We start from the raw sequence: 54,371 nt of genomic DNA on the forward strand, positions 1-54,371 counted from the left end.
GGGCGGCGGTGCTGCCGGGCGCGGGGCGGTGGCACGCGGAGCCGGGGCCGGTTCGGCCTGTCGGGCCGCCGGCTCGCGCGGGGTGGGGGCGGGCGCCGGGGTGGCGGCTTCCTTCGCCTTGCTCTTGTCCTTTTCCTTTACCGGCGACGGGCGTGATTGCAGGCCCAGCCGGTGGGCCTTGCCGATCACGGCATTGCGGCTGACCCCGCCAAGGGTCTCCGCGATCTGGCTGGCGGTCAGTCCGCCTTCCCACATCGTCTTGAGCTGCTCGATCCGCTCGTCGGTCCAGGCCATGTCTTTCCTTCAATCCGAATTTCATTCGCGCGTTCTTGCGGGTCCGGCCACGGGCCGATAGGCCCTGTCGCCATGAACGACCAGTCCCCGCCCGGAATCCGCTTCGCACCCGGCGAGGCGACGATCAAGAACGTCAACTGGCCGGGTCTCAGGACGCTGTATGTGAAGGAGGTGCGCCGCTTCTTCAAGGTGCAGCTTCAGACGATATGGGCGCCGGCGGTCACCAACCTGCTGTTCCTGACGATTTTCACCGTTGCGCTCGGTGGCGCCAGCCGCACCGTGCTCGGCCATCCTTTCGCCGATTTCATCGCGCCCGGCCTGATCGTCATGGGGATGATGCAGAACGCCTTCGCCAACGCCAGTTTCTCGCTGCTCGTCGGCAAGATCCAGGGAACGATCGTCGATTATCTGATGCCGCCGCTGTCGCATGCGGAACTGCTCGCCGGGCTGGTCCTTGCATCCGTCACCCGCGCCATCCTGGTGGGGCTGGTGATCTGGGCGGCGATGCTGCTGTGGCCGGGACTGCACGTGATGCCGCGCCATCCCGCCGCGCTGCTGTGGTTCGGGCTGAACGGGGCGGTGATGCTGTCGTTCCTCGGCGTGCTGACCTCGATCTGGGCCGATAAGTTCGATCACGCTGCTTCGGTCACCAATTTCGTCATCGCGCCGCTGTCGCTGCTCTCCGGCACCTTCTATGCGATCGACAATCTCGCGCCGCTGTACCGGGCGATCAGCCACGCCAACCCGTTCTTCTACATCATTTCCGGCTTTCGCTACGGCTTCCTCGGCGAAGCGGATTCGCCGATCATCATCGGCGCGGCGCTGCTGCTGGCGATCAACGTCGCGCTCGGCGTCCTCGCCTATGCGCTGCTCCGCGCCGGCTGGAAGATCAGGAACTGACGCACCAGCGGGCGGCGTCGCATTGATTCTCAGCCCCGCCGGGCTTATAGGCGCGGGCTCAGGCGGCCGGGAAAGCCGCCTTTTTGCATTGGGCTTCCGCCCGCCTCCGAAAGGATCCTTCCGATGACGATTTCCGCGCTGATGCCCGTCTATCCCCGGTGCGGGACGCGGCCGGTGCGAGGGGAGGGCTGCTACCTGATCGGCGAGCGCGGCGAACGCTATCTGGATTTCGCCAGCGGCATCGCGGTCAACCTGCTCGGCCATGGCCATCCGCATTTCACCAAGGCGGTGCAGGATCAGGTGGCGACGCTGATGCATGTGTCGAACTTGTACGGCAGCCCGCAGGGAGAGGCTTTCGCCCAGCGGCTGGTCGACAACACATTCGCCGACACGGTGTTCTTCACCAATTCCGGCGCCGAGGCGGTCGAATGCGCGATCAAGACTGCGCGCCGCTACCACTATGCCAACGGCAACCCGCAACGGCACACGATCATCACCTTCTCCAACGCGTTCCACGGCCGCACCCTCGGTACGATCAGCGCGACCGACCAGGAGAAGCTGCGCGACGGGTTCGAACCGCTGCTGCCCGGCTTCGCCTACGCGCCGTTCAACGATCTGGAAGCGGCGGAAAAGCTGATCGGCGCCAGCACAGCCGGCTTTCTGGTCGAGCCTATCCAGGGCGAAAGCGGCATCCGCCCGGCGACGCCGGAATTCTTGAAAGGGTTGCGTGCCCTCGCCGACAAGCACGGCCTGCTACTGATTCTGGATGAGGTGCAGTGCGGTGTCGCCCGCACCGGCACGCTCTACGCGCATGAGCAATACGGCATCGTGCCGGACATCATGGCCAGCGCCAAGGGCATCGGCGGCGGCTTCCCGATGGGCGCCTGCCTGGCGACGGAGGAAGCGGCCAAGGGCATGGTCCACGGCACCCACGGTTCCACCTACGGCGGCAATCCGCTGGCGATGGCGGCGGGGCAGGCGGTGTTCGACGTCGTCCTCGCCGACGGCTTCCTCGACCATGTGAAGCAGATGGGCGAGCGGCTGCGCCAGACGCTGGAGCAGATGATCCCCAACCACGACGCGCTGTTCGACAGCGTGCGCGGCACCGGGCTGATGCTCGGCCTGCGGCTGAAGGTGCCGAGCCGCGATTTCGTCGCCCATCTGCGCGACAATCACGGTCTGCTGACCGTGTCGGCCGGCGACAATGTCGTCCGCATCCTGCCGCCGCTGGTGATCGGGGAGGAGCATATCGCGGAATTCGCCCGCAAGCTGTCAGAGGGGGCGCGGAGCTACACCCCGTCCGACGCGGCATGAGCGGCGCCGGCGGGATCCGCCATTTCCTCAACCTGTCGGATGCCGGCGGGGACGGGGTGGCGGCGATGCTGGCCGACGCGGTCGATCGCAAGGCGGCCCGCGCCGGCTGGCCGAAGGGCCGGGCTGACGCCGACCGGCCGCTCGACGGCCATGTGCTGGCGATGATCTTCGAGAAGAACTCGACCCGCACTCGCGTGTCGTTCGACATGGCGATCCGCCAGCTTGGCGGCACCAGTATCGTCATGGACGCCGGGTCGATGCAACTCGGCCGTGGCGAGACGGTCGCCGACACCGCGCGCGTGCTCGGCCGCTATGCCGACGCGATCATGATCCGCACCGACGATCATGCGAAGGTGGAGGAGATGGCGGTCCATGCCGGCGTGCCGGTCATCAACGGCCTGACCGATCTGTCGCACCCGTGCCAGATCGTCGCCGACCTGCTGACCGTCGTCGAGCGCGGGGTGCAGCTCCCCGGTTCCAAATGGGCGTGGCTGGGCGACGGCAACAACGTCCTCAACTCCGTCGTGGAGGCGGCCGGCCTGTTCGGTTTCTCGGTCGCAATCGGCTGTCCGGAGGGCTACGACCCCGATGACCGCTTCGTCGCGGCGGCGTGCGCCCGTCTCGCCGGCACCGGCGCCACGGTGGTGGTGGAGCGCGACCCGCTTCGCGCCGCCGCCGCCGCCGATATCGTCGTCACCGATACCTGGGTGTCGATGGGCCAGGCCCATGCGGCGGAAAAGCTGGCAGCGATGGCGCCCTATCAGGTCAACGCGGCGCTGATGGCGGCGGCCAAGGGCAGCGCCACCTTCCTCCACTGCCTGCCCGCCCACCGCGACGAGGAAGTGACGCCGGAGGTCATCGACGGCCCGCGCTCGGCGGTGTGGGACGAGGCAGAGAACCGGCTGCACGCGCAGAAATCGGTACTGCTGTGGTGCCTCGGCCGGCTGTGACCGCCTGATGCCGGCGCCCGCCGCCTCACCTGCGACCGCGATCGACCTGGCGCTCGGCTTCGCGATACCGGGGCAGGATGCGCGCGGCCGCTTCGTCCGGCTCGGCCCGACGCTCGACGCGATCCTCGCCGCCCATGCCTATCCACTCCGGCTGGAAGCGCTGCTGGCGGAGGCGCTGGTGCTGACCGCGCTGTTCGGCACGACGCTGAAGGACGAGGGTGGGCAGATGACGCTGCAGGCGCAGACCGAAGGCGGCGTCGTCGATCTGCTGGTCTGCGACTATCGTGCCGGCGCGTTACGCGGCTATCTGCAATTCGACGCCGATCGCTTCGCCGAGGCACCGGCCGATCCGTCGCTGTTCGCGCTGTTCGGCAAGGGCTATCTGGCGATCACCTTCGATCAGGCGGTGACCGGCGAACGCTATCAAGGCATCGTGCCGCTGGAAGGCGGGTCGCTCGCCGCCGCTGCGGAGGCATATTTCGCCCAGTCGGAACAGATCCCCAGCCTGGTTCGCATCGCGATCGCCGGCGGGGCGGGGCGACCCTGCGTCGCCGGCGGCATGCTGGTCCAGCACCTGCCGGGCGGCGAGACCGGGCGGGACCGGCTCCACGCCCGTATCGATCAGGGCCAGTGGGATCATGTCGCGGCGCTTGCCGGGACGATCAAGGCGGTTGAACTGACCGATCCGGCATTGCCCCTGGAAACCCTGGTCTGGCGCCTGTTCCACGATGAGGACGAAGTCCGGCTGCTCGGTGAGACGGCGATCGGGAAGGGCTGCCGCTGCGACCCTGCCCATATCGCCAGCGTTCTCGCCCGTTTTCCGGCGGAAGAGCGCGCCGCGATGGCCGATGCCGACGGTATCATCGGCGTCGATTGCGCATTCTGCGCGCGCACCTTCCCGGTTCCGCTGGCATCCCTTGCGGCCGCCGGCGATGAACCCACATAAGCGATGCGGCGTTATGCGGAACGCTATCGTAACCAGTTCCGTCTAATGCGCATCGTCATCCGCGCGAGCGGGGCCATGGGGGTGGGATTGTGAAGTCGTTGCCTTCCGTTGTTTTTCAAGCGCTGCTGATCCTGTTGCCGCTATCCGGCGGCGCGGCCGCGCTTGCCGTTACGCCGCAGCCGGTGGTGCGGCTGAAGGCGCTCGCCCCGGTCGAGTCGGGGCGGTGGCAGCTGAAACCCTATGACGGGAACGGCCCGGCGCGCAGCATCTGCATCGCCGAAGCGGCCAGCCTGCTCCAGCTTCAGCATCCCGGCGCCAACTGCACCCGCTTCGTCATCGACGATCAGCCGGCGATCGCGACCGTCCATTACACCTGCCCTGGCAACGGCCATGGCCGCACGACGATCAAGGTCGAGACCAGCCGCCTGCTCGACATCAGCTCGCAGGGCATCGCCGCAAATGCGCCGTTCAACGTGCGATACGAGGCGCGCCGGCTCGGCGGCTGCTGATCGCCCGCAGCATTAACGGTTGATTGACCATTCCGGCGCTATACCGGGCGCCGTGCCGATATTGGGCACAGCTTCCTCCTAACCAGGCCGCAACGGCCTTCCTCGGGCCGCTTTCATTGGCGGCCCTTCTTTTGCCGTCGCGGCGCGCCCTTGCGCCGGCGCGGGCGGAGCGGTAGCCGCCGCTGTCATGACCCGAAATCCCAAGCGTGCCGTCGTCCTGCTGTCCGGCGGCCTCGACTCGATGGTCTGCGCCGGCCGCGCCCGCGAGGAGGGCTTTGCGGTGCTTGCCCTCACCATCGACTATAACCAGCGCCACGCGGTGGAAATCGCCGCCGCCGGCCGCGTCGCCGCGATGATCGGCGTCGAACGCCACATCGTGCTGCCGATCGATCTGCGTGCGTTCGGCGGGTCGGCGCTGACCGATGCGATCGCGGTGCCGAAGGACGGGGTGCAGGACGGGGTCATCCCCGCCACCTATGTCCCGGCGCGCAACACCATTTTTCTGTCGCTGGCGCTCGGCTGGGCGGAGGCGGCGGGCGCCCGCGACCTGTATGTCGGGGTCAACGCCGTCGACTATTCCGGCTATCCGGATTGCCGACCGGAATTCGTCGCCGGCTTCGAGCGGCTGGCGGAAATCGCCACCCGCGCCGGGGTGGAAGGGGAACCGTTCCGTATCCGCGCGCCGCTGCAGCATATGAGCAAGGCGGAGATCGCCGCCGAAGCCGCCCGGCTTGGCCTCGACGCCGGGCAGAGTTGGTCCTGCTACGACCCGACGCCGGACGGCCGCCATTGCGGCCTGTGCGATAGCTGCCGCCTGCGCCGCGCCGGGTTCGAGGCGGCGGCCTTGCCCGATCCGACCGTCTACGCCGCGCGGCCGTGAGCTATGCGGTCAAGGAAATGTTCCTCACCCTGCAGGGGGAGGGGATGCAGGCCGGGCGGCGGGCGGTGTTCGTCCGCTTCGCCGGCTGCAACCTGTGGAGCGGGCGAGAGGCGGACCGGGCCAGCGCGCAGTGCCGGTTCTGCGACACCGATTTCGTCGGCACCGACGGCGATGGCGGCGGCCGCTTCGCCGATGCGAGCGCATTGGCGGCGACGGCGCGGCGGCTGTGGGGCGCCGACGGGGCAGGGGCCTATTGCGTCCTGACCGGCGGCGAACCGCTGCTCCAGGTCGACGCGGCGCTGGTCGACGCGCTCCACGCCGCCGGCTTCACGATCGCGGTCGAAACCAACGGCACCATCGCCGCCCCGCCGGGCATCGACTGGATCTGCGTCAGCCCGAAGGCGGGGACGGCGATCCTCCAGACCAGCGGCAATGAACTGAAGCTCGTCTGGCCGCAGCCGGACACCGACATCGCCCGTCTGGAAAGCTGGGCGTTTGACCATTTTCTGGTTCAGCCGATGGATTGCGCTGCGGCGGAAACCGCGCGCGCTGCCGCCATCGCCCTGGTTATGGAACGGCCGCGCTGGCGCCTGTCGCTGCAGACGCACAAGCAGCTCGGTCTGCGCTGATCAGAAGGCGAACGGGCAGCGGCGGGTGTCGAGTTCGCCCTTCTTGCCCCAGCATTTGTCGTCGAGCGGCGGCATCGGGGTGACGATCGGCAGGATCTGGTAGGTGAAGCGCTGCTCGCCGTGGCGGTTCAGGCTGTTGCGCAGCTCGCTCAGATATTTCTCGGCAACGGTGTGGAACTGGCCCTTCGGCACGAACAGCGCCGCGCGCCCGATTTTGCTGACCGTTTCACAGAAAGTATATTGAGACGACACCGTGGAGAAACGCGAATAGGTCCGCGTGCCATATTGGTCGAACGCGTTCTGCGCTGCCTTCAGCGGCTTTTTCGTGCGTTTGAAATAGCCTTCCAGCGTCTGGTACGCCTTGCCCAGCTCGACCCGGTGATAGTCGATGACGTGGTTGTACTGGCCGCTGGCGAGCAGCGTCGGGTCGAACTGGCATTGGAGCGCGCCGACGTTCAGTCCGGCACGCAGCATCCAGACCAGCGATGCCTGCAGTTCCGCCGGGGTCGCGCCCGGCAGCGGATTGTGCAGTTCCGGCTCGTCGCCGCGAACCGGCGCGCCGCTCATGTCCGGCGCTTTCCAGAAGAAGTTGGCCGGCGCCGCCGTCGGCACCGCCAGCAGGCTTGCACCGGCAGCCACCACGGCCGCGCGCCATCCAGTCGAAACCGCCATCCCACTCCTCCGCAAACCTGTGTTGCCTGATTAAGGGTGTTTTGCGCCGGTCTCAATCCTTGATGGCGCGGATATGAAAAGGCCGCCCGGTCGCCCGGACGGCCCGTTCATCGCAAGCGACGAAATTACTGGGCCGCGGCGTCGTTCGCGACGGCTTCGTTGGCGGCCGGGGCGGCCGCGTCGGTGCCAACGGCTTCGTTGCCGATCGTGCCGTCGACCGCCGTCATGTTGTCGGTGATCTCGCCGGCCGGCTCGACGGCGTTCAGGTCGGTCACCGCGCTGTTGTCGACGGTGCTGGCCGGTTCGGTGCCGCCACAGGCCGAAACCAGCAGGGCCGCGCCGGCGACAAGAGCACCAGTCGTCAGCTTCGAAAGAAGGTCGCGCATTGAAAACTCCCTAATTTTGTAGGGATTTGGTCGGCTTAACTGGCCCTATGAACAACCAAATCCACCACGACTCTAGACATAAATCCGTCACCCCTCAAGGGAATCTCTACGCTGGCCCAGCGCGGCGACGAATTGAGGGAGCGCGTCGGCGAGCGCGGCGTCGAGCGCCGCCATGCCGGCCGGGTTGCCTAGCGCGGCGAGGCTGGTGACCGGGAACTCGGCCAGCCCGCACGGCACGATGCCGCCGAAATGGCCAAGATCGGGCGCGACGTTGATCGATACGCCGTGCAGGGTGACCCAGCGGCGGATGCGGACGCCGATCGCGCCGATCTTCGCCTCCGCGCCATGGTCGTCGGTCCAGATGCCGACCCGGCCGTCGACGCGGCGGGCCGGGACGCCCAGCGCGCCGAGCGCGGCGATCACCCAATCTTCCAGCGCGTGGACATAGGCGCGCACGTCGCGCCCGCGCGCGCCCAGGTCGAGCTGGACATAGGCGACCCGCTGGCCTGGGCCGTGGTAGGTGTAGCGTCCGCCGCGCCCGCTTTCGAACACCGGAAAGCGCGGGTCGATCAGGTCGCTCGCCTCGGCGCTGGTGCCGGCGGTGTAGAGCGGCGGGTGCTCGAGCAGCCAAACCCGCTCGGCGGCGTCCCCGGCGCGGATCGCGGCGGCGCGCGCCTCCATGTCGGCCACCGCGTCCGGATAGGGTACCGGCGCGCCGGCGACCTGCCATTCGATACCGTCGATCATCCCCGCGTCTCTGTCATCACCGAAATGGCGCCCTCCGCGTGCAGCCCGTTGTGGAACCCGCCCCGCGCCGTGTAGCAGGGCGGGGCGTTTGATGGGAGAGTGGCACGTGAGGCTCGACACAGGCAAGGCGTGGAACGATGCGGTGGCGCTCGGGCGCGGCCATGCCGAATTGCTGCTGGCCATCGCCGGCATGTTCCTGCTGCTGCCCGCGCTGCTGCTGGAACTGTTCGCACCGATGCCGCAGGGCGGGGCGCTGGTCGAGCGGCTGACCGCCTATATGGAGCTGCACGGCGGCAAGCTGTTCCTCGCCGCACTGGTCACCAGCTACGGGCAGGCGTCGATCTTCGCGCTGCTGCTCGACGCCAACCGGCCGACGGTGGCCGATGCGCTGCGCGAAGGATTGCGCCGCCTGCCGTGGTTCGTGCTGCTCAACCTGCTGGTCGGGATGATCTGGCTTGGCGGCTTCCTGCTGTTCATCGTCCCCGGCCTCTATCTCGTCGGCCGGCTCGCTCTTGCCCAGCCGGCGCTGGTCGCCGGCCGGCTGTCCGATCCGGTCGAGGGGCTGCGCCGCGCCTGGCGGCTGAGCGACGGCAATGGCTGGCGGATACTGGCGCTGCTCGCCGTCGTCCGCGTGCTCGGCACGCTGATCGTCACGGCGGCGGTGTGGACGCTGGGCGCGGTGGTGCTGCTGCTCGCCAAGGGGCCGGTTTCCGCCTTCCTGCTGGCGCTGGTCGATGCGTCGTTCGGCGCCGCGGTGTCGGTGGTGCTGCTGCTCGTCGATGCGGCGATCTTCCGCCAGCTCTCCGCCGACTGAAGGCTACCGCCGCCGCGCGATTGCGGTTAGGTTCAGCGGCGGCCCGCGCCGGGCCGGCCGAAGTGGAGTTGCGATATGGGACTGTTGGAAGGCCTTCTGGGCAAGGCTGGCGGCATCGATCTGGCGGCGCTCGCCGGGCAGGTCGGCCTGTCAGTCGACGATCTCAAAACCGGCGGCGAATCGATGCTCGGCCGGCTGGCACAGGGCGGGACGGACGCCGGTGGCGCCGCCGCTCATGCCGCCGCCGAAACGGGGATCGACGTCGCGAAGCTTCAGGCGCTGTTGCCGGCGCTGGCCGGGCAGCTTGGTGAAACCGACGTCAACGGCATTGTCGGCAAGCTCGGCGGCCTGCTCGACCGCGATGGCGACGGCAACCCACTGAACGACATCGCCGGTTTCGCCAAGGGCCTGTTCGGCAAGAGCTAAGCAGCGCGCCGGAGCTTGTTCTGTTCAAGCGACACCGGCCCGCGCCGATTCCGCGTGAAGCGAACAAGCCCTACGCCGGCGGCAACGCCGGCTCCGCCTCGACGATCAGCACGCCGTCCTCGACGCCGACGACGCGCATCCGCGCGCCGACCGGGGCGTCGGGCCCGCGCGCCGACCATGCCCCGTCGCCGACCTGGACGCGGCCTTCGCCACCGGCGATCGCCGTCTCTACGGTGACGACGCGGCCGATCAGCCGTGCGACGCGGTCGTTCAGCAGCGGGTCGCTCGATTCGATGGGGTTGGCGACGTACCAGGATCGCCCGGCAATCACCGCGACGACGGCGCCGGCGGCAAAGACCAGGAACTGCGCGGTCACCGACGGCTCGAAGATCAGGGTGGTCAGCCCCGCGACTGCCGCCGCCGCCGCGAACCAGATCAGGTAGACGCCCGGCAGCGCCAGCTCGGCGGCGGCCAGCGCCACCGCCAGGATCATCCATAGCCAGCCCGGTTCGATGTCCATCGTCAGCCCTGCGTCTCGAACGGGCCGGGCCGGCGGACGACCGCGGCGCCCGTCTTGGCCGCCGGCTTGGCAGCCGCCTGGGCGCTGCCGATGGCGTCCTTGGCCAGTTCGCCGATGCCGCCGAGCGTGCCGATCAGCTGCGTCGCCTCGACCGGGAACAGGATGGTCTTGGCGTTGGGCGACGTCGCGAACTGACTGACCGCCTCGACATATTTCTGGGCGATGAAATAGTTGATCGCCTGCGCGTTGCCGCCGGCGATCGCGTCGGACACCATCTGCGTCGCCTTGGCCTCCGCCTCCGCCTCGCGCTCGCGCGCCTCGGCATCGCGGAATGCCGACTCGCGCCGCCCCTCGGCCTGCAGGATCTGCGATTGCTTCTGCCCTTCGGCGCGCAGGATTTCGGATGCGCGCGAGCCTTCCGCCTCAAGGATCGACGCCCGCTTCTCCCGCTCCGCCTTCATCTGGCGCGCCATCGCGTTGACGATGTCGGCGGGCGGGCGGATGTCCTTCACCTCTACGCGGGTGATCTTGACGCCCCATGCCTCGGTCGCGTGATCGACGACGCCGAGCAGCCGGGCGTTGATCTCGTCGCGCTTCGACAGCGTCTCGTCCAGGTCCATCGAGCCCATCACCGTGCGCAGGTTGGTGGTCACCAGGTTCAGTATGGCGTTGTACAGGTCCGACACTTCATAGGCCGCCTTGGCGGAATCGAGCACTTGGAAGAACACGACGCCGTCGGTGGATACCATCGCGTTGTCGCGGGTGATGATCTCCTGCCCGGGGATGTCGAGCACCTGCTCCATCATGTTCACCCGCCGCCCGACCCGGTAGAAAAAGGCGGGGTAGAAGTTGAACCCCGGCCGGGCGACGGCGGTGAAGCGGCCGAAATGCTCGATCGTGTACTGATACCCTTGGCGGACGATCTTGATGCTGCTCGCCAGATAGAACAGCACCAGCACGACGATGAACAGGGCGGCGGTGGCGGCCATGGGTTTCTCCTCCGTTCGACAATACGCAGCCTAGGCGCTGCCTTGCCCGCGCCCAAGCGGAATCGGGGGCTGGCGCGCGCCTCCGCCAATGGTTACATGGCGCGCCTCAACACATAACTAAAGGGCATCGCGCACTCCGATGGATATTCAACTGGGCCTTACGTTCGACGACGTCCTCCTCAGGCCCGGTGAATCGGAAGTGTTGCCAAGCCAGGCGGATACCCGCACCCATGTGACTCGGGAGATCGCGCTCAACATCCCGGTCCTGTCCTCGGCGATGGATACGGTGACCGAAGCGGACATGGCGATCGTCATGGCCCAGCTCGGCGGCCTCGGCGTCCTCCACCGCAACCTGTCGGTCGAGCAGCAGGCGGCCGCCGTCCGCCAGGTCAAGCGCTTCGAATCGGGTATGGTCGTCAACCCGATCACCATCGCCCCGCAGCAGACTCTGGCCGAAGCGCGCGCGCTGATGGCCGATCACCAGATTTCGGGTATTCCGGTTGTGGAAAAGGACGGCCGGCTGGTCGGCATCCTGACCAATCGCGACGTCCGCTTCGCGGAGAATCCGCGCCAGCCGGTGTCGGAGCTGATGACCCGGGACAATCTCGCCACCGTCCCCGCCCATGTTAGCCATGACGAGGCGCGCCGCCTGCTCCACCAGCGTCGGATCGAGAAGCTGCTCGTCGTCGACGACGCCTATCGCTGCATCGGCCTGATCACCGTCAAGGACATCGAGAAGGCGGTTACCTATCCCAGCGCGACCAAGGACGCGTCCGGCCGGCTGCGCGTCGCCGCCGCGACCACCGTCGGCGATTCCGGCTTCGAGCGGACCGAGGCGCTGATCGACGCGGGTTGCGACCTGATCGTCGTCGATACCGCCCACGGCCATTCCCGGCTGGTCCCCGCTGCGGTCGAGCGGATCAAGCGCTTGTCCAACGCCGTCCAGGTCGTCGCCGGCAACGTCGCGACGGCGGAGGCGACCCGCGCGCTGATCGACGCCGGCGCGGACGGCATCAAGGTCGGCATCGGCCCCGGCTCGATCTGCACGACCCGCGTCGTGGCCGGCGTCGGCGTGCCGCAACTGTCGGCGGTGGCCGAGTCGGCGGGGGAGGCGCGCAAATCCGGCGTGCCGGTCATCGCCGACGGCGGCATCCGCTCGTCCGGCGACATCGCCAAGGCGCTTGCCGCTGGCGCGTCGAGCGTGATGCTCGGCTCGATGCTGGCCGGGACGGAGGAAGCGCCCGGGGAGACCTTCATCTATCAGGGCCGCGCCTATAAATCCTATCGCGGCATGGGCTCGGTCGGCGCGATGGCGCGCGGCTCGGCCGACCGTTATTTCCAGCAGGACATCAAGGACCAGATGAAGCTGGTGCCGGAAGGGATCGAGGGGCAGGTGCCCTACAAGGGGCCGACCCGTGACGTGATCCACCAGCTGGTCGGCGGGGTGAAGGCGGCGATGGGCTATACCGGCGCGAAGACCATCCCCGACCTGCAGGAGCGGGCGAGGTTCGTCCGCATCACCAATGCCGGTTTGCGCGAAAGCCATGTCCATGACGTCTCGATCACCCGCGAGGCGCCGAATTACCCAACCAGTTGATCGGCTGGTACGATGACCCCCGCCGCCCGCGTCCAGGCCGGGATCGAGCTTCTCGACGCGATCATCGTCTCGGCGCGTGACGGGGGCGCCGCCGCCGACACGCTGATCGCTCGCTATTTCAAGACCCGGCGCTATGCCGGGTCGAAGGATCGGCGCGCCGTCCGCGACCTTGTCTACGCGGCGATCCGGCGCAGCGGCGACCGTCCGCGATCAGGCCGGGCGGCGATGCTCGGCCTTGCCGCCGGCGACCCGGCGCTGGTCGCCGCCTTCGACGGCACGCCGCACGGCCCGGCGCCAATCGCGGCGGGAGAGGAGGCGGCACCCGCCGCGCCGGTTCCCGCCTGGTTGGCGCCGCAGCTGGCCGACTACGATACCGCCGCATTGCTCGGCCGCGCTCCGCTCGATCTCCGCGTCAACACGCTGAAGGCGACCCGCGAAGCCGTCGCCTCGCTGTGGCCGGATGCCACGCCGACACCCCACGCCACGAACGGCCTGCGCTTCGCCGCGCCCTTCGCGGTCGAGGACGATCCGCGCTGGCGCGACGGCGTCGTCGAGGTGCAGGATGAGGGCAGCCAGTTGATCGCTGAGGCTTGCGCCGCTGCGCCGGGAATGACGGTGGTCGACCTGTGCGCCGGCGCCGGCGGCAAGACGCTGGCGCTCGCTGCGGCGATGGGCGGGCAGGGGCGCCTCGTCGCCTGCGACACCAATCGCGACCGCCTGTCCCGGCTGGCGCCGCGCGCGGCCCGGGCGGGCGCCACCGCCGTGGAGCAACGCCTGCTCGACCCGGGGCGGGAGGCGGCGGCGCTCGCCGACCTCGCCGGCGCGGCCGACATCGTTCTGGTCGACGCGCCCTGTTCCGGTACCGGCACCTGGCGCCGCAACCCGGAGGCGCGCTGGCGGCTGACGCCGGACCGGATCGCGCGGCTGGTCGCGGCGCAGGCGGCGATCCTGAACGTGGCGGCGCCGCTGGTCCGGCCCGGCGGCGCGCTGGTCTACGCCGTCTGCTCGCTGCTTGATGCGGAGGGGGCCGGGCAGGTTGACAGTTTTGCGGCGCAATGCGCAGACTGGCGGGCCGAGGAGCCTTTCGGCCCGGCCGGCCGGGCGCGTGGCCGCGGCCGCACGCTGGACCCGGCGCGGGACGGGACGGACGGCTTCTTCGTCGCGCGACTGAGATGCCCGTCATGACGACTGAACGATCGAAGTTCGTGGAGATAGTTATGCGTTTCACGCCTGCCGCCCTTGCCGTTTCGCTGGCCTTCCTCACTATGTCCAGCGCCGGCCAGAGCCAGCGTGCCGATCACCAGCTCGATCCGCGCTCGGTCGCGCTGGTCCAGAAGGGCGATGCCGCGCGCCGCGCCGGCAACCTGTCGGAAGCGAATGATTTCTACGAAAGCGCGCTGGCGGTCGATCCGCGCAACCGCCCGGCCTATATCGCGCTCGGCGGTGTCGCCCAGCAGCAGAGCCTGCCCGGCAAGGCAATCCGCATGTACCGCGAGGCGCTCGACCTGGAACCCAACGACCTCGCCGCGCTCGCCGGTCAGGGTGACGCGATGGTCCAGAAGGGCGCCGTCACCAAGGCCAAGGAGAATCTGGCGAAGATCCGCAAGCTCTGCGCCCGCGAATGCGCCGACGCGACGCGGTTGGCGGCGGTGATCGCCAAAGGCCCACCGCCGGTCGTCCAGTCCGCGCAAGTCAACGTCAAGGTGCCGCCAGCGGACGAAAAGCCGACGCCGAAGCCCGACTGAGTCCGCTCAGCTCCGCCGACAACCCGCATCCCTCCGTCATTGCGAGCGCAGCGAAGCAATCCAGAAAATGCTCGGCATCGAGCAGCGGATTGCTTCGCTGCGCTCGCAATGACGGCGTAAGCACGAACCGGACAGCCTCAGTCGCGCTCCAGCGCCCGCGCGAGCGCCACGAAGCCCTCGACCGGCACCGTCTCGGCACGCCGCGTCGCGTCGATCCCGCACGCCGCCAGCGCGTCGAGCGCGCCCGGCACCGACCGCAGGCTCTGGCGCAGCATCTTGCGGCGCTGGCCGAACGCGGCGGCTGTCAGCGCCTCGATCGTCGCGCAGCGCACGCCCGCGGGCTGGGCGGTCGGCACGATGTGGACGACCGCCGACATCACCTTGGGCGGTGGGGTGAAGGCGGACCGGTGGACCGTCATCGCCAGCCGCGCCTCGCCGCGCCACTGGGCGAGCACCGACAGCCGGCCATAGGCGCCGCTTCCCGGCGCGGCGACGATCCGCTCCGCTACTTCCTTCTGGAACATCAGCGTCAGGCTTTTCCACCAGGGCGGCCAGGCTTCGCCGGTCAGCCAGCCGACGAGCAGGGCGGTGCCGACATTGTAGGGCAGGTTGGCGACGATATGCGGTGCCCGGCCGGTCGCTGCAGCAGCGTCGAATGCCAGTGCATCGCCCTCGTGGACATGCAGCCGTCCCGGCGCTGCGTCGGCCAGCTCGGCCAGCGCCGGCAGGCAGCGGCGGTCGCGCTCGACCACCGTCACCTCCGCCCCGGCGCGGAGCAGCGCGCGGGTCAGTCCGCCGGGGCCGGGGCCGACCTCGTAGACCGCTTCGCCGGCGAGCGGACCGGGTACGCGCGCGATCCGGTCGAGCAACTGGCCGTCGAGCAGGAAATTCTGGCCCAGCGCCTTGCTGGCGCGCAGGCCGTGGCAGGCGATGACATCGCGCAGCGGCGGCAGGGCTGGCGTCACCCCTGAGTGCGTTCGCACCGCGCCGAGGCGGCCTGCGCGGCCAGTCGCAGCGCTGCGATCATCGCCCCCGGCTCGGCGCGGTTCTCGCCCGCGATGGCAAAGGCGGTGCCGTGGTCGGGCGCCGTCCGCACCACCGGCAGGCCCAATGTCATGTTGACGCCTTCGTCGAAATACAGCGTTTTCAAGGGGATCAGCGCCTGGTCGTGGTACAGGCACATCGCCACGTCGTATAGGGCGCGGGCGCGCGGGTGGAACAGCGTGTCGGCGGCGAACGGGCCGCTGACCTCCAGCCCCTCGGTCCGCAGGATCGCCAGCGCCGGCTCGATGATGTCGATCTCCTCGCGGCCGATCGAGCCGCTCTCGCCGGCATGGGGATTGAAGCCGGCAAAGGCCAGTCGCGGCGATTCGATGCCGAAGTTGCGCTGTAGGCCCCGCGCCGTGGTCAGCGCGCTGGATACGATCATCTCGACTGTCAGCAGCTCGGCCACCCGCGCCAGCGGTACGTGGGTGGTGATCGGCACGACCTTCAGGCTGGGGCCGGCCAGCATCATCACCGCGTTCTCGCGGGCGATGCCGCATCGCTCGGCGATGAACTCGGTCTGGCCGGGGTGGGTGAAGCCGACGGCGTAGAGCTGGGCCTTGGACACCGGCGCGGTGACCAGTCCCGCCGCCGCGCCCGACCGGGCGAGCCCGACCGCCAGCTCCAGCGAGTCGAGCGAGCAGCGCGCGCCTTCCAGATCGGGCTGGCCGGGCCGTATCCCGCCGGCATCCTCGACGGAGATCAGCGGCAGGGCATCGGGGTAGACGCGGGCCGCCTCGCGCGGGTCGGCGATCCGCTGGACCGGGCCGGACCACACCGCCTGCAGCGCGCGCGCGTCGCCGACGGCGAAGAACGGCGCAAGCGTGCCGTCACGCCCGTAATCCCACGCCTTCGCGACGATTTCGGGGCCGATGCCGGCCGGATCGCCTAGCGCAACCGCGAGGGAGGACTGCATCGCCACGCCGTCAGCGATAATCCACCACCGCGTCGCGGCGCAGATCGCGCAGGTAGCGCTGGGCGCGGCGGTTGACCCGCTCCTCCTCTAGCTGGGACATGATCTGGTCGCGGGACGGACCGGAGGCGACCTGCGGGTCGTCGCGGCCGCACAGCACCAGGATGCGAACGCCGTCGCTGACCGAACCGAACGGCGCGGTCGCCTCGCCGACCGACAGCTTGAGCAACGGTTCCTGCAGCGGCTGCGGCAGGTCGCGCACCCGGACCTGGTCGTTGTCGACCACTTCGGCGCCGATGTCCTGGCCGATCTTGCCAGCCGCGCCGCAGCCTTTGACGTCGCGCGTCGCCTCGATGAACTTCGATGCCCGTGCGTCGGCATCGGCCTGCTTGATGCCGGCGGGGAAAGTGATCGACAACTGGCGCAGACTGAGGACCGCGTCGCGCGGATCAGCGGTCAGCACCTGCCGCTGGTCCATCAGGTAGAGGATGGAAAAGCCCCCCGGCACCTCGATCGGCCCGGCGATCTGCCCCATCTGCAACTGCTGCACGGTGGCCGCCAGCGGCTCAGGTAGCTGCTCGGCCCGCACCCAGCCCAGGTCGCCGCCGACCGCGGCGGTCGACGCTTGCGAATATTGCCTGGCATAGGCGGCGAAGGATCCGCCCTGGCGGATCTGCTCGATGATCTGCTCTTCGTTCTGGAAGATCTGCTGGCGCGCCTCCGGGGCCGCCGCCATGTAGATTTCGCCGACCCGGTATTCGGACGTGCCCTTGGACGCCTCCAGCCGGTCCATGATCGCCTGGACCTCCTCGTCGCCGATGTTGACGAACGGCTCGACCCGGCGGCGGAGCAGGCGCTGCCAGGCCAGCTCGCCCTTGATCTGGCGCTTCAGTGAGGCGGCGGAAGACCCGACCGAGCGCAGATATTCGTCCATCGCTTCCGGCGTGCGCTTGAAGTTCTGCGACACGCGGGCGTAGCTGTCGTTGACCTCCTTCTCGGTCACCTCGATGTCGTTGGCCTTGGCTTCCTGGATCTGCAGCGTCTCGTCGATCATGTTGCGCAGCACCTGCAGCCGCAGCCGGTCGGCCTCCTCGGGCCGTACCCGCCCGCCGTTGGCGGCGACGACGACGGCAAGCCGCTGGTCGATGTCGGTACGGGTGATGATCTCGCCGTTGATGATCGCGGTCGGCTTGCGGATCGCCGGATCTTCCTTGTCGAAGATCGAAATGTCGGTCGGCAGGTTGAGGCCGGTCTGCGGCAGGCCCGCGTCCTCGCCCACCGTCTGCGCCAGCGCGGCGGTGGCGGCGATCATCAGCGGCATGGCGGCGAGCGTGGCGCGGCGCTTCCAGCGCCTGTTGGTCGTCGGGGTCAAATCCGGTGCAATCCCTATGGTTCACGTTCGGCGATGGCAGGCTGCGCCCACACGGCTGAACACAGGCTTAGCGGCCCAAATTCTTGAACGCCAGACGCAACAGGAAACTGTTGCCGCGCCGGGCGTCGCCGGTGTCCTCATAATCGCGCCGCCAGGTGACGCCAAGCTCGACGCAATCATCCTCATAGGCGATGCCAAGCCGGTGGCGGACCGGCGAGAAGCCGTCGGCGAGGGACAGCGGGTCCTCGCGCTTGTCGGTCAGGTCGACGACGGCGGAACCGAAGATCGACCAGTATTTGGCGAACTGCACCCGGCCGCCCAGCCGGATCTCCTCACGGTCGCGCAGGTCCTCGATCCGGTCGTCGATGTCGCGGTTGAGCCGCAGATAGCCGATCATCGCATAGGTCTTGCGCGACCCGATCGTCGCGTCGATCTCGTTGCGGCGCACCGCCAGGCTGTCCTTGTCCAGCCGGAACCGCTCGGTCAGGGTGACGAAATCGCGGAACCGCACGGTCGCCCGGCCGACGATGTCGGACGTCCGCCGCGACAGGCCAGTACCGTCGGGAAACAGCACCGGCTGGCTGTTCAGCCGATAGCTCTGGCCGACATTGGCGTCGATGCTGATGTCCGGCAGGCTGAGCGCGTAATCCACGCCATAGGTTATGCGCTGCCCGTCCTCGAAGCGATCGTAGCCGGGGAAGCGGTTCAGCGCGAACAGGTTGCTGTCCTCCAGGTCGAAGGCGCGGGCGTCCTCGTTCGGGATCTTCAGGTTGCTGATGTCGGGGCTGGCGACGATCTGGACGCGCGGGGTGATCTGCTGGGTGCCGCCCAGAAACTCGCCGACGAACGGCCACTTGACGTCGATCGCCAGCGCCGCGATGCCGCGCGACTGCCAGCCGGCCTCGCCGCGGTAGGATGTCGTCGCCGTCAGCAGCGTCTCGTCGGTATGGTAGACGTCGGCGCGGGCATAGGCGGTGAAGGTCACCTCCTGGCCCAGCGGCGTATAGCGCCTCAGGTCCCAGCGCAGGCCGGCGAAGGCGCGCTGGGTGTCCTGGCCGGCAGTGCGGCCGATCGCCAGGCTGTTCAGCTGCAGCTCGACCTTGCCGCCGAGCAGTGGGTCGCTGATCCGCCGGCGGTAGTCGATCTCGGGCAGGGCGATCGGTTGCTGGCCCTGCGGATCGGCAATGCGCAGCGTCTGCGTTGCCCAGCCGGCGAGCGAGAAATAGCTGTCCGCGTCCAGTCGTTCCAGCCGCAGGGTCGAGCGCAGCCGGTCGTCGCGCGAAAAGTCGTAGCGGCGGAGGAAAGTGCGGTCCGTCGCCACCCGGAACGATCCGCTGACGCTCCAGTATGGGTCGAGCTGGAACCGTCCGCTACCTTCAATATAACCGCGGAAATTCCGGGACGATGCCGGGTCCGGCTGCAATGTCGCCGACATCGCCCGGCTCGACGTGGCAATCGCATGGATCTGGTAGGCGCCGGTCCCGGTCAGCGCCCGGTATTTCGCCTCGATCAGCGGCAGCACCGACGAATAGATGTGCGGGGTGACGGTCAGGTCGCGGTTCGGCGTGATCGAGAAATAATAGGGCTGGGCAAATTCGAAGCCGTTGACCCGGTTATAGCGCAGGTCGGGGACCAGCAGCCCGCTGCCGGACCGGTCGCTGGTCGGAGTCGACAGGCCGGGCAGCGGAATCAGCGGCAGGCCGAACAGCTCGATCCGCGCCCCCTTGAACGTCGCCCGGCCGATATTCGGATCGTAAACGACCTTGGCGGCAGTAACCTTCCAGGTCGGCTTCTTCGGGCATCCCTTGTCGTCGACGACGGCGCAGGGGGTGTAGGCTGCATGCTCCAGCGTCTTGACATCGTTGGCGAGCGTTCCGCGCCGTGCCGCCAGCCGGCCGCCGTCCTGCAGCACGACCAGCAGGTTCTCGACCACCCCGTCCTTTAGCGTGTCGGTCAGGTCGACGTGGTCGCCATAGGCGGTGTCGCCTTCCGGGTTGGTGATCGCGACGCTGCCCTCGGCGACGACCGCGCCGGTCCTGCGGTTCCAGCTCACCGTGTCGGCGCGCAACCGGTTGCCCTCGCGGCTCATCCGCACCTCGCCGGTCGCGGTGACGACATCGCTTTCGCTCTGGTACTCGATCTGCCCGGCACTGAACGCGACGACCTTGTCATCCGTTTCGCCCGGCGGCGCCGGGGTTTCGGGCGGCGGAGCGGGCGGGGTCTGGGCGGCGGCGCCCGCCGGCGCAAGGCCGATGGCCAGTGGCAGGGCCGCAGCCGGGATCGACCATCTACGCGTCACATTCACCCTTTCGCGCCGTGGCGGCGGTTACCGGCGCGCTCCTATCGCACCGGAACGGAAATGCCGCAATCTCTTGGTACGGACGGTTCATTTTCCCGCTATCCCGGCCTAGATAGGGCGTTATCGGGCCAGCCGGCCCGCACGATCTATAGCGAATTTCATGAAGGAAGCTTCTCCGATGCGCCTCTCTTTTGCCTCCGCCCGCCCCACCGGTGCCCATGCCCTCGCCTTGCTCGTCACGGGCGGGGGAGCCGGCAAGGTCAAGGTGGCCGGGCTGGCGGCGGAGGATGCGGAGCTGGTGGCGGCCGCCGTCGCCGGTGCCCGTTTCGACGGAGAAGCGGGAACCGTCGCCGAATTCTTTGCGCGTGTCGACGGCACGCCGTGCCGGGTGCTGCTTGTCGGTGTCGGTGCCGGCGCCCCGGTGGATCACGAGCGGGCCGGTGCCGCGCTCACCGCCCGGCTGTTGAAATCGGGGGCGGAAAAGCTGGTGATCGACCTGTCCGGCACCGATTCCACGGCGGAAGCGGCGGCCGCGCTCGGCGCCGGCGCGGTGCTGCGCGGCTGGCATTACGACATCCACCGCACCCGCCAGCAGCCGAAGAGCAAGGCGACGCTGGCCGAGGTGGTGCTGGTCGGCGCGCCGGACGGCAGCGATGCGGCCTGGGCGCGGGCGGATGCGGTCGCCCAGGGCGTCGGCTTCACCCGCGAGCTGGTGACGGAGCCGGCGAACATCATCTACCCGGAAAGCTTCGTCGAACGCTGCCTGCCGCTGAAGGAACTGGGCGTCGAGATCACGGTACTGGACGAACCGGCGATGTGCAAGCTCGGCATGGGCGCGCTGCTCGGTGTCGCGCAGGGCTCGGCGCGGCCGCCGCGCCTGCTCGTGCTGCGCTGGGACGGCACCGGTGGCGGGCAGGACGCGCCGCTGGCGCTGGTCGGCAAGGGCGTGACCTTCGACACCGGCGGCATCTCGATCAAGCCCGCCGCCGGCATGGAGGACATGAAGTGGGACATGGGCGGCGCCGGCGCCGTCGTCGGCACGATTAAGGCGCTGGCCCTGCGCAAAGCGAAGGCGCACGTCGTCGGCGTCTGCGGGCTGGTCGAGAACATGCCCGGCGGCAACGCCCAGCGGCCGGGAGACGTCGTGACGTCGATGTCCGGCCAGACGATCGAGGTGATCAACACCGATGCGGAAGGACGGCTGGTCCTGTCCGACGCGCTCGCCTGGGTGCAGAAAGTGCACAAGCCGCGCACCATCGTCGATTTGGCGACGCTGACCGGGGCGATGATCATCGCGCTCGGCCACGAACATGGCGGCCTGTTCGCCAACGACGATTCGCTGGCCGACCAACTCCTCGCCGCCGGCAAGGCGTCCGGCGACCCATTGTGGCGCTTCCCGCTTGGCGACGCCTACAACAAGCTGCTCGATTCGCAGATCGCCGACATGAAGAATGTCGGCCCGCGCTATGCCGGGTCGATCACCGCCGCGCAGTTCCTCCAGCGCTTCGTCAACGACGGCGTCCGCTGGGCGCATCTCGACATCGCCGGCATGGTCTGGGCGGACAAGCCCGGCGCGGTGTGGGACAAGGGCGCGACCGGCTTCGGCGTGCGTCTGCTCGACCGCTTCGTCGCCGACAATTTCGAGAAATAGCGCCGGCGTGCAGGTCGATTTCTACCATCTGACCACCAGCCCGGTCGGCGCCGTCCTCCCCCGCATCGCCGAGCGCGTGCTGGGGGAAGGCGGCCGGCTGCTGGTGGTCAGCGCCGATCCGGCCCAGCGCGATGCCCTCGACCGGGATCTCTGGGCCTACCGCGCCGACGCCTTCCTGCCCCATGCCACGGCCGGCGACGGTGGCGAGCCGGACCAGCCGGTGCTGATCGCCGAGGCGCCGGTGCCGCTGAACGCCGCCCGCAACATCGCGCTCGTCGATGGCCGCTGGCGTGACGAGGCGACCACGTTCGACCGCGCCTTCCACTTCTTCGACGAGGACGGGATAGAGGCCGCCCGCGCCGCCTGGCGCGCGCTCGCCGAGCGCGAGGGCGTCGAACGCCGCTACTGGAAGCAGGACTCGGCCGGTCGCTGGGCGCAGGTCGCGTAGAGCAAGCGGGATTCACGCCGCCGGCAAAGGCGGCTACACTCGCCGGCGTGAGCCTGCCGCACCCACTTGCCGTCCGCTGGGGCGACCATCTCCGCCGCGACCGGCGGCGCTCGCCGCACACCGTGCGCGCCTATGTCGCCACCGCCGAGCGGCTGCTCGCCTTCCTCGCCGGCCATCACGGCCAGGCGGTCGACGGCGCCCTGCTCAAGACGATCGGCACGGCTGACCTGCGCGCTTTCCTCGCCCGGCGTCGGAACGACGGCATCGGTAACGCGTCGGCGGCGCGGGAATTATCGGCGGTGCGCGGCTTCCTCGCCTTCGTCGGCGTCGAGGCGCCACGGCTGAAAGGCCCCAGGGTCAAGCGCGGCGTACCGCGCCCGATTTCACCGGATGAGGCGCTGGCGCTGGCCGACGAAGTGGCCGAAGACGCGCATCAGCCGTGGATCGGCACCCGCGACTGGGCGGTGCTGCTGCTGCTGTACGGCGCCGGTCTGCGCGTCGGCGAGGCGATGGCGCTGACCGGCGCGGTGCTGCCGATCGGCGAGGCGATGGCGGTCACCGGCAAGCGCGACAAGACCCGGATCGTGCCGATCCTGCCGCAGGTGCGCGAGGCGATAGAGGCTTATGTCGCCGCCTGTCCCTGGCCGATGGAGAAGGATGTCGCGCTGTTCCGCGGCGCGCGCGGCGGGCCGCTGTCGGCGGCGCTGGTCCGCCGCGCCGTCCGCAAGGCGCGGGGCCGACTCGGCCTGTCGGATCGCACGACGCCGCACGCGCTGCGCCACAGCTTCGCCACCCACCTGCTCGGCCGTGGCGCCGACTTGCGCGCGCTGCAGGAACTGCTCGGCCACGCCAGTCTCAGCTCGACCCAGATCTACACCGCCGTAGACGCCGCCCACCTGCTCGACGTCTACCGCAACGCCCACCCCCGCGCCTGATTTCAGCGTTCAGGCCGCCAGAACAGCACCCGCCACACATACACCGCCAGAACCGCCAGGATCACCGCGCTCGACAGCGGGCCGAGCACCAGTTCGACATCGGCGAACCGCTTGCCCAGCATATAACCCGCCACCGCCAGCATCGCCGTCCAGCCGGCGGTGCCGATCGTCGACCACAGCAGGAACGGCGCCGTCTTCATGCCGAGCAGCCCGGCCGGGATCGAGATCAGCGAGCGCACCGTCGGCAGCATCCGTCCGAACAGGATCAGCGGCGCGCCATAGCGTTCGAACAGCGCCTCGCCGCGCTCGATCTCGCGCCAGTCGATGGTCAGCCAGCGGCCGAACCGGTCGATCAGCGGGCGGAACCGGGCGATGCCGATCGCCCGCGCCAGCAGGTACCAGGCGTAATTGCCCGCCATCGCGCCGATCGTGCCGCTGACGATCACCCCCCAAAGGCTCATATAGCCGCGCGCCGCGCCAACCCCGGCGACCGACATGATGACTTCTGACGGGATCGGCGGGAACACCGTTTCCAGGAACATCAGCAGCGCGACGCCCAGATAGCCGGCGTCCTCGATCAGGCGGATCACCCAGTCGGTCATCGTGCCGCCAGCCGCGCTTCGATCGCGTCCCAGATCATCGCGCCGGTATCGGTCCCGTTGAACGCATCCATGCCGACAAAGCCGGTCGGTGAGGTGACGTTGATCTCGGTCAGCCATTTGCCGCCGATCACGTCGATGCCGACGAACACCAGCCCGCGCCGCTTCAGTTCAGGCCCCAGCGCGGCGCAGATTTCCAGCTCGGTCTCGGTCAGCGTCGTCGGCGCCGCACGCCCGCCGACCGCCAGGTTGGACCGGATCTCGCCTTCGCCCGGAATGCGGTTGATGCCGCCGGCGACGACGCCGTCGACCAGGATGATCCGCTTGTCGCCCGATACCACGTCGGGAATGAACGCCTGCAGCATGTGCGGCTCGCGATAGGCGGTGTTGAATACCTCGATCAGCGACGACAGGTTGGCGTCGCCGCGCCCGATCTTGAATATCGCCTTACCGCCGTTGCCGTGCAGCGGCTTGACGACGATCTCGCCGTGCTGGTCGAGGAACTTCCGCGCTTCGTCCAGGCTGCGGGTGACCAGCGTCGGCGGCATGAACCGCGCATAATCGAGCACCAGAATCTTCTCCGGTGCGTTGCGGACGGACGCCGGGTCGTTGACCACCAGCGTCCGGTCGGCAATCCGCTCCAGCAAGTGGGTGGCGGTGATATAGCCCAGGTCGAACGGCGGGTCCTGGCGCATCAGCACCACGTCCGCCTCGCTGCCCAGGTCGAGCGCCACCGGGTCGCCGGCGGTGAAATGGTCGCCCGCCACCCGCTTGACGGTCACCGGCCGCGCCTTGGCCCATACCCGGCCGTCGGCGTAGCTCAGGTCCTCCGCCGCGTAATGGAACAGCCGGTGCCCGCGCGCCTGCGCCGACAGCATCAGGGCAAAGCTCGAATCGCCGGCGATCTTGATCGTCTCCAGCGGGTCCATCTGGACCGCGACGGTAAGGGACATTGGCGGGGCACTCCTTGTCGGCCGCGCTCTACGGGCTGGCGGCGGCCTTGTCACCCATGCCAGGCATTGGCGATGTGGCGGGGCAGGCGGCCCGGCGCGACGAGGATCACGTCGATGCGGATCGTGTCGGCGCCCGCGGCATAGCGGAACGCGAGCAGCGCCGCCGCCGCTGCGACCCGCTTCAGCCGCTGCCGGTCGATCGCATGGTCGAGCGCCGCGGCGCGCGTCCGGTGCTTGACCTCGACGAAGGCGACGGTGCGCCCGCGCCGTGCGACAAGGTCTATCTCGCCCACCGCCGTGCGCACCCGCCGGTCGACGATCCGCCAGCCGTGCAGGCGCAGCCACCAGGCGGCGACCGTCTCGCCGCGCCGGCCATGGCGCTCCGCCGTCCGTCGCGCCTGCGCGGTCATCCGCCGCCTTTCAGCGCCATCGCCCGCGCATAGAGCGCCTTGCGGTCGGCGCCGGTCGCCTTCGCCACTTCGCCCGCCGCCTTGGCCGGGGGCAGGCGGGTCAGCGCCTCGGCCAGCGCCGCGTCGATCGCGCCGGCGTCGGGGGCGGGCGCCGCGCCCGGCGGCGCCACCACCACCACGATCTCGCCCTTCGGCGGTGCCTCGGCATAGCGCGCGGCCAGATCGGCCAGCGTACCGGTCACACATTCCTCGAACCGCTTGCTGATCTCGCGCGCCACCGCCGCCTCGCGCCCGCCCAGCCCAGCGGCCAGCGCGGCAAGGCAGTCGCCCAGACGCGGCCCCGATTCGTACAGCACCAGCGTCGCGCGAACCGTCGCCACCTCGGCGATCGCCTGCGCCCGCGCCGCCGCCTTGGCGGGCAGGAAGCCCAGGAACAGGAATCGGTCGGTCGGCAGCCCGGCCAGGGTCAGCGCCGCGATCGCCGCACAGGGGCCGGGCAGGGTGGTGACCGTAACCCCCGCCGCCCGCGCATCGCGCACCAGCTTGAAGCCGGGGTCGGAGATCAGCGGCGTGCCCGCGTCGGAGACCAGCGCCACCGCCTGCGTCGCCATCCGCGCGATCAGCTCCGGCCGCATCCGGTCGGCATTATGGTCGTGATAGGGCAGCATCGGCCGTTTGATGCCCAGATGGTGGAGCAGCTTGGCGGTCACCCGGCTGTCCTCGACCGCAATCAGGTTGGCCGCCGCCAGCACCTGTCCGGCGCGCGGAGACAGATCGGACAAGTTGCCGATCGGCGTCGCGACGATGTAGAGGCCGGGTTCCAGAGTTTCGTTCATAAGGGAATCGTCATGGCAGAGGCATATGCGGCGCCGCAACCGCGTCCTTGGGGGTTGGCGCGGCTGGCGGGCCTGGCAATGGCGCTTCTTATCGCCGGCTGCTCCACGGTCGTGCCGCGCGGCCAGCCGCCGGCGCCGCCGCCGCCGACCACGCAGCCCGGCCCGGTCGACAACCAGTTGCCGACCGATACCGAACGCCATCGCATCGCCGTGCTGGTGCCGACCACGGGTTCGGTCGCGGCGGTCGGCCAGTCGATTGCCAACGCCGCGAACCTCGCCGTGCTCGATACCGGCGGCCAGCGCATCCGCGTCACCGTCTATGACACCGCGCCCGGCGCCGCCGCCGCCGCGCAGCGCGCGCTCGCCGACGGCAACAAGCTGATCCTCGGCCCGCTGCTCGCCGACGACGTCCGCGCCGTCGCCCCGCTCGCCCAGCGCGCCAATGTGCCGCTGATCAGCTTTTCCAACGATGTCAGCGTCGCCGGGCGCGGCACCTTCATCATGGGCTACAACCCGGTCCAGTCGATCGACCGGGTGGTCCGCTATGCCCGTTCGCGCGGCGTCGCCCGCTTCGCCGGGCTGATGCCGGCCGGCACTTATGGCCAGCGCGCGGCGACGGCGATGATCCGCTCGGTCGAATCGGCCGGCGGGCAGGTCGTCGCCATGCAGAATTTCGACCGCAGCCGCACATCGCTGGCCGCGGCGATCGGCAAGCTGCCGAAGAATGGCTACGACGCGGTGCTGATCGCCGACAGCGGCCGCATCGCGCTGCAGGCGGCGCCACTGGTTCGCAAGGAAGGCGGGGCGGACGCGCGCATCCTCGGCACCGAATTGTGGAACACCGAAACCAATCTCGGCGCCAGCCCGGCGATGGCCGGCGCCTGGTTCGCCAGCGTGTCGGACGGCCTCTACAACCAGCTAGCCGGCAAGTATCGCGGCCGATACGCCGCCGCGCCCTATCGCATCGCCAGCCTTGGCTATGACGGGGTGCTGCTCGCCACCCGCATCGCGCAGGACTGGCGCGTCGGCACCGCCTTCCCGGTCCAGCGGCTGACCGACAGCGGCGGTTTCGCCGGCATCGACGGTGCTTTCCGCTTCGGCCGCGACGGCGTTGCCGAACGCGCGCTGGAAGTAAAGCAGATCGGCGGCGGCGGCTTCACCGTCGCCTCGCCCGCCCCGGCTCGCTTCGGCGAATAAGGGCGGGGGCCGCCGTCTACACCCCCGCGACGACGATTTCCGCCAGGATCGAGTCGAGCAGCAGCATCCCCGCGTCGCTGACCGTCAGCCGGTCGCCGGTCAGCGTCACCAGTTCGTGCCCGGCCAGCCGCTCGACCGCCGCCCGGTCGACCAGCCGGTCGCACCCGGTGCGCCGGGCGATATGCGCCAGGTCGACCCCCTCGCTCAGCCGCAGGCCCATCAGCAGCGCCTCGCTCGCCCGCGCCGCCGGGCTCAGCGCGTCCTCGCGGACGATGCCGTGGCCGTTGCGGGCGACCGCGCTCAGGAAATTCTCCGGCTTGCGATGGCGCTCGCTCGCCTGCGCCAGCCGCCGGCCGTGCGCGCCGGGGCCGACGCCCAGATAATCGTCGTAGCGCCAGTAGGACAGGTTGTGCCGGCTCGCCTCGCCGGGCCGGGCATGGTTCGACACTTCGTAGGCGGCAAGGCCGGCGGCGGCGGTCATCGCCCGGGTCAGTTCGAACAGCGTCGCACCATGGTCGGGGTCGACCGGGCGCAGCGCGCCGTTCGCGACCAGCGTCGCGAAGCGGGTGCCCGGCTCGATCGTCAACTGGTAGAGCGACAGATGGCCGGTGCCAAAGCCGATCGCCCGCGCCAGTTCGGTCTCCCACGCCACCGCGCTCTGTTCCGGCCGGGCATAGATCAGGTCGAAGCTGACCCTGTCGAACGCAGCCTGCGCCGTCTCCAGCGCCCGCAGCCCCTCGTCGACGCCGTGGGCGCGGCCAAGGAAGGCCAGCACCGCATCGTCCAGCGCCTGCAGGCCGAGCGAGACGCGGTTGACCCCGGCCGCCGCCAGATCGGCGAAGCGCGCCGCCTCGACCGAGGACGGGTTGGCCTCCAGCGTGATCTCGATGCCGTCGGCGAAGCCCCAGTGCCGCTCCGCCGCCGCGATCAGCGCCGCGACGGTGGCTGGCGGCATCAGCGACGGCGTGCCGCCGCCGAAGAAGATCGAGGTCAGGGGCCGCCCCGGCACCAGCGCCGCCTCATGCGCCAGGTCGGCGAGCAGCGCCTGTTGCCATGCCGCTTCGTCGATCGTCGCGCGGACATGGCTGTTGAAATCGCAATAAGGGCATTTGGAGACGCAGAACGGCCAGTGGATGTACAGCGCCAGCGGTTCGGGGGAAGGGGTCAGAGCAACGCCGCCTTCAGCATGGCGAAGGCGGCGGCACGGTGGCTGATCCGGTGCTTGGCCTCCGGCTCCATCTCGCCGAACGTCTCGGCATGGCCGTTCGGCAGGAAGAACGGGTCATAGCCGAATCCGCGTTCGCCGCGCGGTGGCCAGACCAGCACGCCGTCGACCCGCCCTTCGAAGCTCTCGACATGGCCGTCCGGCCAGGCGACCGACAGCGCGCAGACGAAATGCGCATCGCGCGGCGTATCGGGGCCAAGCGCCAGGAGATGCTCGTGGACCAGCCGCATCGCATAGCCGAAATCCTTCTCCGCTCCTCCCTCCGCCGGGCTTCCGTCGACGCTGCGCGCCGGCGGAGCCTTGAAGCCCGGCTGCGCCCAACGGGCGGAAAAGATACCAGGATCGCCGCCAAGGGCCTCGACGCACAGGCCGCTGTCGTCGGCCAGCGCCGGCAGGCCGGACAGGTCGGCGGCCAGCCGCGCCTTCAACTCGGCATTGGCGATGAAGCTGGTGCCGGTTTCCTCCGGCTCGGGCAGGCCCAGCGTCGCCGCCGATACCGGCTCGATCCCCGCCGGGCCGAGCAGCGCGGCGATCTCGCGGACCTTGCCGGCATTGTGGCTGGCGACGACCAGCCGCCCGGCGGCAAGCTTGCGGCTGGCCTGGTAGTTCATCCGGCGATCGCCCGGTCCTGCGCGGTGAAAATCTCGGTGCAGCCGATCCGGGCAAGGCGCAACAGGCGCAACAGGGCCTCCTCGTCATAGGGCGCGCCTTCGGCCGTCGCCTGCGCCTCGGCGATGTTGCCGTCGCCGGTCAGCACGAAATTGGCGTCGGCGCCGGCATTGCTGTCTTCGGCATAATCCAGGTCGAGCACCGGGGTTCCCTGATAGATACCGCAACTGATCGCCGCGACTTTCTGGACGATCGGGTCCTCGCTCAGCAGGCCCTGCCGCATCAGCCCGTCGACCGCCAGGCGCAACGCCACCCACGCGCCGGAGATCGAGGCGGTGCGGGTGCCGCCGTCGGCCTGGATGACGTCGCAGTCGACGGTGATCTGGCGTTCGCCCAGCTTCTTCAGGTCGACAACGGCGCGCAGCGACCGGCCGATCAGCCGCTGAATTTCCTGCGTACGGCCGGATTGCTTGCCTTTCGCCGCCTCGCGGCTGCCGCGGGTGTGGGTGGCGCGGGGCAGCATGCCGTATTCCGCCGTCACCCAGCCTTCGCCCTTGCCGCGCAGCCACGGCGGCAGCCGCTCCTCGACGGAGGCGGTGACCAGCACCTTGGTATCGCCGAACCCGATCAGCACCGATCCTTCGGCGTGGCGGGTAAAATTCGGCGTGATGGTGATGGCTCGCATCTGGTCTGGCGCGCGGCCGGAAGGGCGCATGATATGTCCTTGTTGCTGGTGGCAGGTGGTTCGGCCCGGGCTGTAGCCCCAGCCGCCGCGCCATGCCACCCCCTCTTGCTCTTGCCACTCGCGCCGCCGCATGCTCAAAGCAGCGGCATGCGCAGGGCACTCATCATCATCGGCGTCGTCGCCGCGCTGGTCGGCTTCTGGTGGCTGGGGCAGGGGACGGAGGTCATTCGCTGGCCGGCCTCGTCGATGCTGGGCGAACCGTTCTGGGTCACCGCTGGCTCGGCGCTCGGCGCGCTCGGGCTGGTGCTGATCCTGATCGCCCGCCGCATCCGTTGATCCGCCGCCCGGCGACGCTTCAACTGCGGCACAACACTCCCTAGATTGGCGCCATGAGTTCGCAGAGCATCCTCGAGATGTCGGAACGCGCCCGCGCCGTGTTCCGGCTGGTGGTCGAGAATTACATCGACAACGGCGCCCCGGTCGGCTCGCGCACGCTGTCGCGGCTCGCGTCGCTCAACCTGTCCTCCGCCTCGATCCGCAACGTCATGCAGGATCTGGAGGAAGCCGGGCTGCTCGCCGCGCCGCACGTCTCCGCCGGGCGAATCCCGACCGAGATCGGCCTGCGCCTGTTCGTCGACGGCATGATGCAGGTGGCGGAACCCTCGGCGGAGGAGCGGGCGGAGATCGAGCGCCGCTCGGCCAATGCCGGCCCGATCGAGGAGGCGATATCCTCGGTCACCGCCACGCTCTCCGGCCTGTCTGCCTGCGCCGGCATCGTGCTGGTGCCGAAGCAGGAGCCGGTGCTGCGCCAGCTCGGCTTCGTGCCGCTGTCCAGGCGGCAGGCGATGGCGGTGCTGGTCGGGCAGGACGGATCGGTCGAGAACCGCGTCGTCGATCTGCCCTCCGGCGTCACCCCCTCGCTGCTGATCGAGATCGGCAACTATGTCAGCGAACGCCTCGCCGGCCTGACCCTGGGCGAGGCGCAGGAGCGTATGACGGCGGAGATTTCCGCCGGTCGTGCCGCGATCGACCGCGCCGCGGGGGAACTGATCGCGCGCGGCCTCGCCGTCTGGTCGCGCGACGGCGCCCGCCCCGTCCTGATTGTGCGCGGCCAGGCGCGGCTGCTCGACGACGATGCTACCGCGCATCTCGAACGCGTCCGCCAGTTGCTCGACGAGCTGGAGGGCAAGGAGGAGATCGCCCGCCTGCTCGATCTGGCGCGAGACGCCAGCGCCACGCGCATTTTCATCGGGTCGGAGAACAAGCTGTTCGCGCTGTCCGGCTCGTCGGTCATCGCCGCCCCCTATCGCGGCGGGGACGGGCGGGTGGTCGGTGTCGTCGGCGTGATCGGCCCGACGCGATTGAACTATGCGCGCATCGTTCCCATGGTTGACTTCACCGCACAAACCCTGTCGAGGCTGATGGCATGAACGAAGACGAGAAGATCGAAACCCCCACCGCCGAGGACACCGCGCCCGCGGCGCCCGACAGTGCCGGGCAAGACCGTCTCGCCGCGCTCCAGGCCGAGCTGGCCGAAGCGCAGGCGGCGGTGCTTTACGCTCAGGCGGAAACCCAGAACACGCGCCGCCGGTTGGAACGCGAGGTGGTCGACGCGCGCACCTATGCCGCCACTGGCTTTGCCCGCGACATCCTGTCGGTCGCCGACAATCTCGCCCGCGCGCTCGCCGCGATCCCGGCCGAGCTGCACGACGACGAGCGGCTGAAAGGCCTGATCACCGGCATCGAGGCGACCGAGCGCGAGCTTGGCACCGTGTTCGAGCGCAACGGCATCACCCGCGTCGTCGCGCTCGGCCAGCCGCTCGACCCCAACCGCCACCAGGCGATGGTCGAAATCCCGAACGCGGAGGCGGAGCCGGGCACCATCGTCCAGGAAATGCAGGTCGGCTACATGATCAAGGACCGCCTGCTCCGCCCCGCGCTGGTCGGCGTCGCCAAGGCTGTGGACAAGCCGGCGGGCTAGGGCTTGTCCTGTTCAAGCGGTACCAGCCCGCTCCCCCACCCGGCCTCCCAACGGCAGTATCATATGGGAGGCCGGGTGGGGGAGCGGGCTGGTACCGCTTCCGTCTGAAGCGGACGAACCCTAGCCGGCCCCGAAGGGCAGGCACCGCGCTTCCGGGCAATCGCTACCGCGCGCCAGGAAGGCATGGCGGACGATCTCCGCCTGCTGCTCGATGCCGTAGCGGACGAACGGCTTCCCCGGCACCAGCGTGTAGCGGTAACGGCAGAACGGGTGGCGCATCAGCGGCAGCCACCACCGGCCGCCGCGCTGCGCCTGCCAGACATGGGTCATCTCGTGGATGAAATGGCCCTGCAGGGCGGTGGGCGCGGCGCTGAAATCCAGGCAATAGGCGTCGCCGTCCGGGTGGAACCAAAGGTGCCCGTCGGGCGCCATCGTCACACGGCGCGGCTGGAGCGGCCACCATTTGCGGCGGTACACCCGCACGCGATCGTAGGCGATCGCGTCGCCGAAGATCGCGGCGGCCAGCGCCCGCTCGCCGCCGGTCAGTGCCCGTCCGTCCACTAGAATTTATCCTGGTTAAGCGCCGCTTCCGCCTGAAGCGGACAAACCCTTAATGCGCGGCGGCGCCCATCGCGTGCACCGGCGTGTCGACCTGGATGCGGGTGCCGTTGCCGAACGCGAAGACCAGCGGCAGCGTCTTGCCGGGGGTGATCGCCGGGTTGATGTTCCACAGCATCACGTGCAGCCCGCCGGGCGCGAACTCCACCTTGCTGCCAGCCGGCACCGGCACGGCGGTCACCGTGTTCATCCGCATCACGCCGTTATCGTTCCTGCTCTCGTGCATTTCGACGCGGATCGCCATCGGGCTGGACACCTGGATCAGGTCGGTCGCCTCGTCGCTGCCGTGGACGGTGAAATAGGCGGCGGACGGGTTGCCCGCCACCGGCGAGAGCTGGACGCTGGCATTGTCGACGTACAACTCCGGCGCCTTCTGGCAGCTCGCCGTGATCGCCAGCAGGGGAAGAAGGAACAACGCTCGGGCCATCGCAACCACTCCGCTTGCCACAGGAGCGCGCAAGTCTACGCCGCGCGGCGACTTGCGACAAGCGAAAGCCCCCCTATATCGCCCCGGTAACCCCGGCCCTATGGGTCGGGAGGTTTTGTACTTGCAGGGGCATGAGGACGATAATGGCAAAAGTGATCGGTATCGATCTTGGCACCACCAACAGCTGCGTCTCGGTGATGGAGGGCGGCAAGCCGAAGGTCATCGAGAATTCGGAAGGCGCGCGCACGACGCCGTCGATCGTCGCCTTCGCCAAGGACGGCGAGCGGCTGATCGGCCAGCCGGCGAAGCGCCAGGCGGTGACCAACCCGGACAACACCGTATTCGCGGTCAAGCGGCTGATCGGCCGTCGCTTCGACGATCCGGTGACCAAGCGGGATACGGAACTGGTGCCCTACAACATCGTCAAGGGCGCCAATGGCGACGCGTGGGTCAAGGCCGGCGGCGCCGACTATTCGCCGTCGCAGATCAGCGCCTTCATCCTCCAGAAGATGAAGGAAACCGCCGAGTCCTATCTCGGCGAAACCGTCACCCAGGCGGTCATCACCGTTCCCGCCTATTTCAACGATGCCCAGCGGCAGGCGACCAAGGACGCCGGCCAGATCGCCGGGCTGGAGGTGCTGCGGATCATCAACGAACCGACGGCGGCGGCGCTCGCCTACGGGCTTGAGAAGCAGGACGGCAAGACCATCGCGGTCTACGACCTCGGCGGCGGCACCTTCGACATCTCGATCCTCGAGATCGGCGACGGCGTGTTCGAGGTGAAGGCGACCAACGGCGACACCTTCCTCGGCGGCGAGGATTTTGACACCAAGGTTGTCCAGTATCTCGCCGACGAGTTCAAGAAGGCGGAAGGCATCGACCTGACGCAGGACAAGCTGGCGCTGCAGCGGCTGAAGGAAGCGGCCGAAAAGGCGAAGATCGAACTGTCCTCGGCCCAGACGACAGAGGTCAACCTGCCGTTCATCACCGCCGACGCCACCGGGCCGAAGCACCTGGTCAAGACGATCACCCGCGCCGATCTGGAGCGGCTGGTGGAAGAGTTGATCAAGCGCACGCTCGAACCGTCGAAGAAGGCGCTCGCCGACGCCGGCCTGCAGGCCAGCGGCATCGCGGAGGTCGTCCTCGTCGGCGGCATGACCCGCATGCCGCGCGTGCGCGAGGTGGTGAAGCAGTTCTTCGGCAAGGAACCGCACACCGGCGTCAACCCGGATGAAGTCGTCGCGATGGGCGCCGCCATTCAGGCCGGCGTGCTGCAGGGCGACGTCAAGGACGTGCTGCTGCTCGACGTGACGCCGCTGTCGCTGGGCATCGAGACGCTGGGTGGCGTGTTCACCCGGATGATCGACCGCAACACGACGATCCCGACCAAGAAGGCGCAGACCTACTCGACCGCCGATGACAACCAGCAGGCGGTGACGATCCGCGTGTTCCAGGGTGAGCGCGAGATGGCGGCCGACAACAAGCTGCTCGGCCAGTTCGACCTCGTCGGCATCCCGCCGGCGCCGCGCGGCGTGCCGCAGATCGAGGTGACGTTCGACATCGACGCCAATGGCATCGTCAACGTTTCGGCGCGCGACAAGGGCACCGGCAAGGAACAGCAGATCAAGATCCAGGCGTCGGGCGGCCTCAGCGATTCCGACATCGATCAGATGGTCAAGGATGCCGAGCGCTTCGCCGAGGAGGACAAGAAGCGGCGCGAGGCGGCTGAGGCGAAGAACAACGCCGAAAGCCTGATCCACACCACCGAGCGCCAGCTCGCCGAGCATGGCGACAAGGTCGACGAGGCGCTTAAGGCGGAAATCGAGGCGGCGATCGCCGAGGCCAAGACCGCGGTCGAGGGGGGCGATAGCGCGGCGATGAGCGAAAAGGCCCAGGCCCTCGCCCAGGTCGCGATGAAGCTCGGCCAGGCGATCTACGAAAAGGAGCAGGCGGCGCAGGCCTCGCCGGGTGGCGCGGAAGCCGAAGAGCCGGCCAAGGCCGACGACGACGTCGTCGACGCCGAATTCTCGGAAGTCGACGACAACAACAAAGGCTGACGGTGACGCGGGCCCCGACCTCGCACGCCCCGGACGGACGCGGGAGCAGGCCGCCAATGCCTGCTCCCCCCCGCCCGGACACCCCCGACCGCGCCCAAGGCAGGCGCGACGGGCCGCGCGTCCGCGCCGGTCAGCCCACCGCGCCCCACCTGCGCACCCTCCACACACCCCCCAAAAGCCCGTCCATCCCGCGCGCGATCGAGGCAATGCCGCACCAGCCCGAACTCGATCCTACCCCACGTCCGTCCATCCCGAGCGTAGTCGAGGGACGCACGGCGCGCTGCGCTCCGCCAATCCTCACCACCGCCCATCGACCCCGCTCGTGGCGAGCGGATGGGCCCCGGCTGCCCCTCCCATGCGTCCCTCGACTACGCTCGGGATGGACGGCTCTTTGCTATTCGTCGGAACTGCGTCGCGGTCGGGCAAACGGTGAAGGCTTGCGGGTCTCCCAACCGTCCATCCCGAGGGTGGTCGAGGCAATACCGCACCAGCCTGAACTCTATCCCCGTCCACATCCGTCCATCCCGAGCGCAGTCGAGGGACGCACCACAAAGAGACGCGCCGGCGCGCACACGCGGGTACATACGGGGGCATGATGAGCACCGACGCCGATTACTACGAACTGTTGCAGGTCGAACGCACCGCCGATGGCGGCACGATCAAATCCGCCTATCGCAAGCTGGCGATGCAGTATCACCCCGACCGCAACGGCGGTCGGGCCGATGCCGAGGCGAAGTTCAAGGCGATCAACGAGGCCTATGACTGCCTGAAGGACCCGGAGAAGCGCGCCGCTTACGACCGCTACGGTAAGGCGGCGTTCCAGAATGGCGGCTTCGGCCAGGGCGGCGCCGGCATGCACGGCTTCGAAGGCTTCTCGGACATCTTCGAGAATATCTTCGGCGAATTCATGGGCGGCGGGCGCGGGCGGCAGCAGAGCGGGCCCCGGCGCGGCGCCGACCTGCGCTACGACCTCGAAATCACCCTCGAGGAGGCGTTCCACGGCAAGCACACGCAGGTGTCGATCGACGTGTCGGCGCCGTGCGACGGCTGCGACGGATCGGGCGCGCGGCCCGGCACCGCGGCGCGCGCCTGCACCACCTGTGGCGGTATCGGCAAGGTCCGCGCCCAGCAGGGGCCGTTCGTCATCGAGCGGCCGTGCCCGTCCTGCGACGGCGCCGGCCAGGTCATCGCCGATCCCTGTCCGCAATGCCGGGGCGAGGGGCGGGTGGACAAGGCCCGCGCTCTCGACGTCGACATCCCGCCCGGCGTCGACGACGGCACCCGCATCCGCTTGTCGGGTGAGGGTGAATGCGGCGCGCGCGGTGGGCCATGCGGCGACCTCTACATCTTCCTGCACGTCGCCCGCCACGCGCTGTTCGAACGTGAGGGGACGACCCTGTTCGCGCGCGCGCCGATCAGCTTCACCACCGCCGCGCTCGGCGGCTGCATCACCGTGCCCGGCCTCGACAAGCAGCCGCACGAGATCCGCATTCCCGCCGGTATCCAGTCTGGCAAGCAGATCCGCCAGCGCGGCGCCGGCATGCCGGTGCTGCAGGGGCGGGGGCGCGGCGACCTCGTCGTCCAGATCGAGGTCGAGACGCCGACCCGGCTGAACGCCCGGCAAAAGGAACTTCTGGAAGAATTCCGCGCCACCGAGACCGGCGAGGAATGCCCGGCCAGCCAGGGCTTCTTCACCAAGCTGAAGGCGATGCTGGATCTTTAAGGGAAGGGGGATGCCGGACGGAGAGCGGGTTCGGCGTCGCCTCCGGCAGCCACCGTCATCGCGAGCTGCAAAGCGGCGCGGCAATTCACCGCCATCTTGGACCCCGCACACGAAAAACCCCTCGCCGGCTGCCCGGGGAGGGGTCGTTTCGCGTCAGAGGGCGACAACCGTTCCGACGACCAGGGCTTGGGTGGCCACGACCACCACCAGACTCAGCATGTTCTCGACGTAGCGCATGATTACCTCCTTGCAGAGCGTCTTGTCATGTCTCCGAGTAGAGATAACATTATTGCTCAAAAAAGCAACTTTAAAATAAGCTATGTCAGTTGCAGTTTTTGCACTCAGGCGGCGCCGAACACCCGTTCGAAAATCGTGTCGACGTGTTTCAGGTGATAACCCAGATCGAAACTTCGCTCGAGCTCGGCGTCGGACAGCGTCACCTCCGGGTCCGCCTTCAGCAGTTCGAGCAGCGACAGCGCGCCGTCGGACTCCCACACCTTCATTGCGTTGCGCTGGACCAGGGCATAGGCGGCTTCGCGGCTCAACCCGGCCTGGGTCAGCGCCAGCAGCACCCGCTGCGAATGGACAAGCCCGCCCATCCGGTCGAGATTCTTCTGCATCCGCTCCGGGTAGACCAGCAGCTTGTCCATCACCCCAGTCAGCCGCGCCAGCGCGAAGTCGAGGGTAATCGTCGCGTCCGGCCCGATATAGCGTTCGACCGACGAATGGCTGATGTCGCGCTCGTGCCACAGCGCGACATTCTCCAGCGCCGGGGTGACATAGCCGCGCACCATCCGCGCCAGCCCGGTCAGGTTCTCGGTCAGCACCGGGTTGCGCTTGTGCGGCATCGCCGACGAGCCTTTCTGTCCCGGCGAGAAATATTCCTCCGCCTCCAGCACCTCGGTGCGCTGCAAATGGCGGATCTCGACCGCCAGCCGCTCGATCGACGAGGCGATGACGCCCAGCGTCGCGAAGAACATCGCGTGCCGGTCGCGCGGGATCACCTGCGTCGACACCGGTTCAGGCACCAACCCCAGCTTCGCCGCGACATGCGCTTCGACCCGGGGGTCGACATTGGCGAAGGTGCCAACCGCACCCGAAATCGCGCAGGTCGCGACCTCGGCCCGCGCCGCGATCAGCCGCGCCCGCCCGCGCGAAAATTCGGCATAGGCCTCGGCCATTTTCAGCCCGAAGGTCACCGGCTCGGCATGGATACCGTGGCTGCGCCCGATCGTCGGGGTCAGCTTATGTTCGATCGCCCGGCGCTTCAGCACCGCGAGCAGCGCGTCGACGTCGGCGATCAGCAGGTCGGCCGCCCGCGCCAACTGCACCGCAAGGCAGGTGTCGAGCACATCGGAACTGGTCATGCCCTGGTGCAGGAAGCGCGCCTCATCGCCGACATGCTCGGCGACATTGGTCAGGAAGGCGATGACGTCGTGCTTGGTCACCGCTTCGATTTCATCGATCCGATCGACCTCGAACGCGCCGCGTTCCCAGACGGCCTTCGCCGCCTCCTTGGGCACGATGCCGAGTTCGGCCATCGCATCGAGCGCATGCGCCTCGATCTCGAACCAGATGCGGAAGCGGGTTTCGGGTGTCCAGACCGCCACCATGTTGGGGCGGGAATAGCGCGGGATCATCGCCCAAATTCCTGAGTTGTTCGCAAATCGTCGCGGATTCCGATCGGAACCCGGTCGAGCGGTGCGCTAGCAGGGATGGGTGTCCCTCGCAATCGCCGGCCCGCCGCAACGCGCCGCCGGCCGGCACGTTGATCGATGGCAGCGCAAGCCCCGCGTCGCAGGTGGCCTGGAACAATCGGGCCGGAGTTCCATCACGTGGAGATGATCGATGTTTCGTACACTGCTGATGGTCGGCGCTTTGGCGCTGACCGCCCCTGCCCTAGCCCAGGAGCAGCCGGACGCTGACGCGCAGCCGGACGCCAAGGCCAATGTCACCGCCGTTGTCGAATCCGAATTCGACACCTACGACTCCGATAAGAGCGGCGATCTGAACGAACAGGAGTTCAGCACCTGGCTGATCGCGCTCAAGACCCAGGCCGAAGGCGAGAAGGCCAAGGCGACAGACTTGCAGAAATGGGCGAGCGCCGCTTTCGCCCAGGCCGATGCCGACAACAGCAAGGCCGTTTCGCCGGCTGAGCTGACGACCTTCCTCCAGGGCTGATCATCAGGCCCTCACTGGCGGGCTTCCCTGATGGGAAGCCCGTTTTTGCGCGGTTCAGATCAGCCCGGCGGCGCGCATGCTGCTGTGGCCGCCGGCGCCGATGATGATATGGTCGTGAACGACGATCGACAGATGCTTGCCCGCTTCGATCAGCGCGCGGGTGACGGTGATGTCCTGGCGGCTGGGCGCCGGGTCGCCGCTCGGGTGGTTATGGACCAGGATCACGCCGCTGGCGCCTAGGTCGATCGCGCGGCGGATCACCTCGCGCGGGTGGATCGCCGCCTGATCGATCGATCCCTCGCTGGTCAGTTCGTCGCGAATCAGCATGTTGCGCGCGTTGAGGTAGAGTATGCGCACCCGCTCGACCGGAATATGGGCGAGGTCGGCGCGCAGATAGTCGAGCAGCGCCTGCCAGCTGGCGATGACCGGGCGCTCGCTGACCTCGGCACGGACCAGGCGCAGCGCGGCGACCTGCACGATCTTCAGCGCCGCGACGCTGGTCTCGCCCAATCCGGCGCGCGCCAGCGCCGCCGCGTCCGCGGACAGCAGCCCGCCTATCCCGCCGAACTGGTGGAGCAGGCGCTTGGCGAGCGGCTTGGTGTCCTGCCGGCGGATGACCAAGCCGAGCAGATATTCGATCAGTTCGTGGTCGAGGAGCGACTCGCCGTCGTTGAGCAACCTTTCGCGCAGGCGCGACCGGTGGCCGGTACCGTCGGTTATCCCATCCCCCATCCGATGAGCCTAACGGTAATCGGCGCGATCGGGAAGCACGGCGGCACGGTGTTGACTTGCACCCGCCCGGTTCCTAAACGAGCCGCGCGCCGGCAGGGTGGCCTGCGGTGGCAGTGCGTCGCCTGGACTTTGTCCGGCGATGTTTTCTTATCTGTAGGTGTGCCTTGGCTGACGACCGCCAGACCGGGAAGGATGATCTCGACCGACGCATCGCCGATGCGAAGGCGGAGCATGCCCGTGGCGGCACGCAACCAGTGGGCGCCGCCGAAAGCCGGGGCTGGGCGGTTGGTGTCGAATTCGTCGGCGCGGTGCTGGTCAGCGGCTTCATCGGCTGGCTGATCGACAACCACGCCGGCCTTGGCACAAAGCCATGGGCGATGGTGGTGATGCTGGTCCTGGGTTTCGCCGCCGGCACGCGCCGGGCGATGAAGACCTCGGCTCAGTTCGACGCGAGCCCCGACAACGACGAGCGGAACGAGAAGTAGCGGCATGGCCAACCCGATGGAGCAGTTCGAGATCAGGACCCTGCATCCGCTGGATGCGATGGGTTATGATGTCTCGTTCACCAACAGCTCGCTGTGGATGCTGGTGGCGATGGTCAGCATCGCCGCCTTCCTGTTCATCGGCACGGCGCGGCCGCAATTGGTGCCGAGCCGCTGGCAAGCCGCCGTCGAGTATATGTACGAATTCGTTCAGAAGATGCTCGACGAGAATGTCGGTGCCGATGGCCGGCGCTTCGTGCCGTTGGTCTTTTCGATCTTCGTCTTCGTGCTCGCCTGCAACCTGCTCGGCCTGTTGCCGTGGATCGGCGCGTTCACCCCGACCAGCCATGTCGCGGTAACGCTTGGTCTGGCGGCGATCGTGTTCGCGGTGGTCTGCATCGTCGGCTTCGCGCGCCATGGCCTGCACTTCTTCAGTCTTTTCTGGCCGAAGGACGCCAACATTCTACTCGGCGCCTTCGTATTCCTGATCGAATTCATCAGCTTCCTGTCGCGGCCGTTCACCCTGGCGATCCGGTTGTTCGCCAACATGACCGCCGGGCACGTGCTGCTGAAGGTGTTCGGCACCTTCGTCGTCGCCCTCGGCTCGTTCCAGGCGCTGCCCTATGTGTTCGGCGTGCTGCCGCTCGCGGTCAACGTCGCGCTGACCGCTCTGGAGCTGTTGATCGCGGTGGTGCAGGCCTATGTTTTCGCATTGCTGACGTCGATCTATCTGAACGACGCGGTCAATCTTCATTAAGCACTTCAATCGACGGAAAGGTATTTGACATGGACGCAGAAGCAGCACGGGTCATTGGTGCCGGTCTGGCGGCGGTTGGCGCGGGTCTCGCGGCCATCGGCGTCGGCTCGGTGTTCGGCCAGTATCTGAACGGCGCGGTCCGCAATCCGGAAGCCGACGCCAAGATGGGCGGCCGCCTGATCTTCGGCTTCGCCGTGACGGAAGCGCTCGGTCTGATCGCGGCGGTCGTTGCGCTGGCGCTGGCGTTCAGCTGAGTCAAAACGTCGCCGCACGCCTGAAACGGGAAACCGATGCCGCAATTTGATTTCGCCACTTTCGTGCCGCAGCTTGCCTGGCTGACGGCGTTCTTCGCGATCCTGTATTTCGGGATCGTGCGCTTCACCTTGCCGAAGCTCGGTCGGGTGATGACAGCGCGTGAGGATCAGGTCACCGGCGATATCGCCACGGCCGAAAGGGCGAAGGCGGAGGCGGACAACATTCAGGCTGCCTATGACGAAGGCATCGCCGAAGCGCGGGAGCGCGCCCGCGCTACGCTGGCCGACAGCAAGGCGCAGGTCGGTCGGTCGGTCGAAGCCCGGCTGGCGGCGGCCGGCGAAGAAGTCGACGCCCGGCTGAAAACGGCGGAAGCCGCGCTCGAACAGGCCCGGGCCAAGGCGATGACGAGCATCGAGTCGATCGCGGCGGAGGCTTCCGCCGACATCGTCGAGCGTTTTACCGGCAAGCGGCCGACCCCGTCCGTCGCCGCCAAGGCCGCCAAGGCCGCTGTTGCGGCACATTGAGGCAGGCATGAGCGCACACGTACCCGGCATTCCGCAGAACACCGTCGCCCTCACCCACGAGGACGCCACCCATGGCGCGGAACCGCAGTTGCTCGGCCTGGGGGCAGAGGGCTGGGTCTATGTCAGCCTGACTCTGTTCTTCATTCTGGCGCTGGTGCTGAAACTACCCAAGCAGATCGCCGGCGGGCTCGATTCGCGCATTGCCGATACCCGGCGACAGCTTGACGAAGCGAAGGCGATCCGTGCCGAAGCGGAGGCCCTGCTCGCTGAGGCGCAGAAGCGCAATGCGGCAAGCGCGGGCGACGCCGACGCCATCGTCGCGCGAGCGCGGGAGGAGGCGCAGCAGATCGTCACCGCCGCGGAAGAGGATGCCAGAAATCTCGTCGCGCGGCGGGCGCGGATGGCGGAAGAGAAGATCGCGGCCGCGGAGCGCGGCGCGGTGGCGGATATCCGTGCCGCTGCCGCCAGCGCGGCGGTGAGCGCGGCGACCGCGCTGATCGCAGAGAAGCACGATGCGACGACGGACAAGGCGCTGATCGACCGGACGATCGCCGGGTTGGGCCGCGCCAACTGACCGTCCTCGGCCATCGGGCGGGGTGAACAAACGGTGGTATCGGCGCGTCCGGCATCCTAAATCCCCGCCATGCCCAAGCCGCAGGCACCGGATCGCTTCAACGAGGAAAAGGCCGTCTACACCGTGCGCGGTGCGGACGCGCCCAATCTCGAGGAAGGCGTGCGTGCGATCCGCACTGTCCTGAAGACGCTGCCGGCCCGGCCCGGCGTCTACCGCATGCTCGATGCGCGGGGCGACGTGCTGTATGTCGGCAAGGCGCGGGCGCTACGCAATCGCGTCGTCAACTACACCCAGGTCGCCCGCCTGCCGAAGCGGTTGCAGCGGATGGTCGCACAGACCCGGTCGATGACCATCGTCACGACCAACAACGAAGCCGAAGCACTGCTGCTCGAAGCGCAACTGATCAAGCGCTACCGTCCGCCTTACAACGTCTTGCTGCGCGACGATAAGAGCTTCCCTTTCATCCTGCTTCATGCCGACCACGCTTTTCCGCGCATCCATAAGCATCGCGGCGCGCGCAAGGCGAAGGGCAATTATTACGGCCCGTTTGCCAGTGCCGGCTCGGTGACGCGGACGCTGAACGCGTTACAGAAGCTGTTCCTGCTGCGCTCGTGCACCGACAGCTTCTTCGCCAACCGGTCGCGGCCCTGCCTGCTCTACCAGATCAAGCGCTGCTCCGCCCCGTGTGTCGGCCGCATCTCGGAAGACGCCTATGGCGAGTTGGTCGACGATGCGAAGGCGTTTCTGGCCGGCAAGTCGACCCAGGTGCAGCGCAAGCTCGGCGCGGCGATGGAGCGCGCCTCCGCCGAACTCGATTTCGAGCTGGCGGCGATCTACCGCGATCGGTTGAAGGCGCTGACCTTCATCCAGGGCGGCCAGGCGATCAATGCCGAAGGGCTGGGCGACCTCGACATCTTCGCGCTGGCGCGCACCGCCGGCGTCGTCTGCATCCAGGCCTTCTTCATCCGGGGCGGCCAGAATTGGGGGCACCGCGCCTTCTTCCCGTCCCATGTCGCCGACGTGCCGGATGACGAAGTGATGGTCAGCTTCCTCGTCCAATTCTACGAAAGCGTGCCGCCGCCAAAAATGGTGCTGGTCGACCGCGACCTGCCCGACGCGGATTTGCTGGTGGAAGCGCTCGGCGCGCAGGCCGGCTTCCGTGTCACCCTGTCGCGACCCCGGCGGGGGGATCGGCTGCGGCTGATCCGGCAGGCTGAACGCAACGCGGTCGAGGCGCTGGAACGGCGAATGGCGGAAACGACGACGCAGGCAAAGCTGTTGCGTGAGCTGGCGGAGTTGTTCGATCTGGACGGGCCGCCCGACCGGATCGAGATATACGACAACAGCCACATCATGGGCACCAACGCGCTGGGCGCGATGGTCGTCGCCGGCCCGGAGGGTTTCCGCAAAAACGCCTATCGCAAGTTCAACATCAAGCGTGCCGAGACAGTCCCTGGCGACGATTTCGCGATGATGCGCGAGGTGCTGGAACGGCGCTTCGCCCGGGCGCGGAGCGAGGACCCGGATCGCGACGGCGGGGACTGGCCCGATCTGGTATTGATCGACGGCGGTCGCGGCCAGCTGAACGCCGTGCGGCAGGTGCTGGAGGAGATGGGGGTGGAGGACGTGCCGCTGGTCGGCATCGCCAAGGGGCCGCACCACGGGCGGGACGGGCGCGAAATATTCCATCTGACCGACGGGCGGGAAATCAGCCTGCCGCCCAACGCGCCGGTGCTGTTCTACCTGCAGCGACTGCGCGACGAGGCGCATCGCTTCGCGATCGGCGCGCATCGGACCCGGCGCGCCAAGCAGATCGGCGGCAGCTCGCTGGATGAGGTGCCGGGCATCGGCCCGGCGCGCAAGAAGGCGCTGCTGATGCATTTCGGCACGGCGCGGGCGGTGCGCGACGCCAGCCTTGAGGATCTGTGCCGCGCGCCGGGCGTGTCGACCGGCGTCGCCCAGGGCATCTACGATTTCTTCCACAGCCGCTAGGCGGCGCGGTTGACGGTTTACCCGTCCTTATCCCCGGCGGCGTAGGCAGCCGGGATGACGACGCGGGTACTGCTGACGATCGATACGGAACTGGTCTGGCGCCATTACGCCGCCGGGCTCGATGTCGCCGACGTCATACGCCGCTCGATCGACCCGGCCGGAGTCGGCCTGCGCTACCAGCTCGCCCTGCTCGGGCGGCATGGGTTGAAGGCATGCTTCTTCGTCGACCCGATGCCGGCGCTGGTGCTGGGGCGAGAGGCGATCCGCGCGATCGTCGCGCCGATCCTGGCGGCGGGGCAGGAGGTGCAGTTGCACCTGCACCCCAATTGGGCGGGGGCGACGCTGGACGATCGTCGCGCCGGCGGCAGCTTCGAGTTGAACGCCTATCCGCCGGAACGGCAGCGGGCGTTGATCGCCGAGGCACGGGCGTTGCTGGTCGAGGCGGGAGCGCCGCCGCCGATCGCGTTCCGCGTCGGGAGCTTTGCCGCCGACGACGCGACGCTCGCCGCGCTGGCGGCGCTTGGCCTGCGGTACGACAGCAGCCACAACGGCAGCCATGCGCCATGGCCGAGCGCGATCGGGTTGCCGGCGGAGCAAAGTTTCCCGCTAGGTTATCAGGGTATTATCGAGGTGCCGGTTACGCAATTCAGCGAGGGGCCGGGGCGGTTGCGGCCGTGCCAGCTAACCGCGGCGTCGGCAGGGGAGTTGGTGGCGGCGGTCGATCATGCTGTTGGAAATGGCCACCCGCTGGTGACGCTGGTCAGCCATAGTTTCGAGCTGGCCTGCCGGGACGGGCGGCGGCCGAATCCGGTGCTGGTCAGGCGGTTTTCGACGCTGTGCCGGCGGCTGGCCGAGCGGGCGGAGCGGGCGCCGACGGCGTTTTTCAGCGAATTGGAGGCCGTGCCGCTCGGCGTCGTCGCGACGCCGATGCCCTACAGCCTGCGCCGCACCGCCGGGCGGATGGCGGCGCAGGCGATGGCGAATCTGCTTTACGAGGGGCGATTGTGAGCGCGGCCCCGCTCGTCCGCCCGCCCGCCTCGGTGCCGCTGCGCCTGACCGCCGGCGCCCGCACGATGCTGACCCTGCACCGGCGGCTGCACCGCGTCGGCGTGACGCTGGCCGGCGGCCTGTCCGGCGCGCCGGTGACGCTGCCGCCGCTAGCCGACGCGGAGGGCTGGCTGGTGACGGCGTTGCCGGTCGCCCAGGCCGGGGTCGTGGCGCCCGACGGCAGCGCCGTGCTGGAGCGCCAGCGTTATGCCAGGCGCTATGTCGACCTGACGGGCAGGTTCGACGCCTATCTGGCCGGCCTGTCGCCGGCGACCCGCGCGTCGCTGCGCCGCAAGGCGCGGCGGCTGGCCAACGCCAGCGGCGGGACGATCGCGATCACCGCCCACCACGACCCGGCGTCGATCCACGAATTCTACCGCAAGGCGCGAGGAATTTCGCGGCTGACCTATCAGGAGCGGCTGCTCGATGCCGGCCTGCCGACCGGCGACGACTTCATCGCCGACATGCAGCGCGCGGCGGCGGCGGGGCGGCTGCGTGCCTGGCTGCTGCACATCGGCGGGCGAGCGGCGGCCTATCTCTACTGCCCGGCCGTCGGGGACACGCTGCTCTACGCCTATCTCGGCCACGATCCGACTTTCGCCGCGCTGTCGCCGGGCACGGTGCTGCAATACAGTGCGCTGGAAGCGCTGTTCGCCGAGCAGCGTTTCGCCCGGTTCGACTTCACCGAGGGCGACGGCCAGCACAAACGGCAGTTCGCGACCGGGGCGGTGCCCTGCGTCGACTTGCTGATCCTGCGCCGGTCGCCGGCCAATCTGGCGGTGCTCGGCCTGCTGGGCGGGTTCGACCAGGTGGCGGCGCTGGCCAAGCGCTGCGGCGCCGGACCGCTGGTGCGGCCGCTGCTGCGCTGACCGGTCAGGCCTGGCGCGGTTCCGGTTCGGGCGCCGGCGGCGGGGAGAACAGGCGCAGGCCGACTTCGTGCAGGCGCCGGATCGTCGCGATCATGATCGCGTGGCGTGCCTCCATCATCCGGTCGGCGCCGGCGCGGACATGGAACATCAGTTCGAGCGTCAGCCCATTGGTGTCGAAGGCGGTCAGCCAGGCGTGGTCGAAACGGCAATCACTTTCCGCCTCGACGATGGCCTTCAGCGCAGCCGGAAGCTGTTCCAGCAATGCCGGGTCGCTGGTGTAGAGCAGCGGCAGGTTGAGCACGACGCGGCGGTTGGTGATCCCGCGCAGGTTGCGGATGACGTCGCCGAGCAGCTTGTCGTTGGAGACGACGAGCTGGTCGCCGTCGACCGAGCGGATCCGCGTCGTCTTCAGGCCGATCGCCTCGACCTGACCGGTAAGGTCGGTGTCGAACTTGATCGTGTCGCCGCGCCGGAACGGTTTGTCGAACAGGATCGACAGCGCGGCGAACAGATCCTTGAAGATGCCTTGCGCGGCAAGGCCGATGGCGATGCCGCCGATGCCGAGGCCGGCGACGAGGCCGGTGACGTTGACGCCGAGATTGTCGAGCACGAGGATCAGCGCGATCGCGAACAGCGCCACCGTCACCAGCAGGCGGATGATGTTGATCGCGTTGCCGAGTGCCTCATGCTCGCCGGCGTCGCTACGATATTCGATGAAGCCGATGATCAGTTCGCGCGCCCACATCGCCGCCTGAAATGCGGTGATGACGACGAAGATGAAGTTGAACACCTCCGCCACCGGCTGCGGCGCCTGCGCGAAATGGACGACGAGCCGCGCCGACAATGCGAAAATGAACAGGTTGCCGGTGCGCGCGATCGTCCGGCCGATGATCGTCGCCCAGCCCGGTTCCGTCGCCATCCGGTGGCACAGCTTTTCGCCAAGGCTGCGGATGAAGCGGAACAGCAGCGCGATCGCCGCCGCCGCGATGACGCCGAGGATGATCTGCGCGCTGTGGGTTTGCAGCCAGTCGACCATCGCCGTCCACAGCGCGGCGATTTCAGCCGGCAAGTCCGGCACATGGCTGGGGGGCGGGCCGGCGGGCGTCGTAATGGCGTCTTCCTTTCAGACAGGCGGGTGACGGACCGGACAGGGCGGGGCCGCCGGCACGCAGCCGTGAATCCGCCGCAACCAGATAGCGCTGGGCGGGGCAAGCGGGCAATTCCCCCGCGCTGACGCCGCCCTTCGCCAATGCCTGTCCGTTTCAGGCGGCCGGTGCCGATTCCGCTTCAAGCGGACGAACTCTAACACGCGATTGGCGCGCGGGGTTCCGGCCGAGTGGCGACTGAGTAGTCTCAGGCGGCTGCCGCCGGGCGGGGCGACAGCGGAGGGCGAGCGTTCAGCCAGCGTTGGGCGGGGCGTTCGACCAGCCGGTGGAGCAGGGCGGAGGCGAGCAGCGCCAGCGCGAGATAGGCAGCGATATGCAGCGGGCCGACATGGGCGGGGTCGGCGACGAACAGCAGCTTGAACCCGATCCAGACCAGCGTGTGCGACAGGTAGGTAGCGTAGCTGACCTCACCCAGCCACACCGCCCAGCGGGCGCCGAGCAGCCCCGGCCGCGTCGCGAGCAGCAGGACCAGCCCGGCGCAGAACAGTGGCGCGGCGATGCTTTCCGGCAGGCCGGCCAGCCATAGCAGCGGTGCGGCAAGCAGCAGCACGATGGCGGCGATGCCCGGCGCGGCCGCCGGCCGCCGCCACGCGGCGCAGAGCAGGGTGCCAAGCGTGAATTCTGCAAGGCAGCGCAGCAGGCCGAGGCGGGGCACGTCGATATACAGCCGCCCGCCGGGCGCATAGGCCCAGGCAAGCAGGGCGAGCAGCCCGGCCGCGACCGCGAGCGAGAGAGCGAAGGGGCGGCGCTGCCAACCGATGGCGGCGAGCAGCGGGAACAGCAGATAGGCCGCCCATTCGGTGCTGATCGACCAGGCCGGGACGTTCCAGCCGAGCGTATCGGTGAAGCCCCAGTTCTGGAGGAGCAGCGCGTGCAGCGGCAGTTCGGCGAACGGATAGCGGCCGGGGTCGCCGCGTCCGGTGGCGGCGAACAGGGCGGCCAGCACCGTCAGCGCGGCGAGCAGGAACAGATGGAGCGGCCAGATGCGGGCGATGCGCCGCCACAGGAACGGCAGGATCGCCTCCCGCCCGCCGGCGGACAGGCGCCCGGCATAGCTGAGCCACAGCACGAAGCCGGACAGGACGAAGAACAGGTCGACCGCCAGATAGCCGTAGCCGAGCAGCCGATGGAGCGGCGCCGGCAGCCAGTCGATGCTGTCACGGATGTGGAACAGCACCACATACCAGGCGGCGAAACCGCGGATCGCGGTCAGCGCCGGCAGGTCGTTGGCGCGGCCGCTCATGCCGCCGGCGCCGGCGCCCGGGGGCGGACGAACGGGTGGCGGCGGGCGCCGCGATCCCGCGCCTTGAGCCAGCCGTCCAGCCCGATCTGCAGGCCGATCAGCATCAGCATGAACGGCTGGACCGCGATGGCGACGAAGGCGGCGCCGACCAGGTAGATGATCTGGGCATGCTGAAGCGCGGTGGCGAGCGAAGCGATCCACCCATCCTCCGGCCCGGCGCGGGCGTAGCGGCGGCGGATCACCTCCATCCGCCACAGGCCGCCAAGCTGGATCGCCAGCCACAGCAGCAGGCCGGGAAAGCCCTGCTCGCCGAGCATTTCGAAATAGGCGCTGTGGTAGGCGCGGGCCTTGTCGATGATCGGGTTCGCCTCGACCGTGTTGCCGATGCCGGCGGTGCGTTCGGTCGCGACGACGACGCGGTTGGCGCGGTAGGCCTCGAACCCGCCGCCGAGCGGGTGTTCGCGGGCGAAATCCCATGTCCAGCGCCACACCGCCAGCCGGGTCGATGCCGACTGGTCCGCCTTGTATTCGGTGATCGTGCCCATGCGCTGGGTGAAGCTGTCGGGCAGCAGCGGCGCGGCGACCAGCACCGCCGCCGCCAGTGCGCCGAGATAGGCGCCGCGATGGCGCACGTCGCGCAGCATCAGCAGGCCGAGCACGCCGATGCAGACCAGGCCGGTCCGCGCCTCCGTCCCGACCGGCAGGATCAGGCAGGCGAAGATCAGCGCCGCCGCGAACAACCGTACCCGTCCGTCCGGCGGGTAGATGGTGCCATGGCGGCGCAGATGGAGGATCAGCGGCACCAGCGCGATCGCCACCGTCGAGATCGTGCTGCCTTCGTACAGGCCGCTGTTGTTGTCGACCATCAGGTTCAGGGCGCCGTAGCCGCCGCCGGACAGCAGCGTCTTGATCCCGCCGACGATGATGATCGAGGCGACCGACAGGGTCATGAACAGCGCCAGCGCCTCCATCCGCAACCGGGTGCGCAGGGTGAGCGGCAGGAAGGCAGTGAACGCCAGCGCCTTCCACACCCAGTCCCACTTGTCCGCCGCCTCCACCGGGAAGGCGGCCCAGCCGGTGGTGACGCCGCACCAGCCGAGGAGGAGCAGGATCACGATCTGGCGCGGGGCGATGCGCGCGCCCCGCCGGTCATCTGCCAGCAGCCAGCCGCCGGCCGCCAGCATCGCGACGATCAGCGACAGCGGCACCGCATTCAGCAGGTAATAGGTCAGCCGTTGCGGCGCGACGATGTCGACATAGGCATAGGCGAGGACGAACAGGAACGGCCGCCGCAGGCCAAGGCCGAGCAGCGCGAGCAGGAAGCCGATGAAGGCAAGGTCACGCACGCGGCGGCCGGCCGCCGCGCCGGGCGGGCGGCGGCGCATCCCGATCCAGATCCGCCCGCCCGGCCAGCCGCCATGCCGCCAGCAACAGCAGGGCATGGGTCAGGGCGAGAGCGAAATTGTCGATCATCGGGCGCGGGCTTAGCGCGGGGGCGGTTGATGTGGCGTAAACCTTGGGGGTGGGGATGGGTGAGCTTGGCGGCGGGGCATGGGGGCATGCCCGGTCCTGCACCCATTTCCCGTCCATCCCGAGCGCAGTCGAGGGACGCATGGGATCGGGTGCGTCCCTCGACTGCGCTCGGGATGGACGGGTTTGGGGGGGTAGAAGGGGGGAAGGGGGACTGGCGCGTGCGGTGGTGCGGTTGACGGGGCGTTAAACATGGGCGGGGCATGGGGCGGGGATGCGGGTGCTTCATATCCTTGACCACAGCGTGCCGTTGCACAGCGGCTACAGCTTCCGCACCCGCGCGATATTGAAGGCGCAGGAGGCGATGGGGCTGGAGGTGGCGGCGGTGACAGGGCCGCGCCACACCGCGCTGGGGCCGGGCGAGGAGTGGGTGGACGGGCTGCGCTTCTTCCGCACCGAGACGCCCCCGGCGGCGCCGTCGCCGATCGGCGAGTGGCGGGAGGTGAAGGCGCTCGGCCGGCGGCTGGACGCGGTGGTCGGCGCGTGGAAGCCCGACATCCTCCACGCCCATTCGCCGGTGCTGACCGCGCTCGCCGCGCTCCGCGTCGCGCGGCGGCGGGGGTTGCCGCTGCTCTACGAGATCCGCGCGTTCTGGGAGGACGCGGCGGTCGGCAATGGCACCGGGCGCGAAGGCTCCGCCCGTTACCGGCTGACCCGGTTTCTGGAGACTCGCGCCGTCCACGCCGCCGATGCGGTGGCGGTGATCTGCGAGGGTTTGCGGCGGGACCTGGTGGCGCGCGGGGTGCCGGTGGACAAGATCAAGCTGTCGCCGAACGGCGTCGACCGGACGCTGTTCGGTGCGTCGCCGCCGCGCGACGAAGGGCTGGCGGCGGAGTTGGGGCTGGTCGGTACCGACACGGTCGGGTTCATCGGCAGCTTCTATGCCTATGAGGGGATCGACGACCTGATCGCGGCGATGCCGGCGCTGGTGAAGCGGCGCCCGAAGGCGCATCTGCTGCTGGTCGGCGGCGGGCCGATGGAGGAGGCGCTGAAGGCGCAGGCGCAGGCATCGCCGGTGTCCGGCCGCATCCGCTTCGCCGGGCGGGTGCCGCACCGCGAGGTCGCGCGCTATTACGGGCTGGTCGACATCCTCGCCTATCCGCGCAAGCGGATGCGGCTGACCGAGCTGGTTACGCCGCTGAAGCCGCTGGAGGCGATGGCGGAAGGCAAGCTGGTCGCCGCGTCCGACGTCGGCGGGCACCGCGAGCTGATCGAGGACGGGGTGACCGGCACGCTGTTCGCGCCGGGGGAGCCGGAGGCGATCGCCGGGGCGCTGGCCGGGCTGTTCGACGACCGCGCGCACTGGCCGGCGCGGCGGGAGGCGGCGCGGGCCTATGTGATCCGCGAGCGGGACTGGGCGGCGAACATCGCGCGCTACGCGCCGGTCTATCGCGCCTTGACCGGCCGCCATCCGCTTGGTCTAGCGGCGGGAGGGAGAGCGTGATGGCGATGAGCCCGCGGAATGAGACGATGGCCTGCGCGGCCGGGCTGGCGCTGGTCGCCGCGACGGGCGTGCTGCTGGCGCCGGGCGGGTTGCTGGTGGCGCTGGTCGGGCTGACCGGATTGCCGGCACTGGTCCCGGCAGCGGCGCCGCCGCTGGGGATGACCGCGCGGCTGCTGATCGCCGGCGCGGCGGCGGCGGGCGTCGGCCTTGGCTTCGTCGCGCTGCTGCACGGGCTGAACCGGCGGCAGCGCGCCCGGCGCTGGACGGGCGCGGCGGCGTCAGACGCGGTGTTTCACCCCGCGCCGGAGCCGGTGGACGCGGGCGCGGGTGCGGGGGCGACGGTGCTGCTTGCCCGGCTGGAGGCGGGGCTGGCGCGGCTGGGCGGGCGGCCGCCGGCGGTCAGCGCCGAACTGGCCGACGCCGTCCGCCGGATCGGCCGGGCCTAGTCCGCCTCGACGGTCAATGCCTCGATGACGATCGCGGCGCCGTCGTCGGCGGCGGTGTTGTCGGCGACGATGTGACCGGGGAGCGGAAGATCGTCGCAGTCCAGTCCGTCGAGGAGCGCGGTGCGCTGGCCGTCCGGCACCGTCAGCACGATCCGGTGCCGGGCGCCGGTGAAGGTGACGCTGGCCCAGGGGCGCGACCGGCTTTCGACGACGGTCAGGCCGGGCGCGCGGCGGGCAAGGCAGCGGCAGAGCGCGGCGAGCGGGTCGGCGCGGCGGCTCATTGCGGCTCGCCGGCGATGTAGCGCAGAATGCGGGCGACCATCCGCGCGCCGGGTTCGCGCCCGTTGCGCAGGTCGTGGACCAGGCGGGGGTCGCGCACGGCGTTGCGGCCAAACCGGGTTGGCGGCATCCCAGTCTGCTTCAGATACACCTCGATTTGCCGCAATATCGTCATTCGTCCTCTCCGCCAGACTTGGAACAAATAGGGAATATCCTATGTCTGGCAGGATTTCCTACTTGTCTAGGAAAAATCCTATCACTATATTGGCAGGCATGGACCAGCCCGATCCCCGCGCCGCGCTCGACGCCCTGATCCGGGAGAAGGGCGAGGATTACGCGTCGCTGTCGCGGATGATCGGCCGCAACCCCGCCTATCTGCAGCAATATATCAAGCGCGGCACCCCGCGCCGGCTGGCCGAGGAGGATCGGCATGTGCTGGCCCGCTATTTCCGCGTGCCGGAGACGCTGCTCGGCGCGCCCGCCGACCGGCCGGCGCGGCAGCCGATGGGGGATATCGCGCGGGTCAGGCGGCTGGCCATCGACGCCTCCGCCGGCCCCGGCGCGGTGCCGGGCACGGAGCGGGGGATCGGCGTGATCGGGTTCGACCCGGCTTGGCTGCGCCGGCAGGGCGTCGACCCGGCAATGCTGTCGGTGATTTCGGTCGACGGCGATTCGATGACGCCGACGCTGGACGACGGCGACGAGATACTGGTCGACCGCGCCGACGGCGTCGCGCGGCTGCGCGACGGCATCTATGTGTTGCGGGTCGAAGACGTGGTGTGGGTCAAGCGGGTGGCGATGAACCCGACCGGGCGGCAGTTCACGATCAAGAGCGATAACCCCGCCTATCCCGCCTGGCCGGATTGCGACCCGGCGGCGATCAACGTCATCGGCCGAGTCGTCTGGGTCGGGCGGCGGATGCCCTGACCGCTGCAGGCGTGATGCCATGCGTGGGAATCGTCATTGCGGGCGGAGCAATCCGGGACGGTTGGCGCGCGCTCTGGATTGCTTCGCTTCGCTCGCAATGACGGAAGGGGGCGATTCAATGGCGGCGGAGTCCGTCCCGTTCGGGTTGAAGCGGCGGGATAGCCCCTCCGCTTCGGGGAAGGGGTTGGAATGGGGGCCGGGGACCTTGCGCAAGGCGATGACCCCCACCCCCTACCCCTCCCCTGAAGGGGAGGGGCTGGATTGAAGCCAGAGGCTACGGGCGCGGGTCTGGCGGCGGCGTCGTCGGCGTCGGAGTGGGCGATGGCGCGGGGGTGGGGCGGTCGTTCGGCCGCGCCGACAGGTTCAGGCCCTGCGGCCCGAGGTTGATGTCGACGCTGACCGGGCCAAGATCCGTGCCGATCGACAGGGCGGCGCCGTTGCCGATATCCAGCGTCACGTCGTCGCCCTCCGCCTCGACCGCTTCGGGCTCCGGTTCCGGCGGCGGCGCTGCGCCGTCGACAACGCTGGTCATGAAATCCCGCCAGATCCGCGCCGGCACGCCGCCACCATGGACGCCGCGCAGCGGGCTGTTGTCGTCATTGCCGACCCAGACGCCGGTGATCAGCCCGCCGGCGAAGCCGATGAACAGCGCGTCGCGATTGTCCTGCGTCGTCCCGGTCTTGCCGAACGCCTGGATGGCGAGGCCGGCCGAATGGCTGGTGCCGCTGTTGACCGAGGCGGACAGCAGGTCGAGCAGCATGGCGCGCGTCTGCCGGTTGAGCGCGGTCGGCCGGTTCCACAGCCGGTCGTACCAACTGCGTTCGGGTTCGGGCAGGCCGTGGGCGGTGACCGGGTAGGCGCCGGCGGCGATCGCGGCGAAAGCAGCGGTCAGTTCGGTCAGCGTTACCGTCGAGGTGCCGAGCGCCAGCGTCGCGTCGGCGCCGAGCGGACTGGCGATGCCGAGGTCGCGGGCGGCGCGGACGACTTCCTTGACGCCGACCTGCTGGATCAGGCGGGCGGCGACGACGTTGCTCGACCGGGCGAACGCCTCGCGCAAGGTAATCGCCCCGCGATAGCGCCCGTCGCTGTTCTTCGGCGACCAGCCGTCGATGGTGATCGGCGAATCCTCGACGATCGAATCCGGCGTCATCCCAGCGCGCAGCGCGGCAAGGTAGACGAACAGCTTGAACGTCGACCCCGGCTGGCGCCGGGCCTGGGTGGCGCGGTTGAACGGGCTGTCGGCATAGGAGCGGCCGCCGACCATCGCCACCACCCGCCCGTCAGGCCGCATTACCACCATCGCCACCTGCGCCTTGCCGAGCGGCGCGCGGCGTACCGCCCGTTCCGCCGCGCGCTGCAGCCGGCGCTCCAGCGTGCTGCCGACGCTCAGTTCGCTGGTCAGGTCCCCCGCGCGCTCGCGCGCCACCGGCAGCACCCAGTCGGCGAAATAGGTGCCGCTGGGCAGATCCTGCGCCGGGCGCGGGTTGAGCCGGGCCGGGGTGGCGGCCTTTGCCTCCGCCGGGGTGATGACGCTCGACCGCTCCATCGCCGCGACGACTAGCTTCTGGCGGGCCTGCGCCCCGGCGAGGTTGCCGGTCGGCGCGAGCCGCGACGGCGCCTTGA

61 protein-coding genes (1 of these 61 running past the window's edge) are annotated in these 54,371 nt (G+C 69.2%); 33 read left to right on the top strand and 28 right to left on the bottom strand.

Translation table 11 applies throughout. The annotated features are described in order from the left end of the window. Positions 1-294 (bottom strand): GcrA family cell cycle regulator (locus tag E4A53_RS01760; RefSeq protein WP_239018085.1); only part of this gene is annotated, 294 nt, incomplete at its 3' end. Between the two features lie 72 nt (positions 295-366). Here E4A53_RS01760 and E4A53_RS01765 point away from each other — a divergent pair. From E4A53_RS01765 to queE, 7 genes are all read left to right on the top strand, one after another. Beyond that, complete coding sequence (locus E4A53_RS01765; RefSeq protein ID WP_136161410.1) at positions 367-1,194, top strand: ABC transporter permease; 828 nt, start codon at positions 367-369, stop codon at positions 1,192-1,194. A 123-nt stretch (positions 1,195-1,317) separates the two neighbouring features. Further along, entirely contained in the window at positions 1,318-2,508 is a 1,191-nt protein-coding gene (locus E4A53_RS01770) for an aspartate aminotransferase family protein (RefSeq protein WP_136161411.1), read from the top strand. Further along, entirely contained in the window at positions 2,505-3,458 is a 954-nt protein-coding gene (gene argF / locus E4A53_RS01775; RefSeq protein ID WP_136161412.1) for an ornithine carbamoyltransferase, read from the top strand. The genes E4A53_RS01770 and argF overlap by 4 nt, the downstream gene beginning before the upstream one ends. A 7-nt stretch (positions 3,459-3,465) precedes the next feature. After that, positions 3,466-4,404, top strand: a complete 939-nt coding sequence (locus tag E4A53_RS01780) for an Hsp33 family molecular chaperone HslO (protein WP_136161413.1) — start codon at positions 3,466-3,468, stop codon at positions 4,402-4,404. A 98-nt stretch (positions 4,405-4,502) separates the two neighbouring features. Beyond that, positions 4,503-4,913, top strand: coding sequence for a DUF3617 domain-containing protein (locus tag E4A53_RS01785; RefSeq protein ID WP_136161414.1), 411 nt, complete (start codon positions 4,503-4,505; stop codon positions 4,911-4,913). Between the two features lie 187 nt (positions 4,914-5,100). Further along, on the top strand, positions 5,101-5,793 hold the full coding sequence (queC, locus tag E4A53_RS01790) for a 7-cyano-7-deazaguanine synthase QueC (RefSeq protein WP_136161415.1): 693 nt from the start codon (positions 5,101-5,103) through the stop codon (positions 5,791-5,793). Further along, positions 5,790-6,422 carry a 7-carboxy-7-deazaguanine synthase gene (gene queE, locus E4A53_RS01795; RefSeq protein WP_136161416.1) on the top strand — a complete coding sequence of 211 codons (633 nt, stop codon included), beginning with the start codon at positions 5,790-5,792 and terminating at the stop codon, positions 6,420-6,422. The genes queC and queE overlap by 4 nt, the downstream gene beginning before the upstream one ends. On the opposite strand, the gene E4A53_RS01800 is transcribed toward queE, so the two are convergent. The 3 genes from E4A53_RS01800 to lipB form a co-directional block, all read right to left on the bottom strand. Beyond that, positions 6,423-7,061: a hypothetical protein gene (locus tag E4A53_RS01800; protein ID WP_239018086.1), complete on the bottom strand. Its 639-nt coding sequence runs from the start codon at positions 7,059-7,061 to the stop codon at positions 6,423-6,425. A 158-nt stretch (positions 7,062-7,219) separates the two neighbouring features. Next, a complete protein-coding gene (locus E4A53_RS01805; protein WP_136161418.1) occupies positions 7,220-7,480 on the bottom strand; it encodes a hypothetical protein in 261 nt (86 codons plus the stop codon). An 87-nt stretch (positions 7,481-7,567) separates the two neighbouring features. Then, positions 7,568-8,227, bottom strand: coding sequence for a lipoyl(octanoyl) transferase LipB (lipB, locus tag E4A53_RS01810; RefSeq protein ID WP_136161419.1), 660 nt, complete (start codon positions 8,225-8,227; stop codon positions 7,568-7,570). A gap of 106 nt (positions 8,228-8,333) precedes the next feature. Between lipB and E4A53_RS01815 the strand changes: the two genes are divergently transcribed. Both E4A53_RS01815 and E4A53_RS01820 read left to right on the top strand, forming a co-directional pair. Then, positions 8,334-9,041, top strand: a complete 708-nt coding sequence (locus E4A53_RS01815; protein ID WP_136161420.1) for a hypothetical protein — start codon at positions 8,334-8,336, stop codon at positions 9,039-9,041. A 75-nt stretch (positions 9,042-9,116) separates the two neighbouring features. Then, complete coding sequence (locus tag E4A53_RS01820; RefSeq protein WP_136161421.1) at positions 9,117-9,467, top strand: hypothetical protein; 351 nt, start codon at positions 9,117-9,119, stop codon at positions 9,465-9,467. Positions 9,468-9,537: 70 nt separating this feature from the next. Here E4A53_RS01820 and E4A53_RS01825 read toward each other — a convergent pair whose 3' ends face one another. Both E4A53_RS01825 and E4A53_RS01830 read right to left on the bottom strand, forming a co-directional pair. Next, the gene (locus E4A53_RS01825) at positions 9,538-9,987 is read right to left on the bottom strand and encodes an NfeD family protein (RefSeq protein ID WP_136161422.1); all 450 of its coding nucleotides are present in this window, start codon (positions 9,985-9,987) and stop codon (positions 9,538-9,540) included. Positions 9,988-9,989: 2 nt separating this feature from the next. Continuing rightward, positions 9,990-10,976 carry an SPFH domain-containing protein gene (locus tag E4A53_RS01830; protein ID WP_136161423.1) on the bottom strand — a complete coding sequence of 329 codons (987 nt, stop codon included), beginning with the start codon at positions 10,974-10,976 and terminating at the stop codon, positions 9,990-9,992. Positions 10,977-11,115: 139 nt separating this feature from the next. Here E4A53_RS01830 and guaB point away from each other — a divergent pair, with 139 nt between their 5' ends. From guaB to E4A53_RS01845, 3 genes are read left to right on the top strand one after another with little or no spacing between them, the layout of a single operon-like run. Then, positions 11,116-12,573 (top strand): IMP dehydrogenase, encoded by a 1,458-nt coding sequence (gene guaB / locus E4A53_RS01835; protein ID WP_136161424.1) that lies wholly within the window; start codon positions 11,116-11,118, stop codon positions 12,571-12,573. A gap of 12 nt (positions 12,574-12,585) precedes the next feature. Further along, positions 12,586-13,758, top strand: a complete 1,173-nt coding sequence (locus E4A53_RS01840) for an RsmB/NOP family class I SAM-dependent RNA methyltransferase (protein ID WP_136161425.1) — start codon at positions 12,586-12,588, stop codon at positions 13,756-13,758. Between the two features lie 32 nt (positions 13,759-13,790). Continuing rightward, positions 13,791-14,318 carry a hypothetical protein gene (locus E4A53_RS01845; protein ID WP_136161426.1) on the top strand — a complete coding sequence of 176 codons (528 nt, stop codon included), beginning with the start codon at positions 13,791-13,793 and terminating at the stop codon, positions 14,316-14,318. Between the two features lie 137 nt (positions 14,319-14,455). Here the strand turns inward: E4A53_RS01845 and rsmA are convergent, their stop codons facing one another. The 4 genes from rsmA to E4A53_RS01865 all read right to left on the bottom strand — a co-directional run bounded on the left by rsmA (position 14,456) and on the right by E4A53_RS01865 (position 19,946). Continuing rightward, a complete protein-coding gene (gene rsmA, locus E4A53_RS01850; protein ID WP_136161427.1) occupies positions 14,456-15,283 on the bottom strand; it encodes a 16S rRNA (adenine(1518)-N(6)/adenine(1519)-N(6))-dimethyltransferase RsmA in 828 nt (275 codons plus the stop codon). Next, positions 15,280-16,278, bottom strand: coding sequence for a 4-hydroxythreonine-4-phosphate dehydrogenase PdxA (pdxA, locus tag E4A53_RS01855; RefSeq protein ID WP_136161750.1), 999 nt, complete (start codon positions 16,276-16,278; stop codon positions 15,280-15,282). The genes rsmA and pdxA overlap by 4 nt, the downstream gene beginning before the upstream one ends. A gap of 10 nt (positions 16,279-16,288) precedes the next feature. Further along, positions 16,289-17,596: a peptidylprolyl isomerase gene (locus E4A53_RS01860; protein ID WP_136161751.1), complete on the bottom strand. Its 1,308-nt coding sequence runs from the start codon at positions 17,594-17,596 to the stop codon at positions 16,289-16,291. Between the two features lie 118 nt (positions 17,597-17,714). Then, complete coding sequence (locus tag E4A53_RS01865; protein WP_239018087.1) at positions 17,715-19,946, bottom strand: LPS-assembly protein LptD; 2,232 nt, start codon at positions 19,944-19,946, stop codon at positions 17,715-17,717. 178 nt (positions 19,947-20,124) lie between these two features. Between E4A53_RS01865 and E4A53_RS01870 the strand changes: the two genes are divergently transcribed. From E4A53_RS01870 to E4A53_RS01880, 3 genes are read left to right on the top strand one after another with little or no spacing between them, the layout of a single operon-like run. Next, entirely contained in the window at positions 20,125-21,597 is a 1,473-nt protein-coding gene (locus E4A53_RS01870; RefSeq protein ID WP_136161753.1) for a leucyl aminopeptidase, read from the top strand. Between the two features lie 7 nt (positions 21,598-21,604). Next, complete coding sequence (locus tag E4A53_RS01875; RefSeq protein ID WP_136161428.1) at positions 21,605-22,045, top strand: DNA polymerase III subunit chi; 441 nt, start codon at positions 21,605-21,607, stop codon at positions 22,043-22,045. A gap of 53 nt (positions 22,046-22,098) precedes the next feature. Next, the gene (locus tag E4A53_RS01880; protein ID WP_136161754.1) at positions 22,099-22,980 is read left to right on the top strand and encodes a tyrosine recombinase XerC; all 882 of its coding nucleotides are present in this window, start codon (positions 22,099-22,101) and stop codon (positions 22,978-22,980) included. A 2-nt stretch (positions 22,981-22,982) separates the two neighbouring features. On the opposite strand, the gene E4A53_RS01885 is transcribed toward E4A53_RS01880, so the two are convergent. From E4A53_RS01885 to rsmI, 4 genes are read right to left on the bottom strand one after another with little or no spacing between them, the layout of a single operon-like run. Beyond that, positions 22,983-23,582: a DedA family protein gene (locus E4A53_RS01885; RefSeq protein WP_136161429.1), complete on the bottom strand. Its 600-nt coding sequence runs from the start codon at positions 23,580-23,582 to the stop codon at positions 22,983-22,985. Continuing rightward, on the bottom strand, positions 23,579-24,532 hold the full coding sequence (gshB, locus tag E4A53_RS01890; RefSeq protein ID WP_136161430.1) for a glutathione synthase: 954 nt from the start codon (positions 24,530-24,532) through the stop codon (positions 23,579-23,581). The genes E4A53_RS01885 and gshB overlap by 4 nt, the downstream gene beginning before the upstream one ends. 50 nt (positions 24,533-24,582) lie before the next feature. Continuing rightward, entirely contained in the window at positions 24,583-24,942 is a 360-nt protein-coding gene (locus E4A53_RS01895; protein WP_136161431.1) for a YraN family protein, read from the bottom strand. Beyond that, the gene (gene rsmI / locus E4A53_RS01900; protein WP_136161432.1) at positions 24,939-25,778 is read right to left on the bottom strand and encodes a 16S rRNA (cytidine(1402)-2'-O)-methyltransferase; all 840 of its coding nucleotides are present in this window, start codon (positions 25,776-25,778) and stop codon (positions 24,939-24,941) included. The genes E4A53_RS01895 and rsmI overlap by 4 nt, the downstream gene beginning before the upstream one ends. Before the next feature lie 12 nt (positions 25,779-25,790). Between rsmI and E4A53_RS01905 the strand changes: the two genes are divergently transcribed. After that, positions 25,791-26,975, top strand: coding sequence for a penicillin-binding protein activator (locus E4A53_RS01905; RefSeq protein WP_136161433.1), 1,185 nt, complete (start codon positions 25,791-25,793; stop codon positions 26,973-26,975). Between the two features lie 16 nt (positions 26,976-26,991). Here E4A53_RS01905 and hemW read toward each other — a convergent pair whose 3' ends face one another. From hemW to rph, 3 genes are read right to left on the bottom strand one after another with little or no spacing between them, the layout of a single operon-like run. Further along, positions 26,992-28,143 (bottom strand): radical SAM family heme chaperone HemW, encoded by a 1,152-nt coding sequence (gene hemW, locus E4A53_RS01910; protein WP_136161434.1) that lies wholly within the window; start codon positions 28,141-28,143, stop codon positions 26,992-26,994. Then, positions 28,140-28,811: an RdgB/HAM1 family non-canonical purine NTP pyrophosphatase gene (gene rdgB / locus E4A53_RS01915; RefSeq protein WP_136161435.1), complete on the bottom strand. Its 672-nt coding sequence runs from the start codon at positions 28,809-28,811 to the stop codon at positions 28,140-28,142. The genes hemW and rdgB overlap by 4 nt, the downstream gene beginning before the upstream one ends. Beyond that, the gene (gene rph, locus E4A53_RS01920; protein ID WP_136161436.1) at positions 28,808-29,524 is read right to left on the bottom strand and encodes a ribonuclease PH; all 717 of its coding nucleotides are present in this window, start codon (positions 29,522-29,524) and stop codon (positions 28,808-28,810) included. Before rph ends, rdgB begins: the two co-directional genes overlap by 4 nt. A gap of 117 nt (positions 29,525-29,641) precedes the next feature. Here rph and E4A53_RS01925 point away from each other — a divergent pair, with 117 nt between their 5' ends. From E4A53_RS01925 to grpE, 3 genes are read left to right on the top strand one after another with little or no spacing between them, the layout of a single operon-like run. Then, on the top strand, positions 29,642-29,830 hold the full coding sequence (locus E4A53_RS01925; RefSeq protein ID WP_136161437.1) for a hypothetical protein: 189 nt from the start codon (positions 29,642-29,644) through the stop codon (positions 29,828-29,830). Between the two features lie 53 nt (positions 29,831-29,883). Continuing rightward, on the top strand, positions 29,884-30,924 hold the full coding sequence (gene hrcA, locus E4A53_RS01930; protein WP_136161438.1) for a heat-inducible transcriptional repressor HrcA: 1,041 nt from the start codon (positions 29,884-29,886) through the stop codon (positions 30,922-30,924). Further along, a complete protein-coding gene (grpE, locus tag E4A53_RS01935) occupies positions 30,921-31,475 on the top strand; it encodes a nucleotide exchange factor GrpE (RefSeq protein WP_136161439.1) in 555 nt (184 codons plus the stop codon). Before hrcA ends, grpE begins: the two co-directional genes overlap by 4 nt. Positions 31,476-31,595: 120 nt before the next feature. Here grpE and E4A53_RS01940 read toward each other — a convergent pair whose 3' ends face one another. Both E4A53_RS01940 and E4A53_RS01945 read right to left on the bottom strand, forming a co-directional pair. Next, positions 31,596-32,036 carry a vgr related protein gene (locus tag E4A53_RS01940; RefSeq protein WP_136161440.1) on the bottom strand — a complete coding sequence of 147 codons (441 nt, stop codon included), beginning with the start codon at positions 32,034-32,036 and terminating at the stop codon, positions 31,596-31,598. 49 nt (positions 32,037-32,085) lie between these two features. Beyond that, complete coding sequence (locus tag E4A53_RS01945) at positions 32,086-32,508, bottom strand: copper chaperone PCu(A)C (RefSeq protein ID WP_239018088.1); 423 nt, start codon at positions 32,506-32,508, stop codon at positions 32,086-32,088. Between the two features lie 155 nt (positions 32,509-32,663). Here E4A53_RS01945 and dnaK point away from each other — a divergent pair, with 155 nt between their 5' ends. Both dnaK and dnaJ read left to right on the top strand, forming a co-directional pair. After that, on the top strand, positions 32,664-34,577 hold the full coding sequence (dnaK, locus tag E4A53_RS01950; RefSeq protein ID WP_136161442.1) for a molecular chaperone DnaK: 1,914 nt from the start codon (positions 32,664-32,666) through the stop codon (positions 34,575-34,577). Between the two features lie 595 nt (positions 34,578-35,172). After that, positions 35,173-36,300: a molecular chaperone DnaJ gene (dnaJ, locus tag E4A53_RS01955; protein WP_136161755.1), complete on the top strand. Its 1,128-nt coding sequence runs from the start codon at positions 35,173-35,175 to the stop codon at positions 36,298-36,300. 341 nt (positions 36,301-36,641) lie between these two features. On the opposite strand, the gene purB is transcribed toward dnaJ, so the two are convergent. Further along, complete coding sequence (gene purB / locus E4A53_RS01960; RefSeq protein WP_136161443.1) at positions 36,642-37,940, bottom strand: adenylosuccinate lyase; 1,299 nt, start codon at positions 37,938-37,940, stop codon at positions 36,642-36,644. Between the two features lie 208 nt (positions 37,941-38,148). Between purB and E4A53_RS01965 the strand changes: the two genes are divergently transcribed. Then, positions 38,149-38,481, top strand: coding sequence for an EF-hand domain-containing protein (locus E4A53_RS01965; protein ID WP_136161444.1), 333 nt, complete (start codon positions 38,149-38,151; stop codon positions 38,479-38,481). Between the two features lie 54 nt (positions 38,482-38,535). Here E4A53_RS01965 and radC read toward each other — a convergent pair whose 3' ends face one another. Further along, entirely contained in the window at positions 38,536-39,213 is a 678-nt protein-coding gene (gene radC, locus E4A53_RS01970) for a RadC family protein (protein ID WP_136161445.1), read from the bottom strand. A gap of 164 nt (positions 39,214-39,377) precedes the next feature. On the opposite strand from radC, the gene E4A53_RS01975 reads away from it, so the two are divergent. From E4A53_RS01975 to E4A53_RS02010, 8 genes are all read left to right on the top strand, one after another. Next, on the top strand, positions 39,378-39,698 hold the full coding sequence (locus tag E4A53_RS01975; protein WP_168694285.1) for an AtpZ/AtpI family protein: 321 nt from the start codon (positions 39,378-39,380) through the stop codon (positions 39,696-39,698). A gap of 4 nt (positions 39,699-39,702) precedes the next feature. Then, positions 39,703-40,452, top strand: coding sequence for a F0F1 ATP synthase subunit A (locus tag E4A53_RS01980; protein ID WP_168694286.1), 750 nt, complete (start codon positions 39,703-39,705; stop codon positions 40,450-40,452). 29 nt (positions 40,453-40,481) lie between these two features. Continuing rightward, positions 40,482-40,706 carry a F0F1 ATP synthase subunit C gene (locus tag E4A53_RS01985; RefSeq protein WP_136161447.1) on the top strand — a complete coding sequence of 75 codons (225 nt, stop codon included), beginning with the start codon at positions 40,482-40,484 and terminating at the stop codon, positions 40,704-40,706. Between the two features lie 36 nt (positions 40,707-40,742). Next, positions 40,743-41,231, top strand: a complete 489-nt coding sequence (locus E4A53_RS01990) for a F0F1 ATP synthase subunit B family protein (RefSeq protein ID WP_136161448.1) — start codon at positions 40,743-40,745, stop codon at positions 41,229-41,231. 7 nt (positions 41,232-41,238) lie between these two features. Beyond that, on the top strand, positions 41,239-41,805 hold the full coding sequence (locus E4A53_RS01995; protein ID WP_136161449.1) for a F0F1 ATP synthase subunit B family protein: 567 nt from the start codon (positions 41,239-41,241) through the stop codon (positions 41,803-41,805). Positions 41,806-41,874: 69 nt separating this feature from the next. Next, complete coding sequence (gene uvrC / locus E4A53_RS02000; RefSeq protein WP_136161450.1) at positions 41,875-43,797, top strand: excinuclease ABC subunit UvrC; 1,923 nt, start codon at positions 41,875-41,877, stop codon at positions 43,795-43,797. A gap of 54 nt (positions 43,798-43,851) precedes the next feature. Then, on the top strand, positions 43,852-44,805 hold the full coding sequence (locus E4A53_RS02005) for a polysaccharide deacetylase family protein (RefSeq protein ID WP_136161451.1): 954 nt from the start codon (positions 43,852-43,854) through the stop codon (positions 44,803-44,805). Next, the gene (locus E4A53_RS02010) at positions 44,802-45,713 is read left to right on the top strand and encodes a GNAT family N-acetyltransferase (RefSeq protein WP_239018089.1); all 912 of its coding nucleotides are present in this window, start codon (positions 44,802-44,804) and stop codon (positions 45,711-45,713) included. Before E4A53_RS02005 ends, E4A53_RS02010 begins: the two co-directional genes overlap by 4 nt. A 4-nt stretch (positions 45,714-45,717) precedes the next feature. Here E4A53_RS02010 and E4A53_RS02015 read toward each other — a convergent pair whose 3' ends face one another. The 4 genes from E4A53_RS02015 to E4A53_RS14985 all read right to left on the bottom strand — a co-directional run bounded on the left by E4A53_RS02015 (position 45,718) and on the right by E4A53_RS14985 (position 49,595). Beyond that, positions 45,718-46,782, bottom strand: a complete 1,065-nt coding sequence (locus E4A53_RS02015; protein ID WP_136161452.1) for a mechanosensitive ion channel family protein — start codon at positions 46,780-46,782, stop codon at positions 45,718-45,720. Between the two features lie 284 nt (positions 46,783-47,066). After that, a complete protein-coding gene (locus E4A53_RS02020) occupies positions 47,067-48,122 on the bottom strand; it encodes an acyltransferase family protein (protein ID WP_136161453.1) in 1,056 nt (351 codons plus the stop codon). After that, positions 48,119-49,468 carry a putative O-glycosylation ligase, exosortase A system-associated gene (locus E4A53_RS02025; protein WP_136161454.1) on the bottom strand — a complete coding sequence of 450 codons (1,350 nt, stop codon included), beginning with the start codon at positions 49,466-49,468 and terminating at the stop codon, positions 48,119-48,121. The genes E4A53_RS02020 and E4A53_RS02025 overlap by 4 nt, the downstream gene beginning before the upstream one ends. Continuing rightward, positions 49,461-49,595 (bottom strand): hypothetical protein, encoded by a 135-nt coding sequence (locus E4A53_RS14985; protein ID WP_275401790.1) that lies wholly within the window; start codon positions 49,593-49,595, stop codon positions 49,461-49,463. Before E4A53_RS14985 ends, E4A53_RS02025 begins: the two co-directional genes overlap by 8 nt. A gap of 271 nt (positions 49,596-49,866) precedes the next feature. Here E4A53_RS14985 and E4A53_RS02030 point away from each other — a divergent pair, with 271 nt between their 5' ends. Both E4A53_RS02030 and E4A53_RS02035 read left to right on the top strand, forming a co-directional pair. Then, on the top strand, positions 49,867-51,096 hold the full coding sequence (locus E4A53_RS02030) for a TIGR04063 family PEP-CTERM/XrtA system glycosyltransferase (protein ID WP_136161455.1): 1,230 nt from the start codon (positions 49,867-49,869) through the stop codon (positions 51,094-51,096). Beyond that, positions 51,096-51,542, top strand: coding sequence for a hypothetical protein (locus E4A53_RS02035; protein WP_136161456.1), 447 nt, complete (start codon positions 51,096-51,098; stop codon positions 51,540-51,542). Before E4A53_RS02030 ends, E4A53_RS02035 begins: the two co-directional genes overlap by 1 nt. Here the strand turns inward: E4A53_RS02035 and E4A53_RS02040 are convergent. After that, entirely contained in the window at positions 51,539-51,823 is a 285-nt protein-coding gene (locus tag E4A53_RS02040; protein ID WP_136161457.1) for a hypothetical protein, read from the bottom strand. The genes E4A53_RS02035 and E4A53_RS02040 overlap by 4 nt on opposite strands. Next, a complete protein-coding gene (locus E4A53_RS14575) occupies positions 51,820-51,996 on the bottom strand; it encodes a hypothetical protein (protein WP_168694288.1) in 177 nt (58 codons plus the stop codon). Before E4A53_RS14575 ends, E4A53_RS02040 begins: the two co-directional genes overlap by 4 nt. Before the next feature lie 98 nt (positions 51,997-52,094). Between E4A53_RS14575 and E4A53_RS02045 the strand changes: the two genes are divergently transcribed. Continuing rightward, a complete protein-coding gene (locus tag E4A53_RS02045) occupies positions 52,095-52,748 on the top strand; it encodes a S24 family peptidase (protein WP_136161458.1) in 654 nt (217 codons plus the stop codon). Positions 52,749-53,022: 274 nt separating this feature from the next. Here the strand turns inward: E4A53_RS02045 and E4A53_RS02050 are convergent, their stop codons facing one another. Continuing rightward, on the bottom strand, positions 53,023-54,371 hold the 3' portion of the coding sequence (locus tag E4A53_RS02050; protein WP_239018090.1) for a transglycosylase domain-containing protein. 670 nt of this gene lie beyond the right edge of the window; only the last 1,349 of its 2,019 coding nucleotides appear in the window; its start codon lies beyond the right edge, outside the window; the stop codon is at positions 53,023-53,025.

The organism is Sphingomonas flavalba (assembly GCF_004796535.1).
Taxonomy (GTDB): Bacteria; Pseudomonadota; Alphaproteobacteria; order Sphingomonadales; family Sphingomonadaceae; genus Sphingomonas_L; species Sphingomonas_L flavalba.

Bases quoted from the DNA above. Each gene is read 5' to 3' on its own strand.
- E4A53_RS02020 (WP_136161453.1), bottom strand. From the start codon at position 48,122: ATGAGCGGCCGCGCCAACGACCTGCCGGCGCTGACCGCGATCCGCGGT.
- E4A53_RS01830 (WP_136161423.1), bottom strand. From the start codon at position 10,976: ATGGCCGCCACCGCCGCCCTGTTCATCGTCGTGCTGGTGCTGTTCTAT.
- E4A53_RS02040 (WP_136161457.1), bottom strand. From the start codon at position 51,823: ATGAGCCGCCGCGCCGACCCGCTCGCCGCGCTCTGCCGCTGCCTTGCC.
- gshB (WP_136161430.1), bottom strand. From the start codon at position 24,532: ATGTCCCTTACCGTCGCGGTCCAGATGGACCCGCTGGAGACGATCAAG.
- E4A53_RS02045 (WP_136161458.1), top strand. From the start codon at position 52,095: ATGGACCAGCCCGATCCCCGCGCCGCGCTCGACGCCCTGATCCGGGAG.
- E4A53_RS02005 (WP_136161451.1), top strand. From the start codon at position 43,852: ATGACGACGCGGGTACTGCTGACGATCGATACGGAACTGGTCTGGCGC.
- E4A53_RS01805 (WP_136161418.1), bottom strand. From the start codon at position 7,480: ATGCGCGACCTTCTTTCGAAGCTGACGACTGGTGCTCTTGTCGCCGGC.
- E4A53_RS01780 (WP_136161413.1), top strand. From the start codon at position 3,466: ATGCCGGCGCCCGCCGCCTCACCTGCGACCGCGATCGACCTGGCGCTC.
- pdxA (WP_136161750.1), bottom strand. From the start codon at position 16,278: ATGCAGTCCTCCCTCGCGGTTGCGCTAGGCGATCCGGCCGGCATCGGC.
- E4A53_RS01990 (WP_136161448.1), top strand. From the start codon at position 40,743: ATGCCGCAATTTGATTTCGCCACTTTCGTGCCGCAGCTTGCCTGGCTG.
- E4A53_RS01770 (WP_136161411.1), top strand. From the start codon at position 1,318: ATGACGATTTCCGCGCTGATGCCCGTCTATCCCCGGTGCGGGACGCGG.
- E4A53_RS14985 (WP_275401790.1), bottom strand. From the start codon at position 49,595: ATGATCGACAATTTCGCTCTCGCCCTGACCCATGCCCTGCTGTTGCTG.
- dnaK (WP_136161442.1), top strand. From the start codon at position 32,664: ATGGCAAAAGTGATCGGTATCGATCTTGGCACCACCAACAGCTGCGTC.
- E4A53_RS01820 (WP_136161421.1), top strand. From the start codon at position 9,117: ATGGGACTGTTGGAAGGCCTTCTGGGCAAGGCTGGCGGCATCGATCTG.
- E4A53_RS01765 (WP_136161410.1), top strand. From the start codon at position 367: ATGAACGACCAGTCCCCGCCCGGAATCCGCTTCGCACCCGGCGAGGCG.
- E4A53_RS01995 (WP_136161449.1), top strand. From the start codon at position 41,239: ATGAGCGCACACGTACCCGGCATTCCGCAGAACACCGTCGCCCTCACC.
- E4A53_RS02035 (WP_136161456.1), top strand. From the start codon at position 51,096: ATGGCGATGAGCCCGCGGAATGAGACGATGGCCTGCGCGGCCGGGCTG.
- E4A53_RS01965 (WP_136161444.1), top strand. From the start codon at position 38,149: ATGTTTCGTACACTGCTGATGGTCGGCGCTTTGGCGCTGACCGCCCCT.
- E4A53_RS01870 (WP_136161753.1), top strand. From the start codon at position 20,125: ATGCGCCTCTCTTTTGCCTCCGCCCGCCCCACCGGTGCCCATGCCCTC.
- hrcA (WP_136161438.1), top strand. From the start codon at position 29,884: ATGAGTTCGCAGAGCATCCTCGAGATGTCGGAACGCGCCCGCGCCGTG.
- queC (WP_136161415.1), top strand. From the start codon at position 5,101: ATGACCCGAAATCCCAAGCGTGCCGTCGTCCTGCTGTCCGGCGGCCTC.
- E4A53_RS01845 (WP_136161426.1), top strand. From the start codon at position 13,791: ATGCGTTTCACGCCTGCCGCCCTTGCCGTTTCGCTGGCCTTCCTCACT.
- argF (WP_136161412.1), top strand. From the start codon at position 2,505: ATGAGCGGCGCCGGCGGGATCCGCCATTTCCTCAACCTGTCGGATGCC.
- E4A53_RS01840 (WP_136161425.1), top strand. From the start codon at position 12,586: ATGACCCCCGCCGCCCGCGTCCAGGCCGGGATCGAGCTTCTCGACGCG.
- E4A53_RS01905 (WP_136161433.1), top strand. From the start codon at position 25,791: ATGGCAGAGGCATATGCGGCGCCGCAACCGCGTCCTTGGGGGTTGGCG.
- rph (WP_136161436.1), bottom strand. From the start codon at position 29,524: ATGCGCCCTTCCGGCCGCGCGCCAGACCAGATGCGAGCCATCACCATC.
- E4A53_RS01825 (WP_136161422.1), bottom strand. From the start codon at position 9,987: ATGGACATCGAACCGGGCTGGCTATGGATGATCCTGGCGGTGGCGCTG.
- E4A53_RS01925 (WP_136161437.1), top strand. From the start codon at position 29,642: ATGCGCAGGGCACTCATCATCATCGGCGTCGTCGCCGCGCTGGTCGGC.
- uvrC (WP_136161450.1), top strand. From the start codon at position 41,875: ATGCCCAAGCCGCAGGCACCGGATCGCTTCAACGAGGAAAAGGCCGTC.
- radC (WP_136161445.1), bottom strand. From the start codon at position 39,213: ATGGGGGATGGGATAACCGACGGTACCGGCCACCGGTCGCGCCTGCGC.
- rsmI (WP_136161432.1), bottom strand. From the start codon at position 25,778: ATGAACGAAACTCTGGAACCCGGCCTCTACATCGTCGCGACGCCGATC.
- E4A53_RS14575 (WP_168694288.1), bottom strand. From the start codon at position 51,996: ATGACGATATTGCGGCAAATCGAGGTGTATCTGAAGCAGACTGGGATG.
- E4A53_RS01980 (WP_168694286.1), top strand. From the start codon at position 39,703: ATGGCCAACCCGATGGAGCAGTTCGAGATCAGGACCCTGCATCCGCTG.
- dnaJ (WP_136161755.1), top strand. From the start codon at position 35,173: ATGAGCACCGACGCCGATTACTACGAACTGTTGCAGGTCGAACGCACC.
- E4A53_RS01985 (WP_136161447.1), top strand. From the start codon at position 40,482: ATGGACGCAGAAGCAGCACGGGTCATTGGTGCCGGTCTGGCGGCGGTT.
- rdgB (WP_136161435.1), bottom strand. From the start codon at position 28,811: ATGAACTACCAGGCCAGCCGCAAGCTTGCCGCCGGGCGGCTGGTCGTC.
- grpE (WP_136161439.1), top strand. From the start codon at position 30,921: ATGAACGAAGACGAGAAGATCGAAACCCCCACCGCCGAGGACACCGCG.
- lipB (WP_136161419.1), bottom strand. From the start codon at position 8,227: ATGATCGACGGTATCGAATGGCAGGTCGCCGGCGCGCCGGTACCCTAT.
- guaB (WP_136161424.1), top strand. From the start codon at position 11,116: ATGGATATTCAACTGGGCCTTACGTTCGACGACGTCCTCCTCAGGCCC.
- E4A53_RS01860 (WP_136161751.1), bottom strand. From the start codon at position 17,596: ATGCCGCTGATGATCGCCGCCACCGCCGCGCTGGCGCAGACGGTGGGC.
- E4A53_RS01895 (WP_136161431.1), bottom strand. From the start codon at position 24,942: ATGACCGCGCAGGCGCGACGGACGGCGGAGCGCCATGGCCGGCGCGGC.
- E4A53_RS01885 (WP_136161429.1), bottom strand. From the start codon at position 23,582: ATGACCGACTGGGTGATCCGCCTGATCGAGGACGCCGGCTATCTGGGC.
- E4A53_RS02030 (WP_136161455.1), top strand. From the start codon at position 49,867: ATGCGGGTGCTTCATATCCTTGACCACAGCGTGCCGTTGCACAGCGGC.
- purB (WP_136161443.1), bottom strand. From the start codon at position 37,940: ATGATCCCGCGCTATTCCCGCCCCAACATGGTGGCGGTCTGGACACCC.